Origin of the sequence: Nocardioides litoris (assembly GCF_006346315.1) — a bacterium.
Lineage (GTDB): Bacteria > Actinomycetota > Actinomycetes > Propionibacteriales > Nocardioidaceae > Nocardioides > Nocardioides litoris.
Map to the genome: position 1 here is coordinate 1 of NZ_VDMR01000006.1, position 56436 is coordinate 56436.

Annotated in this window: 55 protein-coding genes (1 of these 55 only partly in view); 33 read left to right on the forward strand and 22 right to left on the reverse strand. The window is 75.1% G+C overall.

What is annotated here, in order from left to right:
* Positions 1-113 precede the first annotated feature (113 nt).
* Positions 114-494: a hypothetical protein gene (locus FJQ57_RS16620; protein ID WP_139982498.1), complete on the reverse strand. Its 381-nt coding sequence runs from the start codon at positions 492-494 to the stop codon at positions 114-116.
* A gap of 335 nt (positions 495-829) precedes the next feature.
* On the opposite strand from FJQ57_RS16620, the gene FJQ57_RS16625 reads away from it, so the two are divergent.
* Both FJQ57_RS16625 and FJQ57_RS16630 read left to right on the forward strand, forming a co-directional pair.
* The gene (locus FJQ57_RS16625; protein WP_139982500.1) at positions 830-1318 is read left to right on the forward strand and encodes a hypothetical protein; all 489 of its coding nucleotides are present in this window, start codon (positions 830-832) and stop codon (positions 1316-1318) included.
* Between the two features lie 55 nt (positions 1319-1373).
* The gene (locus FJQ57_RS16630; RefSeq protein WP_139982502.1) at positions 1374-2291 is read left to right on the forward strand and encodes a hypothetical protein; all 918 of its coding nucleotides are present in this window, start codon (positions 1374-1376) and stop codon (positions 2289-2291) included.
* A gap of 12 nt (positions 2292-2303) precedes the next feature.
* On the opposite strand, the gene FJQ57_RS16635 is transcribed toward FJQ57_RS16630, so the two are convergent.
* Both FJQ57_RS16635 and FJQ57_RS16640 read right to left on the reverse strand, forming a co-directional pair.
* Positions 2304-3263, reverse strand: a complete 960-nt coding sequence (locus FJQ57_RS16635) for a sulfotransferase family protein (RefSeq protein WP_139982504.1) — start codon at positions 3261-3263, stop codon at positions 2304-2306.
* 14 nt (positions 3264-3277) lie between these two features.
* Positions 3278-4159 carry a lysozyme family protein gene (locus FJQ57_RS16640; protein ID WP_139982506.1) on the reverse strand — a complete coding sequence of 294 codons (882 nt, stop codon included), beginning with the start codon at positions 4157-4159 and terminating at the stop codon, positions 3278-3280.
* A gap of 205 nt (positions 4160-4364) precedes the next feature.
* Here FJQ57_RS16640 and FJQ57_RS16645 point away from each other — a divergent pair, with 205 nt between their 5' ends.
* Complete coding sequence (locus FJQ57_RS16645) at positions 4365-5255, forward strand: phosphoribosylaminoimidazolesuccinocarboxamide synthase (RefSeq protein WP_170219479.1); 891 nt, start codon at positions 4365-4367, stop codon at positions 5253-5255.
* Between the two features lie 2 nt (positions 5256-5257).
* Positions 5258-5674, forward strand: coding sequence for an SRPBCC family protein (locus tag FJQ57_RS16650; protein ID WP_211349019.1), 417 nt, complete (start codon positions 5258-5260; stop codon positions 5672-5674).
* A 105-nt stretch (positions 5675-5779) separates the two neighbouring features.
* Here FJQ57_RS16650 and FJQ57_RS16655 read toward each other — a convergent pair whose 3' ends face one another.
* The gene (locus tag FJQ57_RS16655; RefSeq protein ID WP_139982510.1) at positions 5780-6277 is read right to left on the reverse strand and encodes a MarR family winged helix-turn-helix transcriptional regulator; all 498 of its coding nucleotides are present in this window, start codon (positions 6275-6277) and stop codon (positions 5780-5782) included.
* A gap of 23 nt (positions 6278-6300) precedes the next feature.
* Between FJQ57_RS16655 and FJQ57_RS16660 the strand changes: the two genes are divergently transcribed.
* The 3 genes from FJQ57_RS16660 to FJQ57_RS16670 are packed head-to-tail and all read left to right on the forward strand — an operon-like array spanning position 6301 to position 10202.
* Positions 6301-8406 (forward strand): MMPL family transporter, encoded by a 2106-nt coding sequence (locus FJQ57_RS16660; RefSeq protein ID WP_211349021.1) that lies wholly within the window; start codon positions 6301-6303, stop codon positions 8404-8406.
* Positions 8407-8419: 13 nt separating this feature from the next.
* Positions 8420-9994: a long-chain-fatty-acid--CoA ligase gene (locus tag FJQ57_RS16665; protein ID WP_139982512.1), complete on the forward strand. Its 1575-nt coding sequence runs from the start codon at positions 8420-8422 to the stop codon at positions 9992-9994.
* 4 nt (positions 9995-9998) lie between these two features.
* Positions 9999-10202, forward strand: coding sequence for a hypothetical protein (locus FJQ57_RS16670; RefSeq protein WP_139982514.1), 204 nt, complete (start codon positions 9999-10001; stop codon positions 10200-10202).
* Positions 10203-10328: 126 nt separating this feature from the next.
* On the opposite strand, the gene FJQ57_RS16675 is transcribed toward FJQ57_RS16670, so the two are convergent.
* Positions 10329-10847 carry a YflT domain-containing protein gene (locus tag FJQ57_RS16675; protein ID WP_425465431.1) on the reverse strand — a complete coding sequence of 173 codons (519 nt, stop codon included), beginning with the start codon at positions 10845-10847 and terminating at the stop codon, positions 10329-10331.
* 76 nt (positions 10848-10923) lie between these two features.
* Here FJQ57_RS16675 and purS point away from each other — a divergent pair, with 76 nt between their 5' ends.
* Genes purS through FJQ57_RS16690 form a run of 3 tightly spaced genes read left to right on the forward strand, consistent with a single transcriptional unit; the run spans position 10924 to position 12307 of the window.
* Positions 10924-11199 (forward strand): phosphoribosylformylglycinamidine synthase subunit PurS, encoded by a 276-nt coding sequence (gene purS / locus FJQ57_RS16680; RefSeq protein ID WP_139982516.1) that lies wholly within the window; start codon positions 10924-10926, stop codon positions 11197-11199.
* On the forward strand, positions 11196-11864 hold the full coding sequence (purQ, locus tag FJQ57_RS16685) for a phosphoribosylformylglycinamidine synthase subunit PurQ (RefSeq protein ID WP_139982518.1): 669 nt from the start codon (positions 11196-11198) through the stop codon (positions 11862-11864). Before purS ends, purQ begins: the two co-directional genes overlap by 4 nt.
* Positions 11861-12307 (forward strand): DUF3817 domain-containing protein, encoded by a 447-nt coding sequence (locus FJQ57_RS16690; protein WP_139982520.1) that lies wholly within the window; start codon positions 11861-11863, stop codon positions 12305-12307. The genes purQ and FJQ57_RS16690 overlap by 4 nt, the downstream gene beginning before the upstream one ends.
* Before the next feature lie 18 nt (positions 12308-12325).
* Here the strand turns inward: FJQ57_RS16690 and FJQ57_RS16695 are convergent, their stop codons facing one another.
* The 4 genes from FJQ57_RS16695 to FJQ57_RS16710 form a co-directional block, all read right to left on the reverse strand.
* Positions 12326-13810, reverse strand: a complete 1485-nt coding sequence (locus FJQ57_RS16695; RefSeq protein WP_139982522.1) for a glutamine synthetase beta-grasp domain-containing protein — start codon at positions 13808-13810, stop codon at positions 12326-12328.
* Between the two features lie 72 nt (positions 13811-13882).
* On the reverse strand, positions 13883-14740 hold the full coding sequence (locus tag FJQ57_RS16700) for a class I SAM-dependent methyltransferase (protein WP_211349024.1): 858 nt from the start codon (positions 14738-14740) through the stop codon (positions 13883-13885).
* Between the two features lie 46 nt (positions 14741-14786).
* Positions 14787-16274, reverse strand: a complete 1488-nt coding sequence (locus FJQ57_RS16705) for a glycoside hydrolase domain-containing protein (RefSeq protein WP_139982524.1) — start codon at positions 16272-16274, stop codon at positions 14787-14789.
* Positions 16275-16389: 115 nt separating this feature from the next.
* Positions 16390-18222 (reverse strand): DUF7937 domain-containing protein, encoded by a 1833-nt coding sequence (locus FJQ57_RS16710; protein WP_139982526.1) that lies wholly within the window; start codon positions 18220-18222, stop codon positions 16390-16392.
* 161 nt (positions 18223-18383) lie between these two features.
* On the opposite strand from FJQ57_RS16710, the gene FJQ57_RS16715 reads away from it, so the two are divergent.
* The gene (locus FJQ57_RS16715; RefSeq protein ID WP_139982528.1) at positions 18384-18575 is read left to right on the forward strand and encodes a hypothetical protein; all 192 of its coding nucleotides are present in this window, start codon (positions 18384-18386) and stop codon (positions 18573-18575) included.
* Between the two features lie 25 nt (positions 18576-18600).
* On the opposite strand, the gene FJQ57_RS16720 is transcribed toward FJQ57_RS16715, so the two are convergent.
* Entirely contained in the window at positions 18601-20055 is a 1455-nt protein-coding gene (locus tag FJQ57_RS16720) for an MFS transporter (RefSeq protein WP_139982530.1), read from the reverse strand.
* A 121-nt stretch (positions 20056-20176) separates the two neighbouring features.
* On the opposite strand from FJQ57_RS16720, the gene FJQ57_RS16725 reads away from it, so the two are divergent.
* Genes FJQ57_RS16725 through FJQ57_RS16745 form a run of 5 tightly spaced genes read left to right on the forward strand, consistent with a single transcriptional unit; the run spans position 20177 to position 24475 of the window.
* Positions 20177-20731, forward strand: a complete 555-nt coding sequence (locus FJQ57_RS16725) for a TetR/AcrR family transcriptional regulator (RefSeq protein ID WP_139982532.1) — start codon at positions 20177-20179, stop codon at positions 20729-20731.
* Positions 20732-20765: 34 nt separating this feature from the next.
* On the forward strand, positions 20766-23078 hold the full coding sequence (purL, locus tag FJQ57_RS16730) for a phosphoribosylformylglycinamidine synthase subunit PurL (protein ID WP_139982534.1): 2313 nt from the start codon (positions 20766-20768) through the stop codon (positions 23076-23078).
* A complete protein-coding gene (locus tag FJQ57_RS16735; protein WP_139982536.1) occupies positions 23075-23350 on the forward strand; it encodes a hypothetical protein in 276 nt (91 codons plus the stop codon). The genes purL and FJQ57_RS16735 overlap by 4 nt, the downstream gene beginning before the upstream one ends.
* On the forward strand, positions 23337-23591 hold the full coding sequence (locus FJQ57_RS16740; RefSeq protein ID WP_211349026.1) for a hypothetical protein: 255 nt from the start codon (positions 23337-23339) through the stop codon (positions 23589-23591). Before FJQ57_RS16735 ends, FJQ57_RS16740 begins: the two co-directional genes overlap by 14 nt.
* 47 nt (positions 23592-23638) lie before the next feature.
* Positions 23639-24475 carry an alpha/beta hydrolase gene (locus FJQ57_RS16745; RefSeq protein ID WP_211349028.1) on the forward strand — a complete coding sequence of 279 codons (837 nt, stop codon included), beginning with the start codon at positions 23639-23641 and terminating at the stop codon, positions 24473-24475.
* Between the two features lie 55 nt (positions 24476-24530).
* Here the strand turns inward: FJQ57_RS16745 and FJQ57_RS16750 are convergent, their stop codons facing one another.
* Both FJQ57_RS16750 and FJQ57_RS16755 read right to left on the reverse strand, forming a co-directional pair.
* A complete protein-coding gene (locus FJQ57_RS16750; RefSeq protein WP_139982538.1) occupies positions 24531-25361 on the reverse strand; it encodes an ABC transporter permease in 831 nt (276 codons plus the stop codon).
* Entirely contained in the window at positions 25358-26359 is a 1002-nt protein-coding gene (locus tag FJQ57_RS16755; RefSeq protein ID WP_211349030.1) for an ATP-binding cassette domain-containing protein, read from the reverse strand. The genes FJQ57_RS16750 and FJQ57_RS16755 overlap by 4 nt, the downstream gene beginning before the upstream one ends.
* 63 nt (positions 26360-26422) lie before the next feature.
* On the opposite strand from FJQ57_RS16755, the gene FJQ57_RS16760 reads away from it, so the two are divergent.
* Together FJQ57_RS16760 and FJQ57_RS16765 are read left to right on the forward strand one after the other, a co-directional pair.
* A complete protein-coding gene (locus FJQ57_RS16760) occupies positions 26423-27379 on the forward strand; it encodes a helix-turn-helix transcriptional regulator (RefSeq protein ID WP_246081869.1) in 957 nt (318 codons plus the stop codon).
* A gap of 27 nt (positions 27380-27406) precedes the next feature.
* Positions 27407-27874 carry an SDR family NAD(P)-dependent oxidoreductase gene (locus FJQ57_RS16765; protein WP_139982540.1) on the forward strand — a complete coding sequence of 156 codons (468 nt, stop codon included), beginning with the start codon at positions 27407-27409 and terminating at the stop codon, positions 27872-27874.
* Between the two features lie 53 nt (positions 27875-27927).
* On the opposite strand, the gene FJQ57_RS16770 is transcribed toward FJQ57_RS16765, so the two are convergent.
* From FJQ57_RS16770 to FJQ57_RS16780, 4 genes are read right to left on the reverse strand one after another with little or no spacing between them, the layout of a single operon-like run.
* A complete protein-coding gene (locus FJQ57_RS16770) occupies positions 27928-28785 on the reverse strand; it encodes a DNA-formamidopyrimidine glycosylase family protein (RefSeq protein ID WP_139982542.1) in 858 nt (285 codons plus the stop codon).
* Positions 28786-28809: 24 nt separating this feature from the next.
* Complete coding sequence (locus FJQ57_RS16775) at positions 28810-29661, reverse strand: SCO6745 family protein (RefSeq protein ID WP_139982544.1); 852 nt, start codon at positions 29659-29661, stop codon at positions 28810-28812.
* Positions 29662-29671: 10 nt separating this feature from the next.
* Positions 29672-29854: a hypothetical protein gene (locus tag FJQ57_RS23050; RefSeq protein ID WP_211349034.1), complete on the reverse strand. Its 183-nt coding sequence runs from the start codon at positions 29852-29854 to the stop codon at positions 29672-29674.
* Positions 29851-31059: an MFS transporter gene (locus FJQ57_RS16780; RefSeq protein WP_211349036.1), complete on the reverse strand. Its 1209-nt coding sequence runs from the start codon at positions 31057-31059 to the stop codon at positions 29851-29853. Before FJQ57_RS16780 ends, FJQ57_RS23050 begins: the two co-directional genes overlap by 4 nt.
* Before the next feature lie 394 nt (positions 31060-31453).
* Between FJQ57_RS16780 and FJQ57_RS16785 the strand changes: the two genes are divergently transcribed.
* The 12 genes from FJQ57_RS16785 (at position 31454) to FJQ57_RS16840 (ending at position 45949) form a co-directional block, all read left to right on the forward strand.
* Positions 31454-32470: a 3-oxoacyl-ACP synthase III family protein gene (locus FJQ57_RS16785; protein ID WP_139982546.1), complete on the forward strand. Its 1017-nt coding sequence runs from the start codon at positions 31454-31456 to the stop codon at positions 32468-32470.
* Complete coding sequence (locus FJQ57_RS16790; protein WP_211349038.1) at positions 32467-33210, forward strand: glycosyltransferase family 2 protein; 744 nt, start codon at positions 32467-32469, stop codon at positions 33208-33210. The genes FJQ57_RS16785 and FJQ57_RS16790 overlap by 4 nt, the downstream gene beginning before the upstream one ends.
* Before the next feature lie 73 nt (positions 33211-33283).
* Complete coding sequence (locus FJQ57_RS16795; protein WP_139982550.1) at positions 33284-34696, forward strand: class I adenylate-forming enzyme family protein; 1413 nt, start codon at positions 33284-33286, stop codon at positions 34694-34696.
* Positions 34693-36240: a glycosyltransferase family 2 protein gene (locus FJQ57_RS23055; RefSeq protein ID WP_139982552.1), complete on the forward strand. Its 1548-nt coding sequence runs from the start codon at positions 34693-34695 to the stop codon at positions 36238-36240. The genes FJQ57_RS16795 and FJQ57_RS23055 overlap by 4 nt, the downstream gene beginning before the upstream one ends.
* Entirely contained in the window at positions 36237-37364 is a 1128-nt protein-coding gene (locus FJQ57_RS16805) for a cytochrome P450 family protein (RefSeq protein WP_211349040.1), read from the forward strand. The genes FJQ57_RS23055 and FJQ57_RS16805 overlap by 4 nt, the downstream gene beginning before the upstream one ends.
* Positions 37361-38227: an NAD-dependent epimerase/dehydratase family protein gene (locus FJQ57_RS16810; RefSeq protein WP_139982554.1), complete on the forward strand. Its 867-nt coding sequence runs from the start codon at positions 37361-37363 to the stop codon at positions 38225-38227. The genes FJQ57_RS16805 and FJQ57_RS16810 overlap by 4 nt, the downstream gene beginning before the upstream one ends.
* A gap of 2 nt (positions 38228-38229) precedes the next feature.
* Positions 38230-38589, forward strand: coding sequence for a sterol carrier family protein (locus FJQ57_RS16815; protein ID WP_170219480.1), 360 nt, complete (start codon positions 38230-38232; stop codon positions 38587-38589).
* A 38-nt stretch (positions 38590-38627) separates the two neighbouring features.
* A complete protein-coding gene (locus FJQ57_RS16820) occupies positions 38628-39971 on the forward strand; it encodes a dipeptidase (RefSeq protein WP_139982556.1) in 1344 nt (447 codons plus the stop codon).
* Positions 39972-40077: 106 nt separating this feature from the next.
* Entirely contained in the window at positions 40078-41274 is a 1197-nt protein-coding gene (locus FJQ57_RS16825; protein ID WP_139982558.1) for a PucR family transcriptional regulator, read from the forward strand.
* A gap of 167 nt (positions 41275-41441) precedes the next feature.
* On the forward strand, positions 41442-43850 hold the full coding sequence (locus FJQ57_RS16830; protein ID WP_139982560.1) for a molybdopterin cofactor-binding domain-containing protein: 2409 nt from the start codon (positions 41442-41444) through the stop codon (positions 43848-43850).
* Positions 43851-43872: 22 nt separating this feature from the next.
* Positions 43873-44355 (forward strand): (2Fe-2S)-binding protein, encoded by a 483-nt coding sequence (locus FJQ57_RS16835; protein WP_139982562.1) that lies wholly within the window; start codon positions 43873-43875, stop codon positions 44353-44355.
* A gap of 157 nt (positions 44356-44512) precedes the next feature.
* Entirely contained in the window at positions 44513-45949 is a 1437-nt protein-coding gene (locus FJQ57_RS16840; RefSeq protein ID WP_139982564.1) for an FAD/NAD(P)-binding protein, read from the forward strand.
* A gap of 18 nt (positions 45950-45967) precedes the next feature.
* Here the strand turns inward: FJQ57_RS16840 and FJQ57_RS16845 are convergent, their stop codons facing one another.
* Positions 45968-47740, reverse strand: coding sequence for a sensor histidine kinase (locus FJQ57_RS16845; protein WP_139982566.1), 1773 nt, complete (start codon positions 47738-47740; stop codon positions 45968-45970).
* A 132-nt stretch (positions 47741-47872) separates the two neighbouring features.
* Between FJQ57_RS16845 and purF the strand changes: the two genes are divergently transcribed.
* The 3 genes from purF (at position 47873) to FJQ57_RS16860 (ending at position 50874) form a co-directional block, all read left to right on the forward strand.
* The gene (gene purF / locus FJQ57_RS16850; protein ID WP_139982568.1) at positions 47873-49420 is read left to right on the forward strand and encodes an amidophosphoribosyltransferase; all 1548 of its coding nucleotides are present in this window, start codon (positions 47873-47875) and stop codon (positions 49418-49420) included.
* An 18-nt stretch (positions 49421-49438) separates the two neighbouring features.
* Positions 49439-50521: a phosphoribosylformylglycinamidine cyclo-ligase gene (purM, locus tag FJQ57_RS16855; RefSeq protein WP_139982570.1), complete on the forward strand. Its 1083-nt coding sequence runs from the start codon at positions 49439-49441 to the stop codon at positions 50519-50521.
* Positions 50522-50697: 176 nt separating this feature from the next.
* Complete coding sequence (locus tag FJQ57_RS16860) at positions 50698-50874, forward strand: DUF3073 domain-containing protein (protein ID WP_139982572.1); 177 nt, start codon at positions 50698-50700, stop codon at positions 50872-50874.
* Between the two features lie 81 nt (positions 50875-50955).
* On the opposite strand, the gene FJQ57_RS16865 is transcribed toward FJQ57_RS16860, so the two are convergent.
* The 5 genes from FJQ57_RS16865 to FJQ57_RS16880 form a co-directional block, all read right to left on the reverse strand.
* Positions 50956-52062, reverse strand: coding sequence for a Glu/Leu/Phe/Val family dehydrogenase (locus FJQ57_RS16865; RefSeq protein WP_139982574.1), 1107 nt, complete (start codon positions 52060-52062; stop codon positions 50956-50958).
* Positions 52063-52309: 247 nt separating this feature from the next.
* The gene (locus FJQ57_RS16870) at positions 52310-55507 is read right to left on the reverse strand and encodes a PAS domain-containing hybrid sensor histidine kinase/response regulator (RefSeq protein ID WP_170219481.1); all 3198 of its coding nucleotides are present in this window, start codon (positions 55505-55507) and stop codon (positions 52310-52312) included.
* A gap of 132 nt (positions 55508-55639) precedes the next feature.
* A complete protein-coding gene (locus FJQ57_RS16875) occupies positions 55640-55915 on the reverse strand; it encodes an HU family DNA-binding protein (protein ID WP_139982578.1) in 276 nt (91 codons plus the stop codon).
* 175 nt (positions 55916-56090) lie between these two features.
* Positions 56091-56264 (reverse strand): hypothetical protein, encoded by a 174-nt coding sequence (locus tag FJQ57_RS22645; protein ID WP_170219482.1) that lies wholly within the window; start codon positions 56262-56264, stop codon positions 56091-56093.
* Positions 56265-56286: 22 nt separating this feature from the next.
* Positions 56287-56436, reverse strand: partial view of a hypothetical protein gene (locus FJQ57_RS16880; protein ID WP_246081870.1) — the 3' portion only. 1170 nt of this gene lie beyond the right edge of the window; only the last 150 of its 1320 coding nucleotides appear in the window; its start codon lies beyond the right edge, outside the window; its stop codon occupies positions 56287-56289.

Sequence of the window (56436 nt, forward strand, 5' to 3'; positions counted from 1 at the left end):
CGGGTCGACCGGGCCACACGGCGCACGGAGCGGAGCCTGGCGCAGCGCGTCGGACCCCGCGCCTTGCCTGGCCGGCGGCAGCGTGGGGCGTGGTGCGCGGGGGCGGCGCGGCGTCAGGTGGAGCGACCCATCGACGGAGTGCCGCCCCAGTTGGCGAGCTTGGTGGCGACGGTGTGCAGGTCGGCGCGCCAGACGTCGTCGGGGCCGGGGGGCAGGATGCCGTCCCACTCGGCGGCGGGGGAGCCGAGGACGTGGGTGAGCCGCGCGGTGCGGGCGAAGAACCACAGGTGGAAGTGGCTGCCGCCGTCGCCCCAGCGGTTGACGTGCACCCGGCCGACGTGGGGGAGGTTCTCGATGATGCGGACGAGCCGGTTGGTGATGCGGCCCAGCTGGGAGGCGAGCTCGTCGTCGAGGGTGCCCATGTCGAGGTGCTCGCGGGTGCTGAGGGTGACGACGAGGGGCAGGCCGGAGGGCTGGCCGGCGTGGGTGAGCACCCAGTGCTCGTCCTCCCACACGACCCGGGGTCGAACCCCTGCTCGCAGGCGCCGCAGGGCTTGCCGGGCGCCTCGCCGTACCGGGCGGGCTCGTCGGACGGCGGCAGCAGGGTGCGTGGCACGACCGCGCCGTCGACCACCGTCCAGGGGAAGATCTCCCACTCCCCGAAATCGGGCATGGGCAGGTGGCCGTCGGGGCCGACGGCCTCGACCACGCGGGCATAGACGTCCTCTGCGGGCTCCGGCATGACGACAGGGTGCCAAACCGATCCGGGAGGCCGGCGCGAGGGTCTTCCCCGATGCCGGGACGCCGACCCCCGTGGTCGGCTGGCCGCATGACGATCCTGACCCGCCCCCTGACCCTGCTCGTCGCCCTCCTGCTCGCCCTGGTCGGCGCCCTGGCCGTCGCCGGTCCCGCCTCGGCGGTGACCCAGGCGAGCGCCGAGTCGCAGCTCCGGGCCGCCGGCATCACCTGGAGCTCCTCGGGCGGCTGCACGACGCGCAGCAACTCGACCTGCACCTCCTTCGACGGCCTGCGCCAGACCTCGATCGACGGCGCGGTGACGCTCAAGCGGGCCAGCGGCTGCGCCCTGAACATCACCGGGGGCACCGAGGTCGGGCACGCGAGCGGCACCTACTCGCACTACAACGGCTACAAGCTCGACTTCTCCCGCACCTCGTGCCTGACCAGCTGGGTGACCGGCACCTACACCTACATCGGCACCCGCAGCGACGGCGCGCGGCAGTACCAGGCGGCCAGCGGCAACGTGTACGCCGACGAGGGCAACCACTGGGACGTCACCTTCTACTCCTGCGGCTGCTGAGGCTCGTCGGGCGCCAGGGGAAATCTCGACCTTCTCGGTCGACTAACATGCCCCCATGCCCACGCTCGACACCCTGGCCCTGCCGACCCCCGACGGTGCGGAGGTCGTCGTGCCGGCCCCGGGCGCTGGACCGGGCAACTGGTCCGGCGCCGCGAGCGCGGTGCTGGTCGACGGCACCTTCTGGTTGACCTGGCGCACGCGACGACCGTTGACCGAGGGACGTGGGGTCACGGTCGTGGTCGCCTCGTCGACCGACGGGGTCCGCTTCGAGCAGGTCGCCGAGGTGCACCGCGACGCGTTCGGCTGCGAGTCGTTCGAGCGGCCGGTGCTCGTGCCGGTGCCGGGTGTGGGGTGGCGGCTCTACCTGTCGTGTGCGACGTACGACTCCAAGCACTGGTGGGTCGACAGCCTCACCGCCGCCACCCCCGCCGACCTGCCCGGGGGCACCCGCCATATCGTGCTCCCCGGTGACGAGCACACGGCGGTCAAGGACCCCGTCGTCGTCCACCACCCCGACCGGGCGGGCGGGCTCGAGGCCTGGGAGATGTGGCTGTGCTGCCACCCGCTCGCCGACCCGGGGCACGAGGACCGGATGACCACCCGGCGCCTCACCAGCCCCGACGGGCTCGTCTGGACCGACCGGGGCGAGGTGCTCGCCGGCCGTCCCGGCGCCTGGGACGAGCGCGGCGCGCGGGTCGCCGCCGTGCTGCCGGCCCGCGCCGGCGAGCCGCTGCGGGCCCTGTACGACGGGCGCCCGGACGCGGCGTCCAACTGGTACGAGACGACCGGCCTGGCCACGTGGGACGGCGAGCGGCTCGTGCCCGACCCGGCGGTCGGACCGATCTCCTCGCCCGACTCCGACGGCGCGTGGCGCTACGCGACCGCCGTGGCCCTGCCCGACGGCCGCACCCGCTTCTACGTCGAGGCCGCCCGCCCCGACGGCGCGCACGACCTGGTCACCGTCGTGCGCTGACCTCCGGCACGCTCAGCGGGCCGCGCGCTGGTCGAACGACCCCCGCGAGACCGGGGAGAGCCAGTCGTGGAAGTCCTCGCCGGTCAGCCGGGAGAGCAGGGCGATGTCGGCGGAGTAGGTCTTGATGAGCTCGGCCCGCTCGTCGGGGTCGAGGAGCGGCCGGTGGGCCCCGCCGCTGCCCAGCCGGGCGACCAGCGGCGCGCTGGCGCGCCGCCAGTGCTCGGGGGGCACGAACTGGGCCAGGGCCGCCCCGGCGCGCACGACCGGGCCGAGGGTGCGGGTGCGCCAGCCGGGCTCGGCGTACGAGCGGGCGTTGTCGCGGGGGATCTGCGAGACCAGGCCCTCGCGGATGCCGAGGAACCGGCAGGCCCGGTCGACGGCGGCGCCGGGCTCGTCGACGAGGTCGCGGTAGCGCATGACGAGGACCTGCTCGGCGGGCACGTGCTGGAGCAGGTGCTCGAGCTGCTCGCCGTACATCCCGAGCTCGCGGTAGCGCCAGAACGGTGCCCAGCCGCGGGCCACGCGCTCGTCCTGCAGGTCGAAGGCGCGGCGGAACGTCGGCTCCGGCTCCAGGCCGTCGGACCACAGGTGCATCCAGTTGCTGTAGGCGCGGTCGACGGGGTCGCGCACGACGGCGATGAGCCGGACGTCCGGCAGGGCCTCTCCGATGCGGCGGTGGGCGCCGCGGCTCCACAGGTAGAACGGCGTGCTCTCGCCCCGCACCTGGTCGTCGCGGGCCTCGGCGAACAGGGCGGCGTACTGCTGCGAGCGCCAGATCCACTCCTGCTGGGAGTGCCGGTCGCCGGGGCCGCTCCAGTGGGGCGGCGGGGCGTCGTCGCACAGCCAGAACTTCGGCTCCTTGGGCCGGGTCAGGAAGGCGTCGGGGTGCTGGGTCAGGGCGGCGTGCAGCGCGGTGGTGCCGGCCTTGGGGGCGCCGATGATGAGGAAGTCGGGACGCGGTCCACGTCGCATGTATGCATACTAGGTTACTTTGCTTTGATGGGCTGGGCCCCGGCGTCGCCCCGCCTCCGGTCGCCCTGCGGTGGCGGTCCCTCGTGCCCCGTGGCCTCGTCGGGGGCGTCCTCCTCGATCGGCTCCGGCGGCGGGTGCTCGACGACCACCGGAGCCGTTGGCACCGCCGCGCCCGCCCGGACGTCGGCGCGGTAGCCGCGGGCGGTCCGCAGCACGGTCCGCACGTACGCCGCCTCCGGCCGCACCTGCCGCAGCGCGCGGGCCAGGGCGCCGGGACGTCGGCCGGGCTCGCGCAGGGCGGGCTCGAGGGAGCACAGCAGGACGCCGAGGCCCAGGGTGGCGTCGTCGAGGTCGCGCGGGTCGCGGACGCCGTCGTCGTCGGCGTCGACCGCCACCCGGGCCCAGGTCTGCGGCAGGAGCCGCAGCGGGCCCACGGGGCGGTCGCGCCGCCTGCTGCCGTCGACGGCGCCGCGGTCGGTGTCGCGGAGCCGCCCAGCGGTCGGTCGTCCGGGCCGGACCAGCCCGTGGTCGGAGGTGACCCGGCCCATCGCGGCCAGCACCGTCCACGGCACGGCGCAGCCCACCCGGGAGGCCCCGAGCACCACCTCGGCGAGCTGGTAGGAGGCCGCCGCCTCCTCCGGCACGTCGGTCACCGACTCCTCGGGCCCGGGCACCAGCAAGGGGCCGACCGGGCCCAGGGGAGCGGGTGCGCGCCGGTCGGCGGCCCGCGACGTACCGGTGCCGGGGACGAGGGCGGCGGCCGCGACCACCGGCGCGACGCGCGGCGCCACGTCGCCGGCCACCTCGGCCGCAGCGGGGCTGAGGCCCCCGCGGCTGGCGCCGAGGGTCGTCGCGCCCGCGGCGAGGGTCAGCGCGACGACCAGGGCCAGGGGCACAGCCGGCCCGACGGAGCGTCGCGGCGCCGCCCGACGGCCGCGCGGGGCGCGCCGGACGAGAAGGCCGGAGGGCTGCCGGGATCGCCGGGATCGCCGCCGGGGTCGCTGCCTCGCGGCACGGTGCTGCGTCACGTCCGGAGCATCGGCAGCCCGAAGGGGTGACTCCAGGGCGGTGGCCCGCGCGGGCCGCACTACGATCGGGAGGGTGCTGAACATCCCGGAGGCACCGGTGCTCGAGGGCGCGACCCACCTCCACTCCGGCAAGGTCCGTGACCTCTACGAGCTGCAGGACGGGCCGCACGCCGGCCACCTGCTCATGGTGGCCAGCGACCGCATCTCGATCTTCGACTTCGTGCTCGACACGACCATCCCCGACAAGGGCGAGATCCTGACCCGGATGTCGCTGTGGTGGTTCGACCGGCTCGCCGACCTCGTGCCCGGCCACGTCGTCTCCACCGACGTCCCGTCCGCCGTCGCCGGGCGCGCCGTGGTGTGCGAGCGGCTCGACATGTTCCCGGTCGAGTGCGTGGCCCGCGGCTACCTCACCGGCTCGGGCCTCCTCGACTACGCCGCCACCGGCGAGGTCTGCGGCATCGCCCTGCCGGCCGGCCTCGTCGACGGCAGCCGCCTGCCCGAGCCGGTCTTCACCCCGGCCACCAAGGCCGAGCTCGGCAACCACGACGAGAACGTCTCCTACGCCGCCGTCGAGGCCACCGTCGGCCCCGAGGCCGCCGCCGTGCTGCGCGACCTGACCCTGCAGGTCTACGCCCGGGCCGAGGAGATGGCCCGCGAGCGCGGCATCCTGCTGGCCGACACCAAGCTCGAGATGGGACGCCGGGGCGACGGCACCGTGGTCCTCGGCGACGAGGTGCTCACGCCCGACTCGTCCCGGTTCTGGCCGGCTGACGACTGGACGCCCGGCCGCCCCCAGGCGTCGTACGACAAGCAGATCGTGCGCAACTGGGCCCTCTCGCCCGAGTCCGGCTGGGACCGCTCCTCCGGCGAGGCGCCGCCGCCGGTGCCGCCCGAGGTCGTCGACCGCACGCGGGCCCGGTACGTCGAGGCCTACGAGCTGCTCACCGGGGAGCGGTGGTAGTCGTGGTCGCCCCCATCCGCTTCCAGGTCTCCTGCGAGGAGGCCTACGACTACCTCGTCGACCCGGCCAACCGCCCCGAGTGGCAGTCGAGCCTGCGCGGCGTCGCCGACGTGCGCGGGCCCGACGGCGTCGTCGGCCAGACCTGGACCGACGTCACGCTCCCGGGCCTGCGGCCCCGCATGGAGCTCACCGACGCCGACCGGCCGCACCGCTGGTCCGAGCGCGGCACCTGGCGGGGGTTCGACGCCACGCTGACCCTGACCTTCACGGCGGTCGGGTCGTTCTGCGACGTCGGCGTCGTCATGCACGTCGCCGGCACGGGCCTGGCCAGGCCCGTCGCGGCCGCCCTCAACCGGGTCGCCCCCAGCGCCGTCCGCTCCGACCTGGTCCGCGCCGCGAAGATCCTCGCCCGCCGCTGAGGCCGCCCGGGGCTCGGCGCCAGCACCGGTCGGGTACGTCGGCTGCGGGAGGCTTCGAGGCTCGTCGCTGGCGCTCCTCGCACCTCAGCCGCCACCGTGGGTGGGTCAGGTGGCGCGGACGGCCTCGCGGGCGGCGACGGTGGCGTCGCCGACCTCCTCCAGGAACGCCGCGATCGCAGCCAGCTCCTCCGGTGTGCGGGAGTCGAGGACGGGCCGCAGGTGACGGGCCAGCTCGCTGAACATGCCGCCGCCGACCGCCATCGCGTGCTCGGTCACGGTGACCACGACGCGGCGCCGGTCGGCCGGGTCGGGGGCGCGGACCACGTGGCCCGCCTTCTCGAGGCGCTCGAGGAGGGCCGAGGTGGCGGGCGCGCTCAGGCCGAGGGCGGCGCCGATGCGACCGGGGGTGGCCGCGGTCCCGTCGAACCCCCAGTCCATGACGAGGGCGAGGCCGTGCAGGTCGGTGCGGTGCATGTCGCCCCCGCGGCTGGCCTCGGCGACGTACAGCTCGCTCTCGGTGGAGTAGCGCCGCAGCGCGCGCACGACGCGCCGCTCGGTCATCGGCTGCTCGGGCACCTCGAGGGGTGGGTTGTCGGCCGGCACACCTCCACCCTACTCTTTCGATCATGGAAATGTTCAGCGGTGGAAAGTTCCCTCACCTGGTCGGCCGTCGGCTGAGCTGGGTGGTCGTCCTCGTCGCCGTCCTCTTCTCCGGCGTCCTCCTCGGCGCGGGCGTCGAGGCCGAGGAGACCGACAACGCCGCGGCCAACCTGCCCACCGACGCCCAGTCGGTCCAGGCGGCCGAGGCCGTCGAGCGCATCGGGGCCGACGACACCGCCCTCGCGCTGGTCGTCCTCGACCGCGGCGGCCAGCCGCTGGCCGAGGCCGACCGTGCCGCCGTGACCGACCTCGTCCGCCGCCTGGGCCCGGCCGCCGCCGAGGGCCAGCAGGTCTTCCCGGCGTTCTCCGACGACGGCGAGTCGGCCTTCGTCGGCGTCCCGCTGCGCGGCGACCTCCCCGAGGAGGAGCGCAACGCCGCTGTGGAGGACCTGCGCGCGCAGGTCGCCGACGCCGGGCTGCCCGACGGCCTGGAGACCGCCGTCACCGGCGGGCCGGCGTTCGCCGTCGACCTCTCCTCGGTCTTCGACGGGGCCGACGTGCGCCTGCTCCTCGCGACCGCCTCCGTCGTCGCGCTGCTGCTGCTCATCACCTACCGCAGCCCGTGGCTGTGGCTCGTGCCGCTCACCGTGGTGGCCGTCGGCGACCAGGTCGCCGCCCAGCTGGTGGCGATCGGCTCGCGCCTGCTGCCGTTCAGCACCGACGGTGCCTCGGTCGGCATCACCTCGGTCCTCGTCTTCGGCGCGGGCACCAACTACGCCCTGCTCCTCATCGCCCGCTACCGGGAGGAGCTGCGCCGCACCGAGGACCGGTACGACGCCATGCGGCACGCCGTCGACCGCGCGGCCCCCGCGATCCTCGCCAGCTCGGGCACCGTGGTCCTCGCCCTGCTCTGCCTCGGCCTGGCCGACAACCCGACCAGCCGCAACATCGGGTTCGGCGGCGCGATCGGCATCGTCACCGCCGTCGTCTACGCCTTGCTCGTGCTGCCCGCCGCCATGACCTGCTTCGGGCGCCGGCTGTTCTGGCCGTTCATCCCGCGCCTGGGCGACGCCGACCCGACCCGGACCGGCTGGTGGGCCGGCGTCGCGCGCCGCGTCACCGCCCGCCCGGTGCTCGTCGCCAGCGGCAGCGTCGTCCTGCTGGCCGCGCTGACCCTCCCGGTGCTCGGCGCCGCGGTCGGCCTCTCCGACACCGAGCAGTTCATCGACGAGCCCGAGTCGGTCACCGGGCAGAAGGTGCTCGCCGAGCACTTCCCGGCCGGCACCTCGCAGCCCACGACGGTCGTGGTGCCGGCCGACCGCGCCGGCGCCGTGCGCACGGCGCTGGAGGGGGTCGACGGCGTCCAGGCCGTGGAGCCCAGCGGCCGGGGCGGCGGCCAGGCGGTCCTGGAGCTCGTGCTCACCACCGAGCCCGCCTCGGACGCCGCCTTCGACGTGGTGCGCGACGTCCGCGCGACCGCCGACGAGGCCGCCGGCACGACGGCCCTCGTCGGGGGACCCGACGCCCAGTCGCTGGACGCCGCCGACGCCGCCGACCGCGACCAGCGCCTGGTCGTCCCGCTCATCCTGGCCGTGGTGCTGCTCGTGCTCCTCGTGCTGCTGCGGTCGGTCGTGGCCGCGGTGGTGCTCGTGCTGACCGTCGTGGCGACGTACGCCGCCAGCCTCGGTGCGAGCTGGGTGGCCTTCTCGACGGTGCTCGACTTCCCCGCCCTCGACCTGAGCGTGCCGCTGCTGTCGTTCCTGTTCCTGGTGGCCCTCGGCGTCGACTACAACATCTTCCTCACCACCCGGGCCAAGGAGGAGGCCGAGCAGGAGGGCGCCGACCCGCGCCGCGCCATCTCGGTCGCGCTGGCCGTGACCGGCGGGGTCATCACCAGCGCGGGCATCCTGCTCGCGGCCGTCTTCACGGTGCTCGGCGTCCTGCCGGTCGTCGTGCTCGCCCAGATCGGTGTCATCGTCGGGTTCGGCGTGCTGCTCGACACCCTCCTGGTGCGCAGCGTGCTCGTGCCGGCCCTGGTGACCCTGCTGGGGCGTCGCTTCTGGTGGCCTGGTCCGCTGTCCCGGGCCCCGGAACCACACCCCGAAGGCGTGGCGTCCGTCACGAACGCGTGAGTAGGTTGTCGGCGTGACCGACTACAACCTCGCCAGCCTCCTCGAGGACAGTGCCTCCGCGTACGCCGACCGCACCGCGATCGTGTTCGGCGACCGCCGGCTGACCTACGCCGAGGTCGACGCCGCCGCGTCCATGGTCGCGGGCGCGCTCACCGAGCGGGGGATCCAGAAGGGGGACAAGGTCGCGCTCAGCTGCCCCAACGTCCCGTACTTCACGATCGTCTACTACGGCATCCTCAAGGCCGGCGGCACCGTCGTCCCGCTCAACGTGCTGCTCAAGGCCCGCGAGGTCGCCTACCACCTCGGCGACTCCGACGCGAAGGCCTACTTCTGCTTCGAGGGCACCGACGAGCTGCCCATCGGCAAGGAGGGGCACGCCGGGTTCGAGCAGGCCGAGGGCTGCGAGCACTTCGTCGTCATCACCGCCGACCCCGCCGCCGCGAGCCCGATCGAGGGCGCGGAGACGCTCGGCCAGGTCATGAACGGCCAGTCGCCGTCGTACGACGCGGTCGCGACCGACGAGGACGACACGGCCGTCATCCTCTACACCTCCGGCACCACCGGCCAGCCCAAGGGCGCCGAGCTGCGCCACCGCAACATGCGCGACAACGCGCTGCTGGGCGAGGAGCTGTTCGGCGCCGACGCCGACGACCCCGACACGCTGCTGTGCGTCCTGCCGCTGTTCCACTCCTTCGGCCAGACCGTCGTGCAGAACGGCGGCTTCGCCTACGGCGGCACCGTGGTCATGCTGCCCCGCTTCGAGGCGGGCCCGGCGCTGAAGCTGATGGAGAAGGAGGGCGTCACCTTCTTCGCCGGCGTCCCGACGATGTACTGGGGCCTGCTCGGTGCGCTCGACGAGTCCGGGGTCGACGTCAAGAAGATCACCGAGACCGTGCGCGTCGCCGCGGCCGGCGGCTCGGCGCTGCCGGTGGAGGTGCACAAGCAGTTCCAGGAGCGTTTCGGCGTCGAGATCCTCGAGGGCTACGGGCTGTCGGAGACCTCGCCGGTGGCGTCGTTCAGCCGCCTCGGCCAGGGCGTCCGGGTCGGCTCCATCGGCACCCCGGTCCCGGGCGTGGAGATGAAGCTGCTCGCTCCCGACAGCTGGGACGAGGCCACCGAGACCAACGACGAGGGCCACGTCGTCGGCGAGATCGCGATCAAGGGCCACAACATCATGAAGGGCTACTACAACCGCCCCGAGGCCACCGAGGAGTCCATCCAGGACGACTGGTTCCGCTCCGGCGACCTCGGCCGCCGCGACGACGACGGCTGGTACTACATCGTCGACCGCTCCAAGGACATGATCATCCGCGGTGGCTTCAACGTGTACCCGCGCGAGATCGAGGAGGTGCTGATGACCCACGAGGCCGTCTCGCTGGCCGCGGTCATCGGCGTTCCCCACGAGAGCCACGGCGAGGAGATCAAGGCCGTGGTCATCCTGGAGAAGGGCGCCTCGGTCACCGAGGAGGAGCTCGTCGCCTGGGGCAAGGAGCAGATGGCGGTCTACAAGTACCCCCGCGTCGTCGAGATCGTCGACGAGCTGCCCATGACCGCGACCGGCAAGATCCTCAAGCGCGAGCTCTCCTGAGGCCGTGCTCGCCCGCACCGTCGGACTGCTCCTCGCCGTCCTGCTCGTGGCGGTCGGGGCCCTGTGGACCGCACAGGGCCTCGGCTACCTCGAGGGCTCCTCGATGACCGGCAGCAAGACCTGGGCCACGATCGGGCCGATCGTGGCCGGGCTCGGCGTCGCGCTGGTGGTCGTGATCATCCAGCGGGCGCGTGACGGGCGGCGCTGAGTCACCGGTCCGCTCCGGGCAGGATCTCCGGTCAACCGGAGGTTCTCCCACTCCTGGTGGGGAGCTTCCCGTCAGGAGTGGCAGTTTCTCCGCTTGACCGGAGGTCTTGCCGCCGCCCCGCCCCGCTCAGTCGAACGGGGTGGGCAGCGCGCCGGGGAGCCCGGCGAGCAGCTCGCGCGCCTGACCGGCGACCTTGTGCTCGACGAGCACCTCGTAGCGGGTGGCCACGACCTGGGTGACCGACTGGAAGTCGCGCTGGCCGCGGGTCATCGCGTAGCCCAGCAGCGCCCAGATGACGAAGAACAGGGCGCCGAAGACGACGGTCGACAGGATCGTGGCCAGGGCGCTCTCGTCGGTGAACAGCACGAAGATCAGGCCGATGAGCAGGCCGAACCAGGCGCCCGAGGCCGCGGCGCCGGCGGCGACGCGACCGGTGGTGAGGCGGCCGGTGATGCGCTCGATGCGCTTGAGGTCGGTGCCGACGATCATGCAGTTCTCGACCGGGAAGTGGTTGTCGGAGAGGTGGTCGACGGTCTTCTGGGCGGCCGCGTAGTCGTCGTACGTCGCGAGCGACTGCGGGAACTCCAGGCGGAGCGGGTTGAGCCCGGGACGGCCCGGGCGACCGGTGGGCGAGGTCATGGCCATGCACCCATTGTGCCGCGCGGGTCCGCAGGCCCCAGGCCCGCGCGGGTGAGGCAGGGCGACGGCCTAGGATCGGGGCGTGCCCAAGGTCGTCGTCGACGTCATGCCCAAGCCCGAGATCCTCGACCCGCAGGGGAAGGCGGTGCTCGGCGCGCTGCCCCGCCTGGGGTTCGGCGGCGTCCTCGACGTCCGCCAAGGCAAGCGGTTCGAGCTCGAGGTCGAGGGCGAGGTGACCGACGAGGTGCTCCAGCGGGTGCACGAGATGGCCGAGACCCTGCTGTCCAACCCGGTCATCGAGGACTTCACCGTCCACGTCGGCGAGGCCGTGGCCGAGGAGCCGGAGGTGCGCGCGTGAAGGTCGGCGTCGTCACCTTCCCCGGCTCGCTCGACGACGTCGACGCCCAGCGCGCCGTCCGGCTCGGCGGCCACGAGGCGGTCGCGCTCTGGCACGGCGACCACGACCTGCGCGGCGTCGACGCGGTCGTGCTGCCCGGCGGGTTCTCCTACGGCGACTACCTGCGCTGCGGGGCCATCTCGCGCTTCGCGCCCGTGATGACCGAGGTCGTCGAGGCCGCGGGCAGGGGCATGCCGGTCCTCGGCATCTGCAACGGCTTCCAGATCCTCTGCGAGTCGCACCTGCTGCCCGGTGCGCTCATCCGCAACGACCACCGCAAGTTCGTCTGCCGCGACCAGCGGCTGCGCATCGACAACGCCTCCACGCCCTGGACCTCCTCCTACGCCGAGGGCCAGGAGGTGACGATCGTGCTCAAGAACGGCGAGGGCGGGTACGTCGCCGACGCCGCGACCCTCGACCGGCTCGAGGGCGAGGGGCAGGTCGTGGCCCGCTACCTCGGCGACAACCCCAACGGCTCGATGCGCGACATCGCGGGCGTGAGCAACGAGCGAGGCAACGTCGTCGGGCTCATGCCCCACCCCGAGCACGCCGTCGAGGAGCTCACCGGCGCCGGCACCGACGGCCTCGGCTTCTTCACCTCGCTGGCCGCCGCGGCCTTCGCGTGACCCCGCAGCGGCTGTTCCGCGGCGTCGCCGTCGCCGAGGCAGTCACCTGGGCCCTGCTGCTGGCGGGCATGTTCCTCAAGTACGTCACCGAGACCACCGAGCTCGGCGTGCGGGTCGGCGGCATGCTGCACGGCGTCGTGTTCGTCGCCTACTGCGTGACCACCGTCGTCGTCGCCGTCGACCAGCGCTGGACGCTGCGTCGCAGCCTGCTCGGCCTGCTGGCCGCGGTGCCGCCGTTCGTCACCGTCGTCTTCGACGTCGTGGTCGAGCGGCGCGGTGCCTTCGGGCCGTGGCGCTTGACCACGGCCGCCCCCGAGCGGGGGGTGGACCGCCCGGTCGCCTGGTTGCTCCGCAACCCCCTGCGCGGCCTGCTCACCGCGCTCGCGGCCGTCGCCGTGCTCACCGGTCTCGCGCTGCTCGTCGGCCCGCCGGTCGGGGGCTGACCCGGGCGCCCGGCCCGGCTAGCCGACGTACCAGAACTCGCGGACCAGGTCGGCGCGACGCTTGTCGTCCTTGGCGAGCTTCTTCATCGACACCCGCTCCCCGAGCTCGCGCAGGCGGGTGATGACGGCGTCGAGCACTGCGGGCGGGAAGACGCCGTCCTCCTCGAACCACGCCCGCGCGTCCTCCAGCGCGGCCGCCGAGCGGCGCACCGAGGACGGCAGGGTCGCGGCGTCCTCGCCCACCCGGTCGGCCCGGAGCCGCTCGGCCTCGGCCGCGCCGTCGAGCGCGCGCAGGCCGCGGCGGGCCGCGACGGCGAGCCCCGCCAGCAGCAGGTGCACGTCGGCCGACCCGTCGCCGAGGCGCAGCTCGACGGTCTGCGGGTGCGGTGCCACGGCCGGTACGTCGGGGCGCCGGTCGCCGTTGGCGTGCTCCTGCATCGGCGCGAGCACGTCGCCGGCCCAGGCCAGCGGCACCCGGACGAGCCCGGTGCGGTCGGTCTCGCCCCAGCAGATCAGCTCGGGGGACTCCTCGCCGTCGGCGAAGCGGAGGTAGGAGGTCGGCACGGTGCAGCCCAGCGCGGTCAGCGCGGGCGCGGCCCCGAGGTAGCCCGCGACCAGGCGCAGGGCGGTCTCGGTGAGCGCGCCGTCGTCGTCGACGAGGACGTTGCTGCCCTCCCGCACGAGCCGGGTGTGCACGTGCAGGCCGTTGCCGGCGCCGTCGACCCCGATCGACGGCGCGAAGGTCACCTCCAGGCCGTGGGCGTGCGCGACCTCGCGGACGACCCACTTGGCCAGCACGAGGGCGTCGGCGGCCTGCTCGACCGGCACCGGCCGCAGCTCGATCTCGTGCTGCACCAGCTGCCGCTCGGCCTCCAGCACGTTGCCGACCTCGCCGTGGCCGTACTTGACCTCGACGCCCATCGCGGCCAGGTGGTGCAGCGCCTGCTCGCGCACCGCCTGCCCCTTCGAGAACGGCGGCGACTCCTGGTAGCCGCGCTCGGCCTCCACCGGGTGCAGCGGGTCGGGGTCGCCGACCAGGTAGTACTCCAGCTCGCCGAACGCCTCCAGCACCAGCCCGGTCTCCGCGGTGAGCGCCTCCGCGGCGCGCCGCACCAGCTGCTCGCGGGCGTGGGCCAGCGGACGGCCGTCGCGGTCGTAGAAGGAGCAGAGCAGGTCGAGCGAGGGCTCCTCGCCGAAGGGGTTGACGAACGCCGTGCGGTAGCGGGGCACGATGTAGGCGTCGCTGTCCTCGGTCGCGGTGCCCTCGAACACGCTCGAGCCGTCGACCCGCTCGCCGTGGGTCAGCACCTCGACCAGGTGCTCGCGCGAGGACGGCACGAACGCGAGCGTCTTGAGCCGTCCGTCGCCGCCGACGTAGCGCAGGTTGACCTGGCGCAGGCCGAGGCGTCGTACGGCCTCGACGAGGTCGTCGCAGGTGAGCTCGTCCGTCGGCTTGCCGAGCAGCCGCACGAGGGGGTGGGGGACGTGCTCGTCGTCGTTCATCCTCCGACCCAACCGGGGCGGCCCGGCGCGCGCGCCACCCGCGCGGGCGCCGCGCCCCCCGGGCCGCAGTGCTCAGGCGGTGGCGGTGACCAGCCAGCAGGCGGCCGGGAGCCGCAGCGCACCGTCGACCACGCCGGCGCGCACCTCGGTGCGGACCTCGGCGACCACCCGCCGCCACCCGTCCTCGCCGAGCCGGGGGAGCACGGTGTCGTGGGCCCGCGCACCGGTGCTCGTGGCCAGCACCAGCGCGGTGCGGTGCTCGACGCCGTCGGAGCCGTCGAAGGAGTAGTCGAGGACGGTGTCCAGCGGCTCCGGTCGTACGTCGCGCCAGCCGGCGGCGCCGAGCACCGTCCGCACGCGGTCGGGGTCGGCGAACGCCATCGGGCCGGGGGCCGGCGAGTCCGCGGTGTCGGGCTCCTCGCCGAGGGCGCGGTACAAGGCGCCCTGGCCGAGCGCGAACGACGGGTTCTCCCCGCGGCGGCGCCAGCACACGAAGGCCAGCCTCCCGCCGGGCGCGCACGCCGCGTGGATGCGGGCGAAGGCCGCGGTGGGGTCGTCGAAGAACATCACGCCGAACCGCGAGACCACCCGGTCGTACGGCGCCCCGGGGGCCTCGGCGTCGAGGTCGGCCCGCTGCGCGTCGGCCAGCACGACCGTCGCCGAGGGCACCCGGCGCCGCGCCGCCTCGACCATCGCGGGCGAGACGTCGACGCCCACCGGCTCGGCGCCGGCCTCGGCCGCGGCGGCCAGCAGCGTGCCGCTGCCGCACCCGACGTCGAGCAGGCGCACCCCCGGCTGCAGGTCGGCCGCGGCGACCAGGGCGCGGGTCAGCGGCGCGAAGGTCGCGTCGAACAGCGCCGCCTCGCGCACCCACCCCACCCCGGCGCGGGCCCAGGTGGCCGCCACCTCGGCGGGATCGGTGCCGGTCACGGCTGCGTCCGTCGGGTGCCGGTCAGCGGGGTGGTCAGCGGGGTCGTCAGCGGGTGCCGCTGCGCAGCCGGCCCCAGGTGGCCGGGTCGACGATGCCGGTGGCGGGCAACCCGACGCGTCGCTGGTAGCGGGCGACGGCGTCGGTCATGAGCGGGTCGAAGGTGCCGTCGACGTTGACCTTGACGCCGACGTTGCCGGCGTTGATCGCCCGCTGGACCCGGCGGACGTAGGGGCCGTAGGGCCCGGCGGACCCGCGCTTGAGGACCGGTTGCGAGCCCGCGGCGAGCAGCATCATCCAGTCGCGGCGGAACCAGCGGCTGTCCACCGGCCGGCCGGACGCGGCCTTCCACGCCCGGACCGCCTCGACGAGGCCGGGACCGTAGGCGCCGTCGATGCCGCCGGTGAAGCGACCCTGCTCCTTGAGCAGGCACTTCAGCGCCGAGACGCGCTCGGCGTTGGCGGTGTAGCCGGCGCGCGGCGGCTCGAGGGTGCCGTACTGCAGGAAGTCGACCTTGACCCCGCCGCACCGCGTCTCCGGCGGCGCGTAGAGCCCGCGGCCGAGGTCGAGGAAGTTGGAGTCGATGTTGATGCGGACGCCGCCCCACACCTCGTCGTGGCCGCCGCGGTACTGCTTCACGCGGCCACCGGGCCGCCAGCCGGACTCGGTGATGTAAGAGGTCGAGGTGTTGGCCACGCCGTCCCAGCGGGCCAGCCAGATGCGCTGGGGCAGGACGTAGGCGCCCGGCCGGGTGCGCCGCACGTCGTCCATCGCCTTGATGCCGGAGCTCGCGCTGGAGTAGACGCCCGTGACGTAGCCGAGCTTCTTGACCGTGGTCACCCAGGCCGAGATGAAGGCCAGGGCCGACTCGCGGCACGCGGTGTTGGTGTGGTCGAAGCCCTCGAGGTCGTACCAGAGGGTGCTGCCGGGGGAGATGCCGAGCGCCTGGGCGTCGGCCACGGTCTCGGTGCCTGACGCGCGGCCCATGGCCCGGGCCTTTGGGTAGCGGCCGGCCGCACCCCGGACCGGGCTGATCCGGAAGTCGTCGGCGTACCGCGGGAAGCGGGGCTGGCAGGAGGCCTGCGGACCGAGGGTGATCGGGAGCAGCTTCCAGCCCTTGCTGATCTGGTTGCGGACCCAGGTCGGGGTGAGGTTGGGCTGGCTGCGGCAGGCCCGCGAGTCGCCGGAGATGTAGATGCCGACGGCCAGGAACGGCGAGGAGACCAGCCAGCGGTCCATCGCGGCCTGGCTCGGCGTGAGGCACTGGTCGAAGCCGAGGCCCTGGAAGTCGCCCGGCGTGGGCGGCAGGGGCGTGGTGCGCCTGGCGGCCGGGACGGTCGCGGTCGAGGCGGTGCTCGACGCGGCCGTGGTGGTCGTCGTCGCCGCGGCGAGCGTCGCGCCGGCCGGCGACCCGACCCCGGTGACCAGGGCCCCGGCGGCCAGGGTCGTCAGCGCGGTGAGCCCGATCGCCGACGACCGCGCGAGGCGGCGTCGGAGCGAGGTGCGGGGGCGGGTGGGGGGCAGGGCCGGGGGCATGGCGGATCTCCAGGGGAAGGGCGGCGTCCGTCGGTCGTCCGCACCCTAACCTCAGAAGTCACACCAGTCACAGGGTTCACCTGTAACTACATCGGTGTAGTTCGACGGGCCCCGCTCAGCCCGGCGGCGGGCCCCAGCCGCCCCCCGGCGGCGGGGGCTGCTGGTAGCCGCCCTGGGGCGGCTGCGGGGGCTGGGGCCAGCCCTGCTGGGGCGGCTGCGGGGCCTGGCCGTAGGGCTGCTGCGGCTGCTGGGGACGGCCCTGCACGAGCGGGCCCAGCGTGCGGCGCACCTCGGGCGGGGCGAGCAGGGCGTACGCCGCCAGGCCGGGCAGCGCGAGGTAGGCGGCGGCGGCGTACCCGGTGTTGAAGGCGGCGAGCGAGTCGTCGCTGTTGGCGACGCCGAGCACCACGAACCCGACCACGACGATGCCGCCGAGCAGTCCGAGCAGCAGCACGCGGTTCGTGCGGAGGTCGCGGACCAGGGTCAGGCCGAAGCCGGCCGCACCGGCGGCGAGGAGCAGCAGCACGGCCACCGTGATCGGTGCCCCCTTGCCGTCGGCCTCGACGGTGAACAGCACGACCGCGAGCGCGGTCAGGCCCGACCCCAGGGCCGAGACCTGGAGGGCGGCCGCGACCGTGCCGCCCCAGTCGGTGAGGGCGTCGGGGGCCTGCGTCGCACGCTGCTGGGCACGCGAGACCGCCATCGCCGCCGCAGCACCGAGGAGCAGGATCCCCCCGGTCGGGACGCCGCGCAGCGCGTAGCCGTTCCACTTCTCGACCTCGGGCCAGAAGAAGAGTCCGGCGTGGTCGGAGGCCAGGGCGAGCAGGGCGACGACGACCACGGTGGCCCCGGTGGTCGCGAGCACCCGGCGCCAGCCGGCCGTGCGCGCGCCGGCCAGCAGCTGGAAGACGGGGTAGCCGACCATCGCCAGGGCCGTCAGCGGCAGCACCACCACGGTGGCCAGGAAGACGGTGAACGGGTCGAAGACGTCGACCTCGTCGCTGACCGCGCCGTGGGCCAGCCAGCCGATCGCGAGCAGCAGGGTCAGGCCGACGGTGGCGGCGTACAGGCTGCGGGCGACCGCGTTCCACAGACGGTCGTCGGCGTGCTGTGGCTCCTCCTCGGCCTGGCGCGGCTGCACGGCCAGGGCCACGCCGGCCAGGGCGGCCGCGACACCGCTGCCGAGCCCGCCCTCCAGGTCGTCGGCGACGTGGACGAGCTCGAGGACGACGGCCACCAGGACGCTGAGGAGCAGGGGCGCGTTCAGACCCAGCTTGAGCAGCCGGACGTGCGTCGGGCCCCAGCCGCCGACGACACCTGCCTTGGCCAGGTAGGGCACGGCCAGGGAGGCGATCGAGAGCAGCGCGGCGATGACGACCCAGAAGCGCTCGCCGGCGTGGTTGAACACGTCGAGGGAGAACCCCGCCTCGCTGTTGAGGTCCCACGGCATGCCGAGCGTGCACAGCAGCACGAGCGCGGCCACGGCGTCGCGCACGTAGTCGGAGACCGGCCACGTGTGGAACGGGTTGGTCCGGGGCTGCTGCGGTGCGGGCTGGCCCCACTGCTGCTGCCAGTCCTGCTGCGGCGGGCCCTGCGGCGGGCCCTGTGGCGGGCCCTGCGGTGGGCCCTGCGGCGGCGGGGGCTGCGGGGACCAGCCCGGCTGGCTGTACGCCGGCGCCGGGCTCGGGGGCGGCGGTGGGTTCCACGCCTGCGCCGACGAGGGCGGCGGGGGCTGGGTGCTCGGCTTGCGGATCACCGTGCGCTCGGGCGACTCGCTCCCGCCGTCGTCGTACGACGCGCCGGGCTGCGCCGGAAGCTGCTGGGTGGGCGTGGGGGCGCCGGGCTGGGTGGACGCGGGGTCGGGTGCCGCCGCGAGGGCGCGCCCGCAGGCGACGCAGAACGCGCCGCCCTCGTTGGCCGCGCCGCAGTGCCCGCAGTAGGTGGCCATGCGCGGGAACCTATCGCTCCGCGCCCCGCGCGAAACCTGGCTCGGGGGTGACCCGAACGGGCCAGGCCCGGCGGCCGGACGGGTGGTCCTCCGCGGTTTGCGGGACGCCCGGGCCGGGGCGGGCGCACCGTGGTCGTCCCGACCCGGCCGAGGAGGCCACCGTGAGCGACCCTTCCCCCCACGACACCCCTGCGGCACGCCCCGACCCGGGCTGGACCGAGCCCGCCGCCCTCGGCTGGGCCGAGGCGTTCCGCGCCGACCCGTGCCCGGGCGGGCCGCCGCTGGTCAGCGCCGACGGCCACTGGTGGTGGACCGGCGAGCTGTGGCAGCGGCGGCTGCCCGAGCCGGCCTGAGCCGGCTGGGCCGGCCTGAGCCCCGTCAGGCTGCCGCGGGCTCGGACGCGGCCGGCTCCTCGGCCGCCCGTCGACCCTGGCGGTGCAGCACCACGCCGACGACCAGGGCGAGCGCGGCGAACGTGGCCGAGGTGAGGAACGCCGCCCGCGCGCCCGGCAGGAACTCCCCGGGCACCGCGCCCGCGGCGTACACCGAGACGATCACGGCCAGGCCGATGGCGCCGCCGAGCTGCTGGAAGGTCTGCAGCAGGCCGGAGGCGGACCCGGCGTGCTCGGGCTCGACGTCGCTGAGCACCAGGGTGGTGATCGGCATGAAGGCCAGGCCGGCCGAGAGGCCGTTGAGCAGCATCGGGCCCAGCACCGCGGCGAGGTAGCCGTCGCCCGCGCCGTACGCCGAGAGCCAGACGAAGCTGGCCGACAGGCCGAGCGCGCCGGCCATGATCATCCGGGTCGGGCCGACGAGGCCGAGCAGGCGCGGGGTCACGCGGGACATCCCGAAGATGCCCAGGGTGAGGGGCAGGAAGGCCAGGCCGGTGGCCATCGGGCCGAAGCCGAGCTCGCCCTCGATGAGCTGCACGGCGAGGAAGAACATCGACAGCTGCCCGCCGACGACCAGGGCGATCGCGGCGAGCCCGCCGACGCGGCGGGGGCTGCGCAGCAGCTCGGGGCGGAGCATCGGGTGGGCGACGCGGCGCTCGGTGCGGGCGAGCAGGGCGACGAGCAGCGCGCCGACGACGAGTCCACCCAGGGTGCGCGGCGAGGTCCAGCCGTGGTCGGGGGCGCCGATGAGCGACCACACGACCGCGACCGCACCGCCGGTGGCGGCCAGGGCGCCCACGACGTCGAAGCGGCCGGGGCGGCGCGGCGTCTCGTCGAGCACCCGACGGGTCAGGGCGAGGACGACGAGGCCGATGGGCACGTTGATGACCATCGTCCAGCGCCACGACCCGAGGTCGGTCAGCGCGCCGCCGAGGAGCAGGCCGATGGACATGCCCCCGGAGGAGACGGCACCGAAGAGCGCCAGGGCGCGGTTGCGGGCCGCGGCGTCGGGGGCGCTGGTGGTGAGCAGCGCGAGCACGCCGGGCGCGGCCATGGCCGCGCCGACGCCCTGCAGGGCGCGGGCGCCGACGAGCACCTCGGCCGACTGGGCGAGGCCGCCGACGAGCGAGGCGAGGGTGAACACGGCGAGGCCGACCTCGAACATCCGGCGGCGGCCGAGCACGTCGCCCAGCCGGCCCCCGAGCAGGAGGAGGCCGCCGAAGGCGAGCGTGTAGGCGTTGAGCACCCAGGACAGGCCGGCGGGCCCGAAGGAGAGGTCGGCGTCGATGTGGGGGAGCGCGACGTTCACGACGGTCGCGTCGAGGACGAGCATGAGCTGGGCGACGAGCACGAGCGCGATGCCGGCGGCGGCGCGGCCGGCGTTCGGCGGCAGCTCGGTGGGGGCCTGCGGCTGGGCAGGCGTCAGCGTCTGGTGTGACATGGGAGTCCTTTGTCTGGCGGGGTCGAGTTCCGGCCCAGGTGGACGTAGAGTGGAGACGTTCTCCGCTTTCCGGAACGATACGGAGACTGTCTCCGTTTAGCAAGCCCCGAGGAGGGACCCCGTGCGCGCCGACGCCCAGCGCAACCGCGACCGCATCGTCGAGGTCGCCCGTGAGGTCTTCCGCGAGCAGGGGTACGACGCCTCGCTCGACCTGGTCGCCAAGCGCGCCGGCGTCGGGGCCGGCACGCTCTACCGGCACTTCCCCTCCCGCGAGGTGCTGGTCGACGCGATCATGCAGAGCTGGGTCGACCGGGTGACCGAGGCGACCGACAAGGTGCTCGCCTTCGAGGGCTCCGACCGCGACCTGCTGCTGCGCTGGTTCGAGACGTACGTCGAGCTGATCACCCTCCACAAGGGCGGCGCCGCCAAGATCACCTGCGCCATGGGTGACGAGGAGTCGCCGATCCGCACCAAGTGCCAGGTCCTCTCCGGCGCGGCCGCGCGCGTGATCGGCCTGCTCGCCGAGCGCGGCGCGGTCCGCACCGACGTCGACGCCGTCCAGGTCTGCCGCCTCGTCGGCGGGGTCGCCACCGTCGCCGACACCTCCGAGCTCGGGCCCGACCAGGTGCGCCCGCTCCTCGAGGTCGTCGCCGACGGCCTCGTCGTACGCGGCTGAGGGACCGCCCGGCCCGGGCGGTAGATTCCGGGGCGTGCCTGAGGCCTCCTCTCCCTCGTCCGCCAGCTCCACCAGTGCCCTCGACACCGTCGCCGTCGCGACCGAGGACCCCGGCCGCGAGCAGCCCTGGGCCGACCTCGGCCTGAAGCCCGACGAGTACCAGCAGATCCGCGAGATCCTCGGTCGGCGCCCCACCAGCAGCGAGCTGGCGATGTACTCGGTCATGTGGAGCGAGCACTGCTCCTACAAGTCGACCAAGGTGCACCTCAAGCAGTTCGGCGAGATCCCGCAGGAGACGCCCGTCGGCGCGATGCTGGCCGGCATCGGCGAGAACGCCGGCGTCATCGACATCGGCCAGGGCTACGCGGTGACCTTCAAGGTCGAGAGCCACAACCACCCGAGCTTCGTCGAGCCCTACCAGGGCGCGGCCACCGGCGTCGGCGGCATCGTCCGCGACATCCTGGCCATGGGCGCCCGCCCGGTCGCGGTCATGGACCCGCTGCGCTTCGGCCCCCTCGACGCCCCCGACACCGCGCGCGTGCTGCCCGGGATCGTGGCCGGCGTCGGCGGCTACGGCAACTGCCTGGGCCTGCCCAACATCGGCGGCGAGGCCGTCTTCGACGCCACCTACCTCGGCAACCCGCTCGTCAACGCCCTGTGCGTCGGCGTGCTCCGCCACGAGGACCTGCACCTGGCCAAGGCCTCCGGCGTCGGCAACCAGGTCGTCCTGTACGGCGCCCGCACCGGCGGCGACGGCATCGGCGGCGTGTCCGTGCTCGCCTCGGAGACCTTCGACGAGACCGGTCCGGCCAAGCGGCCGAGCGTGCAGGTCGGCGACCCGTTCATGGAGAAGCTGCTCATCGAGTGCACCCTCGAGCTCTTCGCCGCCGGCGTCGTCGCCGGCATCCAGGACCTCGGCGGGGCGGGCCTGTCGTGCGCCACCTCGGAGCTGGCCTCGGCCGGCGACGGCGGCATGCACGTCGAGCTCGACCGGGTGCCGCTGCGCGACTCCACGCTCGCGCCCGAGGAGATCCTCATGAGCGAGAGCCAGGAGCGGATGATGGCGGTCGTCGAGCCCGCCGACGTCGACCGGTTCCTCGAGATCTGCGCCCGGTGGGACGTCGAGGCCGTCGTGGTCGGCGAGGTCACCGACACCGGTCGCCTCGAGATCGACTGGCACGGCCAGCGCGTCGTCGACGTGCCGCCGCGCTCGGTCGCGCACGACGGTCCGACCTACCAGCGCCCGTTCGCGCGCCCGTCCTGGCAGGACGACCTGCAGGCCGACGGCGCCGAGTCGCTGGCCCGCCCGGCGTCCGGCGAGGAGCTGCGCGAGACCCTGCTGCGGCTCGCGGCCAGCCCCAACCTGTGCGACAAGTCCTGGATCACCGACCAGTACGACCGCTACGTCCGCGGCGGCACCGTGCTCGCCCAGCCCAGCGACAGCGGCATGGTGCGGGTCGACGAGACCACCAACCTCGGCGTCTCGGTCTCCACCGACTGCAACGGCCGCTTCGCCAAGCTCGACCCGTACGCCGGCGCGCGGCTCGCGCTGGCCGAGTCGTTCCGCAACGTCGCCACCGGCGGCGCCCGGCCGCTCGCGGTCAGCGACTGCCTCAACTTCGGCTCGCCCGAGGACCCCGACGTGATGTGGCAGTTCGCCGAGGCCTGCCGCGGCCTCAAGGACGGCTGCCTCGAGCTCGGCATCCCGGTCACCGGCGGCAACGTCTCGCTCTACAACCAGACCGGCGAGACCGCGATCCTGCCCACCCCCGTCGTGGCCGTGCTGGGCGTGATCGACGACGTCACCCGTCGTACGCCGTCGGCCTGGCCCTCGGTCGAGGGCGACGCCCCCGGGCACCGGGTCTTCCTGCTCGGCGAGACCCGCGAGGAGCTGAGCGGCTCGGAGTGGGCCCACGTCGTGCACGGCCACCTCGGCGGCCTGCCGCCCGCGCTTGACCTCGAGGCCGAGCAGCGGCTCGCGCGGCTGCTGGCCGACGGCGCCGGGCTGCTGGCCTCGGCCCACGACCTGTCCGAGGGCGGGCTCGCGCAGGCCCTCGTCGAGTGCGCCCTGCGCGAGATGTGCGGCGTGCGCGTCTCGCTCGACGGCGTCCACGCCGACCCCTTCGTCGCGCTGTTCTCCGAGTCCACCGGCCGGGTGCTGGTCAGCGTGGCCGACGGCGACGCGGTCCACCTCGGCGAGCTGGCCGGGCGGCACGGCGTACCGCTGGTCGAGGTCGGCGCCACCGGGGGCGACGTGCTCGCCGTCGGTGACCTGTTCGAGATCAACCTGCTCGAGCTGCGCTCGGTCTGGACCGCCACCCTCCCCGCCGCCCTGGCCGGAACGTGAGCGCCGGTCCCGCCGGTCCGACGACCTGCCCCGGCTGCGGCGGCGGCGAGTTCGAGCACGGGTGGGTCGACCACGTGCGGATGCCCGACGTGCGTTGGGTCCCGGAGCGGGTCCAGCGGCGCCTGCTCGGCATGCAGGACCAGGCGGGGCTGCGTGTGCGTGCCCACCGCTGCGTGGCCTGCTCGCGTCTCGAGATGTTCGCCGACCCCGGACCTGCGCCGGGGCGCGAGGACCGCCCGAGCCGGGAGGAACGTGAGCGTGGTGTCCTCTGACCGGCCCCCGGCGCGCCTGCCCGACGCCTACCCCTGTCCGCGCTGCGGCAGCACGTCCTTCACGCCGGGGTTCGTCGACGACACGGTGAGCGGACGGGTGCGCTGGCTGGCCGGCCGGTTCCAGCGCGGCCTCCTCGGCAACGCCAAGGGTCGCGGCCTGGGCCGCGGCGTCCCGGTGCTGGCCTACCGCTGCACCGGCTGCTCCCGGCTCGAGCTGTTCGCCGTCGACCCGGAGGCCTGAAGGCCTCCCGGCGTCGTCCGCGTGGAGCCCGGTGGCAGGATCGCCGCGTGCACCGACGGACCCTGCTCCGCCTGCCGGGCCTCGCGGCCCTGGGGGCCGCCGGACTCGCCCTGACCGCCTGCCAGGAGGACGACCCTGCCGTGAGCGTCGACCGCAGCCGCCACACCTACGGCGACGACCCCAGCCAGTACGGCGAGCTGTTCCGGCCGGCCGGCCCCGCGCGCGGCGTGGTGGTGGTCATCCACGGCGGGTTCTGGCGCGCCGAGTACAACGCCGAGGACCTCGGCACCCCGCTCGCCGTGGCCCTGGCCGAGGCCGGCTGGGTCGCGTGGAACCTCGAGTACCGCCGCATCGGTGACGGCGAGGGTGGCGGGGGCGGCGCGCCCGCGACGTTCGACGACGTGGCGGCCGGCATCGATGCGCTGGCCGACCTCGACGTCGACACCTCGACGGTCGTCACGCTGGGCCACAGCGCCGGCGGGCACCTCGCCACCTGGGCCGCCGGCCGCGGGCGCTACGACTGGCCCGAGCGGGTGCCGGTCACCCACGTCGTCAGCCAGGCCGGCGTCCTCGACCTGCGCGCCTCGGAGGAGGAGAACCTCGGCGGCGGCGCCGCCGGACAGCTGCTCGGCCGCCAGCCCACGGTCGCGGACGAGAAGTACGACCCGGCCCAGCAGCTGCCGCTCGACGTGCCCGTCTGGTGCGTGCACGGCACGGACGACACCATCGTCCCGCTCAGCCAGTCCCAGTCGTACGTCGACCGCGCGGTCGAGGCCGGCGCCACCGCCGAGCTCGTCGAGGTCGAGGGCGACCACTTCGTCGTCATCGACGTCGAGTCCGACGCGTGGCGGCGCCACATGGAGATCCTCGACTCCATCGCCTGACGACCCCGACGCCGACCCGTCGTGGCTGCACGACGGGTCGGCGGGTGGACGGGGGTCAGGAGGCGCGGCGCATGGTCCGCAGGCCGACGGCGAGACCGAGGGCGGCGACCAGGGCCGCGGAGAGGACCCCGGCGCCGAGGGTGTCGAGCGCGAGGTCGCCGGCGAACAGGGCGCGCTCGGCCTCGATGATGTAGCCGAGCGGGTTGAGGTCGGCGGCGAGGCGCAGCCAGCCGGGGGCGCCGTCGAGCGGGAGCAGCACGCCGGCGAGCAGCAGCAACGGGAAGACCAGGGTCTGCTGCACGGTCCAGAAGATCCAGTCCTGCCCGGCCGAGACCACGGCCAGGGAGAAGGACAGCGCGCCCACGCCGACGCTGAACAGCGCGAGCACGGCCAGGCCGACCAGCACGCCGCCGAGGTGCAGGTCGAAGGAGAACGGCGTCACCACGGCCACGATCAGCACGGCCTGGGCCAGCATCGGCACGACCTCCTTCAGGGCCCGGCCGACCAGGAGCGACGAGCGGCTCAGCGGCGAGACGAGCAGCCGCTCGTGGGAGCCGGTGCCGATCTCCAGGGTCAGGTTGGACCCGGTCATCGACGCGCCCATCAGCGCGGTCATGGCGATGATGCCGGGCACGAACCACTGCAGCGCCGAGCCCCCGAACGCCCCGGTGTCGGGCAGCAGCGGTGCGAACAGGGCCAGGAAGACGAGGGGCTGCACCATCGCGAACAGCACCGACGCCGGCTCGCGCAGCACTGGCCTGAGCTCGCGGGTCATCACGTTCCAGGTGTCGGCGACGACGCCTGGTGCCCGCCGCTCCCCGTCGTACGACGCGGGTCGGCCGGTCCGGGTGGTGCGGTCGGCGGGGGTCTCGAGGGTGTCGGTCATGCTGCGGCTCCGTCCGTGCTGGGGGTCGAGGTGGCGGTGGTGGTCTGGGTCTCGCGCAGGCTGCGCCCGGTCAGGTGGAGGAAGACGTCGTCGAGGGTCGCGCCGTGCACCTCGATGCCGACCGCGGGCGTGCCCGCGGCGGCGAGGTCGGTGACGAGGCCCGGGGCGAGGTCGCGGCCGTGGGCAACCCGGACGTCGACCCGGTCACGCGCGACCTCGACGCTCGCCCCCTCGAGGCGGGCGGCCCGCTCGGCCGCGCGGGCCGCGTCGGCGGGGGAGGCGAGGCGCAGCGAGACCAGGTCGCCGAGCCCGGACTTGAGCCGGGCCGCGGTGTCGTCGGCGATGACGGTGCCGTGGTCGACGACCACGACGCGGTCGGCGATCGCGTCGGCCTCCTCGAGGTAGTGCGTGGTCAGCACGACGGTCGTGCCGAGCTCGCGGTGGAGGCGGACGACCTGCTCCTGCAGGTTGACCCGGTTTTGCGGGTCGAGCCCGGTCGACGGCTCGTCGAGGAACATCAGCGGTGGCCGGTGCACCAGGCCGATGGCCACGTCGAGCCGTCGCCGCTGCCCGCCGGACAGCGTCGAGACCGGCCGTCGCGCGTGCTCGGCCAGGCCGAACGCCTCCAGCAGCTCGTCGGCCCGGGCGGCCGCCTCGCGGCGGGACAGGCCGTGGGCGCGGGCCTGGCTCACGACCTCGTCACGCCCGCGCTGCTGGTGGGCCGCGGCGTTGCCCTGCCCGACGTACCCCAGCGCCCGGCGCACGGCGCGGGGCTCGCGCACCACGTCGTGGCCGGCGACCTCGGCGGTGCCGGAGGTGGGGGCGAGCAGGGTGGTGAGCATCTTCAGCGTCGTGGACTTGCCGGCGCCGTTGGGACCGAGGAAGGCGACGAGCTCGCCCGCCTCGATCGTGAGGTCGAGGCCGCGGACGGCCTCGACGGTCTGCCCGTGGCGCGTGAACGTCCGGGTGAGGGAGGTGGTGCGGATGATCGGGTCCATGGCGGGGACGCTAGGGACGCAAGAGGCCAGATCCTGACCTCAATGCCACCTAGTCTCGGGGCCATGTCCACCAGCGCCCGGATGCTCTCGCTGCTCTCCCTGCTGCAGACCCACCGCTACTGGCCGGGGGAGGAGCTCGCGACCCGGCTCGAGGTCAGCGGCCGCACGCTGCGCCGCGACATCGAGCGGCTGCGCGACCTGGGGTACGTCGTCGACGCGACCCGCGGGGTCGCCGGCGGCTACCAGCTGCGCGCCGGCGGCCAGCTGCCGCCGCTGGTCCTGGAGGACGACGAGGCGGTGGCCATCGCGGTCGGCCTGCGCACCGCCGCGGCCGGGTCGGTCGGCGGGCTGGAGGAGACCTCGGTCCAGGCGCTGACCAAGGTCGTCGCCCTGATGCCGACCCGGCTGCGCCGCCGCATGGACGCCCTGGCCTCGCAGACCGACGCCCCCGGTCCGTGGTCGGCCGGGCCGAGCGTCGACGCCCGCGTGCTGACCACGCTGGCCCAGGCCTGCCGCGACGACGAGCTCCTCGAGCTCGACTACGCAGCCCGCGGTGCCGAGGTCACCCACCGCCGCGTCGAGCCCCACCGCCTGGTCTCCCTGGGCCGCCGGTGGTACCTCGTCGCGCACGACCGCGACCGCCACGACTGGCGCTCCTTCCGCGTCGACCGGGTCAGCGCCCCGGTGCTCACCGGCCAGCGGTTCCGGCCGCGGGACCTGCCGGGCGGCGACGCGGTGGCCTTCGTCGAGCAGGGCTTCCGCCGGATGCCGCAGCGGTACGCCGTCCGCGTGCGCCTCGAGGCCCCGGCGGCCACGGTGCGGTGGGCGGTGGGCCACTGGGGCGAGGTGGTCGAGGACGGGGACGGGGCGTGCCGGCTGGAGATGAACGTCGACAGCCTGCAGTGGCCGGTCATGGTGCTCGCCCAGGTCGGGGCGCCGTTCGTCGTCGAGTCGCCCGCCGAGCTGCGCGACGAGCTGGCCCGGGTCGGCGAGGTGCTCCAGGCCTCCGCCGCGTCGTAGCGGTCGCGGGCGTCGTACGGTCGCCGGGTGGGGGAGAGCCTGGACCTGCGGTGGCGCACCGTGCTGGTGACCGACTCCGGCGCGGGGCTGGGCCGCGAGGTCGCCGTGCGGGCCGCGCGACGTGGCGCCGCCGTGGTGGCCGTCGACCGCGACGCCGCGGCTGCCGAGGCGACGGCCGTCGTCGTGCGCCGGAGCCGGGTGCCCGCCTGGGCCGTGCAGGCCGACCTCGACCACCCCGACGACCTGCTCCTGCTGGCCGGCCGGCTGCGCGACCTCGGTGGCGCCGACCTGCTCGTGACCGCCTCGCCCGCGGCCGTGCCCGCGTTCGTCGACGCGCTGTCGCACCGCCGCGGCCGCCCCGGCCTCGTGCCGACGGTCGTCGTCGTGGGGTCCGAGCCGCCGCCCGACCTGCCCGACGGCGTACGCCTCACCTGCCTCGACCCCGCCGGCCGCTCCGTCGACGACCTGGCCCGCGCCGCCCTCACCGGGGGGTAGTCCCTGACGATGTGGTCGTCGGACCACCGGATCCACGACCACATCGTCAGGGACTACCGCAGGCGGCGGTCGGGCACCCGGGCCTCCGGGCCCGGGCCGGGCTGGCAGTGGGGGCACCACCACGTACGCCGGTTGGCCGGGTCGTTGGGCAGCTCGGGCACCATCTGGACCTTCGTGCCGCAGCGCAGGCAGGGGCGGGCGGCGCGGCCGGAGACCCAGTGGTTCTCGCCGCGCTGCCCGAGGCCCGTGGTGGTCTGGTAGGCACCGGGGACGGTCGCGGAGTGGTGCAGCACCCGCGCCGCGCGGTGGACCAGCTTGTCGAGGTCGACGTCGCCGATGGGCGTCCAGGGGCTGACGCCGAGGATGAACGCCAGCTCGTTGACCCACAGGTTGCCCAGCCCGCAGACCTTGGTCTGGTCGAGGAGGGCGGAGACGAACGGCACCGCGGGCTGCGCGCGCAGCCGACGCACCGCCTCGGCGGGGTCCCAGTCCTCGCGCAGCGGGTCGGGACCGAGGTGGCCGATCCAGCGGGCCTCGTCGGTGGTCGCGGCCAGGTCGAGGTCGTGCAGCCGCAGCCCCCACGCGGTGGCGCCGGAGTCGAGGCCGAGGACGAGCCGCACGTCGGCCATGAGCCGGCGGGGGAGCACCTTGCCGGGGCCGGTCACCGACCACTCGCCGTCCATCTTGAGGTGGCTGTGGAGGGTGACCGGTGGGCCGTCGGTCGCGGCGTCGGGGGCGGAGAAGCGGGTCAGCAGGTGCTTGCCGTACGTCGCGTGCTCGACGACCGTGCGGCCGGTCAGGTCGCGGGTGGCCAGCCGTGGCACGCGCAGGTCGGTCCGGACGACGGTGCGGCCGAGCAGCTTGCGGTCGAGCTGGCGCGCAAGCTTCCAGACGCTGTCCCCCTCCGGCACCCCTCGATCATGTCGGGCGCCCGGTCAGCGGGCGAACACCCCGTCGGGGAAGGCCCCGGCCTTGAGCGCCCGCACGACCAGCGGCTTGCCGATCTCGTGCAGCCGGGCCCGGCCGTCCTCGCCCAGCCGGGACCAGGGAGCGACGGCGAGGGTGTCGGTGGCGTCCTCGACGGCGGCGCGCAGGTCTCGGCCGGCGTCGGTGAGCTCCTCCTCGGTGGTGAGCAGGCCGCGCTCGACGAGCGCGTCGACCGCGGCCGCCCACTGCTCGTCCGACCACCCGCGGGTCGCCTGGGCTGCGGGCCGGGTGAAGCCGGTGCCGGTCGCGGTGTGGGTGACGAGCGCCTCGAGGCCGGACAGGCCCTGGGCCAGCAGGACCGCCACGTGGCCGTCGCCCCGGTGCTCGCGCAGCAGCGTCAGCCCGTGCCACAGCGCCAGGTGGGGCTCCTCGGGCCAGGCCAGGTCGGCGTGCGCGGCGAACAGGGCCCGCCCGGCGGGGTCGGCGTCGGTGGCCGCCCGGCGCACCAGCTCCGCTGCCTCGGCGACCTCGGCCGAGGCCAGCACCTCCTCGCCCAGCAGCCGTCGGTAGGCCGCGTCGACGCCACGCAGCCGGGCCGCGACGACGTCGGCCGGGGTGGCCGCCGCCCAGGCCGGCGGCAGCAGCTTGGCCACCAGCGACGGGCTGAAGACGAAGAACGTCGCCGCCACCGGTCCGGGGCCGACGGCGCCCATCGCGGCCGCCCGCGACGCGAAGTACGTCGACCGGCCCGGTCGCACGCCGAGCGCGGCCACCTCCTGGTCGACCTCGGGGGCGAAGTAGCACAGCGCGTGCAGGGTCTCGAGGGTGCGGGCCGTGCGGCCGGCGACGGTGGCGTCCACCCGGCCCTGTCTACCCCACGCGCGCCCGGGTGCGCCGCGACAGCACGACCGAGGCCACCGCGGCCAGGGAGGTGACGGCCAGAGCGGCGACGAACGGCGCGCGGGTCGGCTCCTCGGCCGACCCCGCCGCGGCGAAGGCCAGGCCGCCGACGGCGATGGCCACGGCTGCCCCGACGGAGTCCCCGAGCGTCATCGCGGAGGTGTTGGTCCCCCGGTCGGCGCGGCGGACTCGCGGAGCACCAGCACCCCGACCCGAGGCGTCAGCAGGCCCATCCCGGCGCCGGTGAGCCCCCACGTGGCCAGCACGAGCAGGCCGGGCAGGCCCAGCGCGGCCACGGCCAGCGTGGTGAGCACGCCGCCGGCCACCAGCGGTGCCCCGACCCGCAGGGCCTTCCGGTCGCCCAACCGGCCGCCCAGCCGCGCCTGCACCTGCGAGGCGCCCGCCCACCCGAACGCCGCGGTGGTGAGGGCCAGGCCCGAGACGGTCGGGGAGGCGTCGTACCGCTCCTGGAGGAGGAGGGGGAGGTAGATCTCGCTGCCGGCGAACGCGGCGAAGGCCGTGCTGCGCACCCCGATCACCGCCGGCAGCCCGCGGCGGCCGGTGAGCATGCCCCGCGGCACCAGGGGGCGTACGGCGAGCACGGCGACGCCCAGGGCCGCGACGGCGACGAGCACCGCGGCCACGCCGTCGGCCCGGGCCCCGAGGTCGAGGGCGAGCACGGCGCCGGCCGCGAGCGTGGCCCAGGCCAGGCGACGACGGGGGTCGGGCAGGCCGTCGGTGGCTGGTCGCTCCTCCCGGGCCGCGGCCCGCACGGCCGGGGTGAGGGCCAGCACGGCCAGGCCGGCCAGCACCACGACACCCAGGAACACCCACCGCCACCCGACGGTCTCGGTCGTGAGCCCGGCCGCCGCGGGCCCGACGATCGACGGCACCACCCACGCCGCGGCGAATGCGCCGAGGATGCGGGGACGGTCGACCTCGGCGTACACCGCGGAGACGAGCAGGTACAGGCTGACGACGAGCCCGCCCGCGCCGAGGCCCTGGAGCAGGCGGCCCGCGACCACCACCTCCATCGTGGGGGCGAGGCCGGCGACGAGCAGGCCGGCGGAGAAGAGCCCCACCGCGCCCAGCAGGGGCGGCACCGGCCCGCGGCGGTCGGCCCACGCGCCGGCCGCGACCATGCTGACGACGCTCGCGGCCAGGGTCGCCGAGAACGCGATCGCGAACAGCGACCGCCCGTCGAGCTCGGCGCTCACCGTCGGCATCGCGGTCGTCACGGCCAGCGACTCGAACGCGGCCAGGAAGACCAGCGCGACCATGCCCACCGTCGACCAGCGGTAGCGCGGCGCCAGCAGGGAGGTGGTGGCGGCGGTCGTGGTGTCCCCGGTCGTCGTCACCTGCTCGACGGTAGGACCTCGACCACGGTCGAGATCAAGCCGGACCCGCCACCCGCGGCCGGGTGGCCTCGAGACAGGCGCCGGGGCGCCTTCCTCGACCACCGTGTGGCCCGGTCCTGACCCACCGCGGCCGGGTGGCCTCGAGACAGGCGCCAGGGCGCCTTCCCCGGCCACCGTGTGGCCCGGTCCTGACCCACCGCGGCCGGGTGGCCTCGAGACAGGCGCCAGGGCGCCTTCCTCGGCCGCCGTGTGGGCCGGTCCTGACCCACGGTGGTCGAGGAGGGACGAAGTCCCGTCTCGAGACCACGTCACCGCAGCCGTTGAGCACTGACCGCGCGGCGCCTGGTCCCCAGTACTCAGGTCGAGGCGGACCCGCCCGCCCTAGCCTCACCGCATGACCTCCACGCAGCTCCCGCGGATCGGCATCACCGCCGCCGCGCACGTGCTCCCGCCGACCGTGCTGACGACCGCCGAGGTGCAGGCGCGGGTCGAGGCGGCGTCGGGGTTCGCGATGCCGACCGGGCTGCTGGAGCGGATCACCGGCATCCGCGAGCGGCGGGTCGTCGTCGAGGGCGAGCAGTGGGCGTCGTCCCTGGCCACCGACGCGGCCCGCGCGGCGCTGGCGCGGGCCGGTCGCGACCCGGAGGAGGTCGACCTGCTGCTCTTCGCCAGCGCGACCCGCGACTTCGTCGAGCCCGCGACCGCCCACGTGGTCAACCACGCCCTCGGCGCCCGGGCGCACTGCCTCGACGTCACCAACGCCTGCAACTCCTTCGTCAACGGCCTCGACCTGGCCCGGGCGATGATCGAGACCGGCCGGGCCCGCACCGCGCTCGTGGTCACCGGCGAGACGCCGTCGCTCTCCACGCGCTGGGCCGTGCGCGACACCGCCGACGCGGCCCACCACGTCGCGGGCTACACCTTCGGCGACGCCGGCGCCGCGGTCGTGGTCGAGCCGGTCGAGCGCGGCGGGCTCGGTCGCACCGAGACCGAGACGCACAGCGAGCACTGGGAGGTCGGGGGCATCTTCGGCGGCGGCAGCCGCTACCCGCGCGACCACGACAAGCTGTACTTCACCGGCGCCGGCCGCGAGCTCAAGCGGGTCTTCGAGAAGGTCGGCCCGGCCATCGTCGACTCCACGCTCGCCCACGCCGGCCTCGGCCTCGACGACCTCGCCGCCGTGCTGGTGCACCAGGTCATCACGCCGTACGTCGACCGGTTCTGCGAGGTCACCGGCGTGCCGCGCGACCTCGTCGACCTCACCGTCGACACCCACGGCAACGTCGCCTCGGCCACGCTGCCGCTCCAGCTCAGCCGGCAGTGGGACCGGCTCCGGACCGGCGACAAGGTCCTCATGGTCGGCCTCGGCGGCGGCGTGTCCGTGATGACCACGGTGTGGGAGAAGTCGTGAGCGAGCAGGACCTCTGGGTCGTCGTCCCGGCCTACGACGAGGCCGCCGGCCTCCCGCGCACCCTCGACGCCCTCGCCGCGCAGACCGACCAGGACTTCACCCTCGTCGTGGTCGACAACGGCTCGACCGACGGCACCGCCGACGTCGCCCGCGCGTGGGCGCGCACGGTGCCGCTGGTCGTGCACGTGCTGGAGGAGCCCGAGAAGGGCGTGGGCTGCGCCGTCGACACCGGCTTCCGCACCGCGATCGCCGCGGGCGCCACGCACCTGGCCCGCACCGACGCCGACTGCGTGCCGCGGCCGGACTGGGTGGCCGAGGTGCGTGCCGGGTTCGCCGAGGGCGCCGAGCTGGTCTGCGGCCACCTCGTCGCCCGCCGCGACGAGAACGGGCCGCTGGCCCGGGCCGCCTTCCGCGGCATGGTCGTCGCGGCGGCGACGTTCGGCCGCTGGCGCGCGGCCAACCGCGGCCAGGACTACCTCGTGCCCTACCAGATGCACGCCGGCAACAACATGGCCGTCACCGCCGCCCTCTACGAGCGCTGCGGCGGCATGCCGCGGATGCCGTCGCCCACCGACCGCACGTTCCTCAACCGGGTCCGCCGGTGCACCGACCGCGTGCAGCAGCGCCGCACCATGGTCTCGGAGAACTCGATGCGCCGCATCGAGGCGTACGGCGTCGTGGGGGCCGCGCGCTGGTACCTCGACCGCGGCCCGGGCCGCCTGACCCCCGACCCGCGATGAGCCCACGACGAGCCCACGGTGAGCCCACGGTGAGCCCACGACGAGCCCGCGGTGAGCCCATGGTGAGCCCCCGATGAGCACCGTCGACGAGCTCCTCCCGCGGCTGCGCGCCACGCCCCAGGTCGCGGCCTTCGTCGACCCCCGCCGCCGGGGGCGTGCGGTGACCCGAGGCGAGCTCGCCGACCGCGCCCTGGCGGTCGCGGGCCGGCTGCACGCCCACGGGCTGGAGGAGGGCGAGACGGTCGCCCTCGCCTGCCGCCCCGGGCCGGCGGCGCTCGCCGTCGTCCTGGCCTGCCTGCGGCTGCGGCTCCGGGTGGCGCTGGTCGACCCGGCCGTGCCGCCCGGCCTGCTCACCGCCCGGCTGCGGGCGGCCGAGGCGCGAGTGGTGGTGACCGACCCGCTGGTCCGCGCGGCCGCCGGCTGGGCCGCGCCCGTGGCGCGCCGCGCCGGGCTGCGCCTGGCGCCGCTCGACGACATCGCCCCCGTCCTGGTCCTCCCGCGCCGCCTCGACCCGGCGCCCTCGCCCGACCGGTCCGGCCGCGGCCCGGCCGAGGCGCTGGTCGTCTTCACCTCCGGCACGACCGGCGACCCGCGCGCGGTCGTGCACACCACCGCGTCGATCTCGGCCGGCCTCGACGCGGTGACCGCGCTGGCCGACGTCCGCGCGGGCACCCCGGTCGTCGGCGGCACGTTCTTCGCCATGGCGCCCGCCCTGCTGGCCGGCGCGCCGGTGGCCACCCGGGCCGACCGCCGCACCGTCGAGAGCCTGCGGCCGCAGCTGACCTACCTCACCCCGCCCCAGGCCCGTGCGCTGCTCGACGACGGCACCCGGTTCACCGGTCGCGTCTTCGCCGGCTCCGCCCCCGTCTCCGCCCACCTGCTGGGCCGGCTCACCACCGCCGGCGCCGACCAGGCCTGGGGCGTCTACGCGCTCACCGAGGCGTTCCCGGTCGCGGCCGTCGAGTCGCGCGCCAAGGCGGCGTACGTCGACGGCGGCGGCACCGGCGACCTCGTCGGCACGCTGGTGCCCGGCACCACCGCGACCACCGACGAGCGCGGCCAGGTGCTGGTCGCGGGCGCCGGCACGGCCGTCCGTCACCTCGGCGGCCCGCCGCTCGACCACGTCGCGACCGGCGACCGGGGCGAGGTGCGCGGCCGCAGCGTCGTGCTGCACGGCCGGCTCAAGGACATGGTCCTGCGGGGCGCCGAGAACATCTACCCCGGCCTGCACGAGCCGTCGCTGCACGTGCCGGGCGTCGCCCAGGCCCTGCTCGTCGGCGTGCCCGGCGCCGACCTCGACGAGCGCCTCGTGCTCGTCGTCGAGCCCGAGCCCGGGGTCCGCCCCCGCGACGTGCGCCGCCGCCTGCGCACCCCCATCGCGGCCCTCGGCCCGGCGGCCCCCGACCGGGTCGTGGTCGCCCGCATCCCGACGCGCGGGCGCTCGGGCAAGCCCGATCGCGCGGCGACCGCGAGGATGCTGGCGTGACCCCCCGCTGGCGCGAGCTGCTCCTGGCCTCGCACCGGCGCTACACCGGCGCCAACGGCGACGCGCTGGCCGGCTCCGCGACGTACTCGCTGCTCGTCGGGCTCGTGCCCGTCCTGCTCCTCGTGGGCGCGGTCCTCGGCTGGGCGGGGGTCGCCGACTCCACCGTCGCGGGCGCCGTGCGCACGGCGGCCGACCGGACGCTGCCGCGCGAGGTCGCCCTGGTCGTCGAGGCGGCCGCGGCCGACCTCGGCCGGCCGCTCACCTGGGTCTCGACGGCGATCGTGCTGTGGCTCTCGGTGCGGTCGGTGCGCGCGCTGCGCACCGCGTTCCGGGCCGTCTGCGGCCAGGACAACGGCTCGGGCAACCCCGTCGCCGACAACCTGCGCGACGTCTGGCTGGCCGCCGCGGCACACGCCGCCGTGGCGCTGGCCGTGGTGCTGGTGGACGCCGCGCCTGGTCGGCTCGCGGGCGAGGTCGTCGGCGCGGTGCTCCTGCTGGGGCTCGTCGGGGGCGCGATGTGGCTGCTGCCGTGGCCCGACGAGCGACGCCCGTCGGCCGCCCGGACCGCCCGGGCCGCGGTCGCCGCGACCGTGGTCGTGGTGCTGCTCGGCACCCTCGGCGGGGCCTACCTCGACGCCACGATGCCCGGCCGCAGCGCCGTGTTCGGCCTCGTCGCCACCCTGGTCGCCACCGCGCTGTGGGTCTCGGTCTCGGTGCGTGCGGCGCTGCGTGCGCTGTCGATCGCCTCGGTGGTCGAGGAGTGGGCCCGACCCGCGCCGCCCGACGACCGCGCGCTCTGGGTCGTCGTCCCGGCGTACGACGAGGCCGCGGGCATCGGGGCCACGCTCGTCGCGCTGGCGGCCCAGCAGGACCGCGGCTTCCGCCTGGTCGTCGCCGACAACGGCTCCACCGACGGCACGGTGGGCGTGGTCGAGGCGTTCGCCGCGACGGCGCCCTTCGCCGTCCACGTCGTGGTCGAGACCGAGCGGGGCGTGGGCTGGGCCGTCGACGCCGGCGTGCGGTTCGCCATCGCCCACGGCGCGCAGCTCCTCGCCCGCACCGACGCCGACGCCCTGCCCCGCCCCGACTGGACCGCCCGCATCCGCGACCGGTTCGCCCGCGGCGCCGAGGTCGTCGCGGGCGCGAGCGTGCCCCGCCGCGACGAGCACCCCACCGTGCTCGAGCGGTGGGTCCTGCCGGCCGTCCAGCGGCTGCTGGCGGTCTACGGCCGCTACCGCGGCGAGCACCGCGGGCCCGACTACCTGGCGCCGTACGTGCTGACCCACGGGCACTCCTTCGCCCTCACCGCCGACGTCTACGAGCGCTGCGGCGGCGCCGAGCGCCAGCGGCTCGAGGAGGGCTCGGAGGACGTCGAGCTGCTCAACCGCGCCCGCCGGGTCACCCCGCACGTGGTCCGCGCCGACGAGGTCGTCGTCGAGAACAGCCTGCGCCGGCTGCGATCGTGGGGCGTCAGGCGGACCCTGCTCTGGTACTGGGACCGCCGCTACGTCCCGGCGACCCCCGAGGAGGTGCACGTCCGGTGAGCACCGCACCGCACGGTGGTCGAGGAGCGCCTTCGGGGGCGCGTCTCGAGACCACGGCCCGACGCCGCGACCGCCGGGTCTACACCGCCTCCCACCCCGTCCTGTTCCGGCTGCTCTCGGTCACGGGGCGCGCGCCGGTGCGGCGCCTCGGCTCCCGCGTCGTCGTCAGCGGCGAGGACGAGGTGCGCCAGGTGCTCACCCGGGTGCCGCTCGACCGCACCGACGACCGCACCACCGGCGGCGCGATCCGCAAGCACGAGGGGGAGGGCGCGCTGTTCGACGAGACCGGGCCCGCCCACCGGGCGTCGCGGCGCGGGCTCGCCGAGCGGCTCGGCTCCCGCGGCGTCCTCGAGCTCGCCCGGCACTACCGCCCGCCGATCGACGACGCCGTCGACGCGCTGCGGGCGGGGGAGGAGGTCGACGTCTGCGCGCTCGCCGACGCGGTCTCCGGCCGCACCGTCGCCGCGCTCCTCGACCTCGACCTGTCTCCGGCCGAGTGCGCCGAGCTGGCCCGGGCCGCCCGGCTGACCGCCTCGTCGGCGGCCGCGGCCGAGCTGCCGTCGTGGCGTCGTGCCCGCTACCGCGACCACCTCGCCGACGCCTTCGGCGGCCGGGTCGACCCGCTGGGCAAGATGCTGGCCCTGGCCGCGGTGACCACGACGTACGCCGCGCTGCCGCGGGCCGTGGCGTGGGTGGCCGACGAGGGCTGGTGGGCCACCTGCCGCGACGACGCGCTGCTGCCCGTCCTCGTCGACGAGCTGCTCCGCGTGCTCGCCCCGACGCCGCTGCTGCCGCGGGTCGCCGCCGAGCCCGCGATCGTCGGCGGTGTGCGCGTCACGCCCGACGACCAGCTGCTGCTCATGGTCCGGCACGCCGTCGACGCCCACCGGCGCGACCCGTCGGTCACGGACCCGGCCCCGACCGCACAGGCCCGGCTCGTCTTCGGCGCCGGCCCGCACGCCTGCCCGGGCGCCGCGCTGGCCCGGGCCCAGCTCGCGACCACCCTGTCCTCCCTCGCCCTCCAGCCGGCCCGCGTCGTGCGCGCCGTGCCCGACCGGCACGCCGCCCTGCCCGCCTGGCGCGAGCTCGTCGTGCGGAGGGTGGACCGGGGAGCCGACCGGTGAGGGTCGCGGTCACGGGGGCGAGCGGGTTCTGCGGCGGCGCGGCCGCGCGGTTGCTCACCACGCAGGGCCACGAGGTCGTCACCGTCGGCCGGGCCGCCGGCTCCGACCGGCCCTGGGACGCCGCCACCGGCACGCCCGACCTCGTGGGCTGCGACGCCGTGGTGCACCTCGCGGCCACGGTGGGCGACGGGGGCGGGCCGCAGTTCGAGCGGGTCAACGTCGACGGCGCCCGGCGGCTGCTGGCCGCCGCCGAGCGGGCCGGCGCCCGGGTCGTCTGGGTCAGCTCCTCCAGCGTCTACGACCCCCGCCCCGACCGCACGCGCGTCACCGAGGACCACCCCACGGAGGCCGGCCACCTCAACGCCTACGGCCGCACCAAGGCCGCCGGCGACCGCCTCGCCCTCGCCGCCGGTGCCGCGGTGCTCCGCCCGCGGGCCGTCTACGGGCCCGGTGACCCGCACCTGCTGCCCCGCCTGCGCCGCGCGGTCCGGTTCGGGCGGGTCTCGCTCCCGGGGCCCGACGTGCGGCTCTCGGTCACCCACGTCGACAACCTCGCCTCCGCGTGCGTGGCCGCCCTCGACTGGCGGCCGGGCGCCTACAACGTCGCCGACCGCGACCCCGCCCACCGCGACCACCTCGTCGCCGCCGCCACCGGCGCCCGGGTGCGGCACGTGCCCGTCGGCCTCGCACTCCTCGCCGCCCGGGGGCTCGACGCGGCCGCGCGGGCCACCCGCCGCGAGCCCCTCCTCACGCCGTACGCCGTCGACACGCTCGCGCACGAGTTCTGCCTCGACACCTCCCGCATCCGGGCCACCGGCTGGGAGCCGCGCGACCTGCTGCAGCCGTACCTGACTAGCCTCTAGAGGTGCCCGCCCGCCTGCGCCCCGCCCCGGCCGCCGACGTGGCCGCGGCCCGCGAGCGGCTGAGCGCCGGCACCGCCGAGCGGACCGACCTCAAGCTGCTCGTCAAGCACTACCTCGCCCTGCTCGAGGCCCGCGCGCCCGGCCGGTCCGTCGAGGTCCGCGTGCCGCCGTACGCCGCCGTGCAGGTCGTCGAGGGCGTCCGGCACACCCGCGGCACCCCGCCCGCCGTCGTCGAGACCGACGCCGAGACCTGGATCGCGCTCGCCACCGGCTCGATGGCCTGGGTCGACGCCCTCACCGACGGCAAGGTCATCGCCTCGGGCGAGCGCACCGACCTCACGTCGTACCTGCCGCTGGCCTGACGCCCAGCCCGTCGACGGCACGGGCTACCGTGCGGAGCATGGCCAGCAGCGACGACATCCGCGCCCGCGTCACCGACCTGATGCCGGGCATCCGGCGTGACCTCGAGGACCTCGTCCGCATCGAGTCCGTCAGCGCCGACCCCGCCCGGTCGGACCAGGTGCAGCGCAGCGCCGAGGCCGTCGCCGAGCTGTTCCGCGCCGAGGGGTTCGCCTCGGTCGACATCGTCACCGCCGACGGCGGCGCGCCCGCGGTCATCGCCCACAAGCCCGGCCCCGAGGGCGCGCCGACCGTGCTGCTCTACGCCCACCACGACGTGCAGCCCGAGAACGACCACGCCGAGTGGGACTCCCCGCCCTTCGAGCCCACCGAGCGCGGGGACCGCCTCTACGCCCGCGGCGCGGCCGACGACAAGGCCGGCATCGCCGCCCACCTCGGCGCCCTGCGCGTCTTCGGCGACGACCTTCCCGTCAGCGTCACGATGTTCATCGAGGGCGAGGAGGAGGTCGGCTCCGAGACGCTCCCCGCGCTGCTGGCCGAGCACCAGGAGGCCCTGCGCGCCGACGTCATCGTCATCGCCGACTCCGGCAACTGGGACATCGGCGAGCCCGCCCTGACCACCAGCCTGCGCGGCCTGGTGCGCGTCGACGTCGAGGTCCGCACGATGACCCACGCCGTCCACTCCGGCATGTGGGGCGGCCTCGTCCCCGACGCGATCATGACCCTGACCCGCCTCCTGTCGACCCTGCACGACGACGACGGCGCCCTGGCCGTCGACGGCCTGCACTCCCAGCCCGCCGCCGACGTCGAGTACCCCGAGGAGCGGCTGCGTGCGGAGTCCGGCGCCCTCCCGGGCACCAGCTGGGTCGGCCGCGGCCCCGTCGTCGAGCGGCTGTGGACCCAGCCCGCGCTCACCATCACCGGCCTCGACGCCCCCAGGGTCGACGGCGCCAGCAACACCCTCACCCCCGTCGCCCGCGCCAAGCTCAGCCTGCGCGTCGCCCCCGGCGACACCACCGCCAACGCCGAGGCCCGGCTGCGCGAGCACCTCGAGAAGCACGTCGCGTGGGGCGCCCAGCTCACCGTCACCACCGTCGACACCGGCGAGGCCACCCAGATCGACGCCACCGGCCCGGCGTACGACGCCGCGCGCGCCGCGTTCGCCGAGGCCTGGGACGGCACCGAGCCCGTCGACATGGGCGTCGGCGGCTCGATCCCGTTCATCGCCGAGTTCCTCGACGCCTTCCCCGAGGCCAGCGTGCTCGTCACCGGCGTCGAGGACCCCGACACGCGCGCCCACGGCGCCAACGAGGGCCTCCACCTCGCCGAGTTCGAGCGGGTCGTCCTCGCCGAGGCCTTCCTGCTCCGCAACCTCGCCGGCTGACGCACCGTCGCGGGTCCCGCGGCGCGCGACGAACCTCACGGCTCGTCGAGCCGACCCCGGCCGCCGACCAACCCCACGCCAGCCAGCACTGCCTAGCCTGGCGCCCGTGCGGGCCGCGACGCTGGAGTTCCTCGCGCGCCACCGGCGCGAGCGGCTGGCGCCGATCGCCGACCGGCTGGTCGCCTCCATCCAGCTGGAGAACCCCGCCTACGCCCTCGACGTCGTCACCAGCGCCGACCTGCGCCACTCCTGCGTCACCAACGTCGACCGCATCCTGGAGCTCCTCGCCGAGGCAGTCTCCTCGGGCGTGCGGCCGCGCCACTCCGACCACGACCCGGCGTACGACGCAGCGCGGGCGACCGGGCGGCGCCGGGCCGAGCAGGGGATGCCCCTGGACCACGTGCTGCGGTCGTTCCGGATGGGCGGGCGGCACGTCTGGGAGGACCTCATCGAGTGGGGCGCCGACCTGCTCGACGCGGGGGAGCTGCGCGACATCGGCACCCAGCTGTGGGAGGTCGTCGACGTCACCTCCGCCGAGGTGGCCTCGTCCTACCACGCCCACGAGCGAGCGGTCGTGCGCGCCGACGAGCAGCAGCGGGCCGAGCTGTGGGAGGGGTTGCTGGGAGGTCGGGCCCGCGACCCGCGCTTCGCCCACGGGGCGGCGATGTCGCTCGACCTCGCCGTCGACGGCGACCTGCTGGTGGTCGCCGCGGCCCACCTCGACCGCTGGCTGGCCGACGACCAGCTGGCGCCCCACGCGACGGCCTGGGTGGAGCGCACCGAGGGCGTGGTCGGGCTGGTGGCGCTGCGCGACGACGACCCGGCCGAGGCGCTGGCCGCGCTGCGGGGGCTGGTGGCCCGCGTCCGCACACCGATCGGCGTCTCCTCGGTGGCGCACGGCCTCGTCGGGGTGCCCGAGGGCCTGCGGGAGGCCACGCTCGCGCTGCGCGCCCAGGGGCGCCGGCCGGGCCTCGCGCCGTTCGACGACCGGGTGCCGGAGGCGTTGCTGCTGAGCGCGCCCGAGATGGCCGCGCTGCTCGTCGACCGGTGGCTGCGGCCCGTGCTCGCGCTGCCCGGACCGGAGGCGCGCGCCCTCGTCGACACCCTCGAGGCCTGGGTCGCCGCGGGCGGGTCGACCACCGCGACCGCGAGCGCCGTGCACTGCCACCGCAACACCGTCATCAACCGGCTCCGCCGGATCACCGAGGTCACCGGGCGCGCCTTCACCGAGGCCCGGCCCCCGGTCGAGCTCGACCTGGCCCTACGCGCCCACCGCATGGGCATGGCCCACCCACCTGGGTGAACTAGGGCGGGGGCGTTGTGCGGATTGCACAGAAGTCCGTCGTGACGGTGGTCACCGCAGGCATGGCGTCAGTCACATGAGCGGTGTCACAGTGGTGGTTGAACGCCGCTCACCCCGGGCCACCCCTCGGAAGACCCGGGCCGTTCGACTCATGGGGAAGTGACCAGATGACGACACGTCCGTCCGACGACCTGCACAACCACCCGCACGACCCGCTCGACGAGCTCCCGGAGGGGCACGACCCCGCCGCCTTCGACGCCGACGACTCGATCGGCCGGCTCGGCCGCCGCAGCTTCGTCGGGTACGTCCTCGCCGGCAGCACCCTCGTGGTCGCCGCCGACCTGAGCGTCGGTCGTGCCCAGCGCGCCGACGCGGCCGTGCCGTCGGCACCGCAGATCCCCGAGCTCTACGACCTCGAGGACCTGCAGACCGACTCGGCGCTGCCCACGTCGGCGCTGATCACCGTGACCATCGGCAAGGACGGCCGCGCCAAGTTCGCCTTCCCGCGGACGGAGGTCGGCCAGGGCATCATCACCTCGACGACGATGATCCTCGCCGAGGAGCTCGACCTGCCGATCGACAAGATCGACGTCACGCTGTCCAAGGCGCGGCCCGAGCTGCTGCTCAACCAGCTCACCGGTGGCTCCAACACCACCTTCTCCACCTACACGCCCGTCCGGGTCGCCGCGGCCATCGCGCGCCAGCAGTTGCTCAAGGCGGCTGCGATCCAGCTCGGCACCAACGTCGACCGGCTCTTCACCACCGGTGGTGTGGTCAGCGACGGCGTCACCAACCTGACCTACGCCTCGCTCGCCGGCGACGCCGCCAGCCAGGTCGTGGAGCGCGTCCGGGTGCAGCTGCGGCCGCAGGAGAAGTTCAAGGTCATCGGCCGCCCGGTCAGCCGCCTCGACGCCCGCGACGCGGTCACGGGCAAGAAGAAGTTCACGACTGACCTCAAGGTCAAGGGCGCCCTGCCCACCATGGTCTGCCGGCCGCCGCAGCACCAGGGCTCGCCCAAGCGGCTGCGCAACCGCTCGGCGATCCTGCGGATGCCCGGCGTCACCCACGTCGTGACCATCCCGACCGGCATCGCCGTGCGGGCCAAGACCTTCGGCCAGTGCATCGACGCGATCCGCGCCATGAAGGTCGACTGGAACCCCGGCACCGTCGACAACCAGTCCGACGCCACCGTGCTGGCCAAGCTGCGCAAGCAGGAGCTGCCGATGGTGGTCCCGAAGGACCTCCCGGCGCTCGCCCAAACCGTCGAGACCAACTTCGCCTTCGCGTTCCGCAGCAGCGCCGCGCTCGAGACGTACGCCGCCATCGCCGACGTGCGCAGCGACCGGGCCGAGATCTGGGCCGGGCTGAAGGTGCCGATCCTGGCCCAGCAGAACATCGCCGCGGTCACCGGCCTCCCCCAGGACAGGGTGAAGGTCAACGTCATCACCGGCGGCGGGTCCTTCGGCCACAAGCTGTTCGGCGACCACGCCATCGAGGCCGCCCGCATCTCCAAGGCCATGAAGGTCCCGGTCAAGCTGATGTGGCACCGCGCCGACGAGCCCCGCCAGGGGCGCCTGCACCCGATGGCGACCTCCCGGTGCCGGGCCACGATCGTCGCGGGCCAGGTGGTCTCCTTCGAGCAGCGCCACACCAGCGTCACCACCGACTTCAGCCACGGTCTCGGCGAGATGCTCACCTCGCTGGCCGACGAGCTCGACCCGATCGGCCTCGGCGGGCTCGGGTTCGCCGAGTCGATCTTCTCCCTGACCCAGGAGCTGCCCTACAACTTCGGGGCCCTGACGCAGCTGCTCAACGAGCCGCTGGAGTTCGAGGACAAGTTCTCGACCGGCAGCATGCGCAACATCTACTCGCCCGACACGTGCGTGGCCGCCGAGCTGACGATCGACCAGGTCGCCAAGAAGCTCGGCAAGGACCCCTTCAAGTTCCGCATGGAGATGCTGAAGAACGACCGGGTCAAGGCCGCGCTGCAGAAGGTGGCCGACGAGGGTCGCTGGGGCCGCAAGATGGCGCCCGGCACCGCCCAGGGCATCGCGATCCACAAGGAGTACAAGGGCTGCACGGCCGTCCTGGTCGAGATCGACTGCCGGCCGCGCACGGTCAACCGCAACCTCGGCAAGGAGACCGTCACCGGTCCCCGGGTCACCAAGGCGGTCATCGCCGTCGACACCGGCCTGGTCATCAACCCGCGCGGCCTCGAGGCCCAGATGCAGGGCGGGCTGATGGACGGCATCGCGCTGACCCTCACCAGCAGCAACCACCTCCAGGACGGCAAGTTCCTCGAGGCCAGCTGGGACAACTACTTCTACACCCGCCAGTGGAACGTCCCGAAGGACGTCGAGGTCCACATCATCAAGTCCAAGTCGCAGACGCCCGGTGGCGCCGGCGAGGCGGCAGTGGGGTCGTCCGCGGCCGCGGTGGCGTGTGCCTACGCCCGGGCCACCAAGAAGGTCCCGCAGTACTTCCCGATCAACCACGCCGAGATCTCGTTCAAGCCGAAGTCGTTCGTCCCGCCCGTGCCCGCCTCGCCGACCAACGGCCTCAAGTTCACCCGCTGACGCGGATCGAAGGAGAAACGACATGCCCAAGCAGACCTTCATCCTCAACGGCAAGACCGTCACGGTGAACGTGCGCGACGACGTCCGGGTCCTCTGGGTCCTCCGCGACATCCTCGGGGTCACCGGCCCCAAGTACGGCTGCGGCATCAACGTGTGCAAGGCGTGCACCTCGCACATCAACGGCAAGGCCTTCAACCCGTGCTCGGTCAAGGTCGGTGACCTGAAGAAGAAGGACCGGATCACCACCATCGAGGGCCTCGACGAGACCTGGCCCGGTCCCGGCCTGCACCCGATGCAGCAGGCCTGGATCGACCGCGACGTCGCCCAGTGCGGCTACTGCCAGCCCGGCCAGATCATGGAGGCCGTCGCCCTGGTCAAGCGTGTCCGGCGGCAGGGCCGCGAGATCCGCGACAGCGACCTCGACAAGATCCGCAACATCTGCCGCTGCGGCACCTACGTGCGGATCCGCGAGGCGATCGAGCAGGGCGCGCGCAAGATGCGCTGAGCCCCCCGCCCGCCCCGGCGTCGACCCGGACGACGGCGCCGGACCCCGAGGCCCCCGTGAGCACCCAGCCCACGGGGGCCTCGTGGCGTCTCCAGGCGGATGCCGACGCGCCGGGACACATTTCCCCTTGAGTCGACTTGTTCAGTACAGTTACGGGATGGTCGTCACGCACCTCCCGGTCCCCGCCCCGACGGCGTACGCCCCGCGACCCCACCACCGCGTCGCGGTCATCGGCGGCGGGGCGAGCGGCGTCCTGACCGCGATCAACCTGCTGGCCCGCAGCACCGACCCCGGCCTGCGCGTCGAGGTGCACGAGGCCTCCGGCATCGTCGGGCGCGGCATCGCCTACGGCACCAACGACCCCGCCCACCTGCTCAACGTCCGCTCCCGGCACATGAGCGCGTTCCCCGACGTGCCCTCCGACCTCATCGACTGGGCCCGCCGCACCGGGCGCAGCGACGACCCGCAGGCCTTCCTGCCGCGCCTCGACTACGCGACCTACCTGCAGGACCGGCTGGCGCAGGTCGCCGACCACCGGCTCAGCATCCGTGCCGGGCGGGTCGACGACGTCGTCCCGGTCGGCGGCGGCCAGCTCGAGGTGCGCGGCGGCGACGTGACCTCGACCGTCGACAGCGTGGTGCTGGCCTACGGCAACCAGCGTCCCCGTCCCCTGGTGCTCGACGGCGACGAGCTCCCGGCCGCGTCGTGGCACCTGGCCGACCCGTGGGACCTCGGCGCCCTGCGCGTCCTGCCCGACGACGCCACGATCGTGGTCGTCGGCACCGGGCTGACCGCCGTCGACACGGTCATCACGCTGCTGGCCGAGGGGCCGCGCCGCCGGGTCGTCATGGTCAGCCGGCACGGTCGCCTCCCGGAGGCCCACGTCGAGCAGCAGTCGACGGCCTGGGTGCAGCCGGTGCCCGAGGGGCCGCTCACCGCCGACCTGCTCGCCGCCCACGTCCGCGAGCAGGTCGCGGCCGCCGCCGCTCAGGGCGTCGGCTGGCGGGCCGTGGTCGACGGCCTCCGCGCGGCCACTACGCCGTTGTGGAAGCGGCTCCCGCTCGGCGAGCGTCGCCGGTTCCTCGCGGTGCACGCCCGCGAGTGGGAGGTGCGCCGGCACCGCATGGCGCCCGAGGTCGCCGCCCGCATCCGCGCCTACGAGGACGACGGCCGGCTGAGCGTGCTCGGCGGCGGCGTTGCCTCGATCGCCGACCGCGGCACCCACGCCCAGGTCACGGTCGGCGAGGTGCCGACCCCGATCGTGGCGCACGCGGTGGTCAACTGCACCGGTCCCTCGACCGACGTCACCCGCAGCTCCGACCCGCTGCTGCTGGCCCTGCGCGAGCGCGGCCTCGTCGTCCCCGACGCGCTGCGCCTCGGCATCGACACCCTCGACGGCGGCGAGGTCGTCGGCGAGTCCGGCGCCGTCGTCCCCGGGATGTACGCCGTGGGCCCGCCGCGCAAGGGCACGTTGTGGGAGTCGACCGCCATCCCCGAGATCCGGGCCCAGGCCGCAGCCGTGGCCGACGGCGTCATCGCCCGGGCCGCCCTCGGGCGCACGGCGCTCGCCGCCGTCCCCGCCCGGCGGGCCTGACCCCCGGGAGGGGCGCCCTCAGGCGGGCGTGGGCAGCAGCACCCGGAAGGTGCTGCCCTCACCCAGGGTGGAGTCGACCTCGATGCGTCCCCCGTGGCGCTCGACGATCCGGCGGCAGATCGTCAGGCCGAGCCCGGTGCCGGGCTCGGCGACCGCCGCCGGGTTGGTGGACCGGAAGAACTCGGTGAACAGCCGCTCCTGGTCCTCGGCCGAGATGCCGATGCCCTCGTCACGGACGGCGACCTCCACCTCGTCGTCGTGCTCGGCGAGGACCACCGAGACCGTGCTGGCGGCCGGTGAGTACTTGATCGCGTTGCTCAGCAGGTTGGTCACGACCCGGTCGAGGTCGCCCGCGTCGCAGCACACCAGCACTGCTCCCTCGGGGGCCGTGAGCTCGACCGTCACCTCCCGTCGGGCGGCGGTGATGCGGGTCAGCTCGATGGCGCCCAGCACGACCGGCAGCGCGTCGAACGGCTCGGTCGGCGCCGCGCTGTCGGGGTCCTCGACCTCCGCCAGCACCAGCAGGTCGTCGACCACGCCGCCCAGCCGGGTGGCCGCCCGGGCGAGCGCACCCAGGGCACGTCGTCCGTCGCCCGCCTCCGGAAGCAGGGTGTCGAGCACCTCGGCGTAGCCGAGCACGGCGGCCAGTGGGTTCTTCAGCTCGTGGGAGACGGTGCTCAGCAGCTGCGATCGGTAGGTCGCGAGCCGGCGCAGCTCGGCGACGAGGCGCCGCTCCCGCTCCTGCGTGCGCAGCCGGACGACGGCGTGCGCGATGTCGCGGGCGACCTCGAGCGCGTCGCGCTGCTCGTCGGGGCTCCACGCCAGCAGCGGGTCCTTGCGGCCCAGGGCCACGTGGCCGTGGCAGGCCAGGGTGTCGCCCATCGGCACGAGCAGGATGCTGCCCAGGCCGCCGTTGGTGATCGCCTCCTGGCACACCGCCCTCTCCTCCTCGGAGAGCGCCGGGTCGGGGGCGACCAGGTCGCCGTGGACGACGACGCGCTCGTCGGCCCACGCGCGCCGGGCCATCGCCCGCACCGCCTCGGCGCCGACCTCGTCGAGGATGGTGGGGGAGGTGCCGAACGGGGCGAGGTCGCCGGTGGCGTAGGTGCGGATCGCGACGTAGTCGGACCGGAACCCCTCGAGCAGCGGGGCGCGGCAGTCGTGGAGCACGCTGGCCAGGTCGTCCTGGGTCGTGGCGAACCGCACCACCCGTCGGGCCACCTCGGCGAGCCGGAGCCGCTCGGCCAGGGCGTCGCGCTCGAACGCCACGCGCAGCGTGCGCTCGGCCTGGGCGGCGTACCGCTCGAGGAGGTGGCGCTGGGTCCGCCCCGGACGGCGCCCGCTGAGCGGTACGTCGATCGACAGCAGGCCGATCATGTCGCCGTCCTCGCCGTACAGCGGGGCGATGAGCAGGTCGAGCGGGTCCCACGCGTCGGCGGTGTCGAGCGGGGTCAGGTCGGGCACCCACCCGAAGGCGGCGAGGTGGTCGTCGTTCGCGAGCCGGTCGTGCGGGACGAAGCGGAACCGGCCCCAGTCGTCGGCCCGGGCCAGCTCGGACTCGATCATCGAGACCGGCGTCGCGAGCCCGAGCATGGCCTGGACGGCCTCGTTGGACCCCTCGACGGACACCGAGTACATGACCTCGCCGCGGACCACGCTGATGATGGCGATCTCGAACCCGACCATCTCGGCCACCGAGGACGCCACCAGGTCCAGGGCGGCGCGCGACGACGCGTCGGACCACGTGGTGACGTCGATCTGCGCGCGGTGCTGGGGGGTGGTGTCGGTCACGGGGGGGACGGGGCCTGTCGTCTCGGTGGGCCTCCAGGCTACGCGGCGGGGCCGAGTCCCGTGGGGCTTGCGTCCCAACGGGGCACGGGCCGCGAAGCGGTCCGGCGCGACGGCGGCCGATACGATGCGGGCGTGCCCTTCCAGAGCAGTGGCTCCCGTCCCGGCGGTGACGGTCGACTGACCGCGGCGCTCGACCCGCACGACCAGGGCCCCCAGGACGCGTGCGGCGTCTTCGGGGTCTGGGCGCCGGGCGAGGACGTCGCCAAGCTGACCTACTTCGGCCTCTACGCGCTGCAGCACCGTGGCCAGGAGTCGGCCGGCATCGCGGTCAGCAACGGCCGGCAGATCCTGGTGTACAAGGACATGGGGCTGGTCTCGCAGGTCTTCGACGAGACCACCCTGGCCTCCTTCAACGGCCACCTCGCCATCGGGCACTGCCGCTACTCGACCACCGGGGCCAGCACCTGGCAGAACGCCCAGCCGACGTTCCGTCCGACGTACGCCGGCTCGATCGCGCTGGGCCACAACGGCAACCTGATCAACACCCACGAGCTGCGCGAGATGGTCGGGGCCCTGCCGAGCGACGACGGCGAGCTCGACATCCACGCCAAGGGCCTCGAGTCGGCCACCAACGACACCAGCCTGGTCACCGCGCTGCTGGCCCACCACCCCGACACCACGCTCGAGGAGCGCGCGCTGGAGGTCCTGCCCCAGCTGCGCGGTGCCTTCTGCTTCGTGTGGATGAACGAGGACACCCTGTACGCCGCCCGCGACCCGCAGGGCATCCGGCCGCTCGTCCTCGGCCGCCTCGAGCGCGGCTGGGTCGTCGCCTCCGAGGACGCCGCCCTGGCCACCATCGGCGCCAGCGTGGTGCGCGAGGTCGAGCCCGGCGAGATGATCGTCATCGACGAGAACGGCCTGCGGACCTACACGTTCGCCGAGCCGGAGCGCAAGGGCTGCGTCTTCGAGTACGTCTACCTCGCCCGGCCCGATGCCACCATCAGCGGCCGCAGCGTCCACGAGTCCCGTGTCGAGATGGGCCGCCAGCTGGCGCGGGAGTACCCCGTCGAGGCCGACCTCGTCATCCCGGTGCCCGAGTCCGGCACCCCGGCCGCAGCGGGGTACGCCGAGGAGTCCGGCATCCCGTTCGGCCAGGGCTTCGTCAAGAACGCCTACGTCGGACGCACCTTCATCCAGCCCAGCCAGACCCTGCGCCAGCTCGGCATCCGGCTCAAGCTCAACGCGCTGGAGCACATGATCCGCGGCAAGCGCGTGGTGGTCGTCGACGACTCCATCGTGCGCGGCAACACCCAGCGCGCCCAGGTGCGGATGTTGCGCGAGGCGGGGGCGACCGAGGTGCACGTGCGCATCTCCAGCCCGCCGGTGAAGTGGCCGTGCTTCTACGGCATCGACTTCGCGACCCGGGCCGAGCTCATCGCCAACGGGCTGAGCCCCGAGGAGATCGCCGCGAGCGTGGGCGCCGACAGCCTCGGCTACATCTCGCTCGACGGCATGGTCGACGCGACGGGCCAGCCGGCCTCGTCGCTGTGCCGGGCCTGCTTCACCGGCGAGTACCCCGTGCCGCTGCCCGACGAGAGCCTGCTGGGCAAGCACCTGCTCGAGACCTCCCTCCAGGCGCCCACGCACGGCAAGGCCCTGCCCGTGCTCAACAACCCGTGAGGACCCGGTGACCCAGCAGTGACCCAGCAGCAGAACGCCTACGCCCGGGCGGGCGTCGACATCGAGGCCGCCGACACCGCGATCGAGCTGATGAAGGCCTCGGTGGCCCGGGCGACCCGGCCCGAGGTCATCGGGGGGCTCGGCGGGTTCGCCGGCCTGTTCGACGCCTCCGCGCTGACGTCGTACACCCGACCGCTGCTGGCCACCTCGACCGACGGCGTCGGCACCAAGGTGGCGATCGCCCAGGCCCTGGACAAGCACGACACCATCGGCTTCGACCTCGTCGGCATGGTCGTCGACGACCTGGTGGTGTGCGGCGCCGAGCCGCTGTTCATGACCGACTACATCGCGACCGGCAAGGTCGTGCCCGAGCGCATCGCGGCCATCGTGCACGGCATCGCCTCGGCCTGCACGGAGGCCGGCTGCGCGCTGGTCGGCGGCGAGACCGCCGAGCACCCCGGTCTCATGCGCCCCGACGAGTACGACGTGGCGGGGGCCGCCACGGGCGTCGTCGAGGCCGACCGGCTGCTCGGCCCCGGTCGGGTCCGGCCGGGGGACGCCGTCATCGCCATGGCCTCCTCCGGGCTGCACTCCAACGGCTACTCCCTGGTGCGCCACGTGCTGCTCGCCGGTGCGGCCGACGGGGGCGCGGGCTGGAGCCTCGACCGGCACGTCGACGAGCTCGGTCGCACCCTGGGTGAGGAGCTGCTCGAGCCCACCACGATCTACGCCAAGCACTGCCTGGCCCTCGCCGACCACGTCGAGGTGCACGCGATCGCCCACGTCACCGGGGGCGGGCTCGCGGCCAACCTGGCGCGGGTGCTGCCGGCCGAGCTGCGCGCGACCCTCGAGCGCGGCACCTGGAACCCCCAGCCGGTCTTCGACCTCGTCCGCCAGGTCGGCGGGCTGTCGCAGGACGACCTGGAGGCCACCCTCAACTGCGGCGTCGGCATGGTGGCGCTGTGCCCGCCCGACGCGGTCGACCCCGCCCTGCACCTGCTCGAGGGCCTCGGGGTCCGAGCCTGGGTCGCGGGCCAGGTCGACGTCGACCCCGACGCGACGGCGACGGTCCGGATGACCGGTCAGCACCCCACCTGGTGACCCTGCGGGAGCCGCTCCTGACGGGGCCGGACCGCGCCACTGCTTGATTTTCGCCACCAATCGCCGATCCGGCGTGCCGGAACATCCACCGAGCAGGTAGCGTTGCGCCCACGAGATGTCGAGATGACCCGGGCCGCCTGTGGCGCCCGGCCAAGTGTGCGAGGGGGCTGGACCCTATGGGCCGCGGCCGAGCGAAAGCCAAGCAGACGAAGGTCGCCCGCGACCTGAAGTACCGGACCCACGAGACGGACTTCGGGGCGCTCGCCAAGGAGCTGCACGGCGAGGAGACCCACGACGTCGAGGCCGACGAGCCCGACGACAAGTGGTCGGACTACGCCGACCGCCGCGACTGACCTCCGGTCACCGCAACTCGGACCCCGGCGGTCCCCGCCGACCCGTCGCCGATCGACGACGGGTCAGCGTGGGTGGTCGGGTCAGCCGACCCAGATGCCGCGCAGGCGGCCGACCTCGCGCATGCGCTGCTCGGCCAGCCGGTCGGCTGCGGTCGCGGGCGAGACGCCGTCGCGTGCTGCTGCCTCCAGCACGGCGCGGGTGGTGTCGTAGATGCGGGTCGTGCGCTGCTCCGCGCGCTCGAACGAGAAGCCCTCGGGGTGCAGCTCGTCGCCGACCTGCACCAGGCCGCCGGCGTTGACGCAGTAGTCGGGCGCGTAGACGATGCCGCGGTCGGCCAGCGCCTTCTCCACGCCGGGGTGGGCGAGCTGGTTGTTGGCGGCCCCGCACACCACGCGGGCGCTCAGCACGTCGACCACCTCGTCGCTCAGCGCGTGGCCGAGCGCGCAGGGCGCGTAGACGTCGAGCTCGGTGGCCACCAGCTCCTCGGTCGAGCCCACCACGCGGACGCCGGGGTGCTCGTCGCGGACCCGGTCGACGGCGGGCGCCCACACGTCGGTGACGACGACGCGCGCCCCGGCGTCGACGAGGTGGCCGACGAGGTGGCGGCCGACCTTGCCGACCCCGGCCACGCCGACGGTGCGGCCGGCGAGGACCCCGGCCGTGTCGCCGTCGCCCCAGGCGGCCTCGGCCGCGGCCAGCATGCCGCGGAACACGCCGTACGCCGTGAGGACCGAGCTGTCGCCGGCACCGCCGTTGGCCACGGTGCGGCCGGTGACGAAGTCGCACTCGCGGGCCACGAGGTCCATGTCACCGGAGCTGGTGCCGACGTCGCAGGCGGTGCGGTAGCGGCCGCCCAGGGTCTGCACGAAGCGGCCGTAGGCGCGCAGCAGGGCCTCGGACCGCAGCGTCGTGGGGTCGCCGATGATGACGGCCTTGCCGCCGCCGAGGTCGAGGCCGGCCAGCGCGGCCTTGTAGGACATGCCGCGGGAGAGCTCGAGGACGTCGGCCAGGGCCGCGCCGGTCGAGGCGTAGGGGTAGAAGCGGGTGCCGCCGAGCGCGGGGCCGAGGGCCGTGGAGTGGATCGCCACGATGGCCCTGAGCCCGGTGGCGGCGTCCTGGGCGAAGACGACCTGCTCGTGCTCGGGGCTGCTGTCGAAGACGTCGGTGCTGGGTGGGGCGGATGACATGGGTGGTGTCCTTCGGGTGGTGAGTGACCACGGGGTGGGTGGTCTCGGAGGGGCCGCAGGGGTGGCGCGGCTGTGAGCCACGATACGTCGCCCACGCCCGTGCGTGCTCCCACGCACGCCGCGGCCTGGGCGGCCCCGGCTGCCCTCGTCCCCACCGCCACCACCGTCGCCTCGGCGCCCGAGCGGCGTCGAGGACCACACCCGCACCGTGCGGCCGCGCCGGGGCAGACCCGGCGGCGAGCCGGTCTCAGCCGGCGGGGAGAGGAGGCGGCGCGGCCAGCAGGGCCTCGGTGGCCTCGCCGACCGCCGCCCGCAGGGCCGGCAGCACCGCCGCGGCCTCGTCGAGCCGGCCGGCGCGGGCGGCGTCCTCCACCTGCGCGGCGAGCGCCGCGACCCGGACCACGCCGAGGTTGGCGGCGCTGCCCTTGAGCTGGTGGGCGACGGCCGTGGTGCGCTCGGCGTCGTCGTCCTGGACGGCGATGCTGACCTGGGCGAGCATGCCGTCGACCCGGGCCAGGAACGAGGCGCGGGTGCGCTCGAAGAACGAGACCCCGTCCTTGACCAGCTCGCTGAGCATCTCCACCCGCTCCGGGTCGAGCACCGCCTCGTCGCCCCGCGCGGTCGACGCGGCGTCGGTGCGGGGGGCCGCGGTGGCCGCCCGGTCCGTCGCGCGGCTGGTGCGCGGCGCGAGCCGCGTGATGGCGGCGGCGAGCTGGGCGGGGTCGACCGGCTTGGTCAGGAAGTCGTCCATCCCGGCGGCCAGGCACCGCTCGCGCTCGCCGGGGAGCGCGGAGGCGGTCATGGCGACGATCGGCACCCGGGTGCCCTGCTCGCGCTGCCGCACCGCGCGGGTGGCGTCGAAGCCGTCGAGCTGCGGCATCCGCAGGTCCATGAGCACCAGGTCGACCCCGTGCCCGGGGGCGAGGGCGTCGACCGCCTCGGCGCCGTTGTCGACCGTGGCCACGGTGCAGCCGAGGTTCTCCAGCAACCCGGTCGCCACCAGCTGGTTGACCGCGTTGTCCTCCACGACCAGGACGTGCAGGCCCAGGTCGGCGCCCGGGGGCCGCGCCGGTCGGTCCGCCCCGGGGGTGCCGCCGCCGGTGGCGTCCAGCACCGCGGCGTACAGCTCGGCGGACCGGGCGGTGCCGGCCACGCTGGCCGCGAACCCCGCCCCCTGGACGGCGTCGTGGCCGCCGGGGCCGGGGTCGCCCACGTGCACGAGGTCGACGCCGTGGCGCACACCGGCCCGGGCCAGCGCGGCGCTCGCAGCGACGGCGTCGGGGCCCGGCATGGCCACCAGCACCAGGTCGTGGGGCCGTCCCTCGGCAGCGGCGGCGTCGATCGCCCGCCGGGCCTGGTCGACGTCGACGACCGGGTCGGCCGGCAGCTGCCAGGTGCCCAGGCGCTCCACCAGCGACGACGCCCGGTCGTCGTCGGGAGCCAGCACCAGCACCCGCCGGCGTACGACGGGCGCCTCCGGCGCGGCCGCACCGTCGGCCACCTCCAGCGGCACCTCGAACCAGAAGACGCTCCCGGCGCCGCACGCGCTGCGCACCTCGAGGTGGCCGCCCATCGCCTCCACGAGCTGCCGGCAGATCGCCAGGCCGAGCCCGGTGCCGCCGTGCCGACGGGTGGTGGAGCGGTCGGCCTGGGTGAAGGCGTCGAAGAGCCCGTCGAGGTCGGCCTCGTCGATGCCGATGCCGGTGTCGTGCACCTCGACCCGCAGCGTGACGCGGCGGGCCGCGGACGGGTCGTCGGCGGGCGGCGCGCCCAGGCGCACGTCGACGGAGACCTGGCCCGCGTCGGTGAACTTCACCGCGTTGCTGCCGAGGTTGGCCAGCACCTGCCCGAGCCGCACGGGGTCGCCGCGCAGCAGGCGGGGCACGTCGGGCTGCACGGAGACGCGCAGGTCGAGCCCCTTGTCGCGCGCGGGACCACCCACCACGTGCACCGTCTGCTCCACCACGGCCCGCACGTCGACCTCGGTCTGCTCCAGCTCGAGCCGGCCGGACTCGATCTTCGACAGGTCGAGGATGTCGTTGAGCAGCGCCAGCAGGGTGAGTCCCGCCCCGCGCAGCGCCTCGGCGTGCTTGCGCTGCTCGGGGTCGAGGCCGGACCGCAGGAGCAGGTCGGTCAACCCCACGACGCCGTTCATCGGCGTGCGGATCTCGTGGCTCATCGTGGCCAGGAACTCCGACTTCAGCTCCGAGGCCGCCATGGCAGCGTCGCGGGCCTCCTCCAGCTGCACCGCCGTGCGCTCGCGCTCGGCGACCCGGCTGAGCTGGTCGCTGACCTGCACCATGAGCTGCCAGGTGAAGTCGTCGACGCGGTCGAGCCGGGCCAGCACCTGGACCACGCAGGCCATCTGGTGCCCGTTGGTGATCGGCAGGCTCATCAGGCGCACCGTGAGCGGGCCCTCGTCGGGCAGGGGCGTCTGGACCACCGACCGGGTGCGCCAGCACTCGGCGGCCGCCTCGAGGTCGAGCGGCGGCAGGCCGGGGGCGGCGGGCTCGGGGAGCTCGAGCACCGACAGCGGCGCGCCGCGGTGGGTCTTCAGCGCCACGCCGAGGGGCGTCCACTCGGGCGACTCCTCGATGAGCTGCGCCGAGCGCACCAGGGCGTCGGCGAGCGCGGTCGAGCGGTTGGCGGCCTCGGCGAGCTGCTGGAGCAGGTCGAGCCGGCGGGTGGCGGTCGTGGCCGCCTCCAGGGCCTGCTGCCGGTCGGTGATGTCCTGGGAGGCGCCCACCAGGCGCACGGCCGCGCCGGAGGGGTCGCGGGCCACCTCGGCCTCCCCGTGGATCCAGCGCACGTCGCCGGTCGGGGTGGGCATGCGCACGTCGAAGGTCAGGTGTTCCCCGGCCTCGACCACCGCGGCCACCTGGCGGCGCAGGTCGTCGACGTCGTCGGGGTGCACCAGCGACATGAAGCCCTCGTAGGTCGGGACCATCGTCTCGGGCTCGATCCCGTAGACGGCGTAGGCCTCCCGCGACCACCAGACCTCGTTGCGGGGGACGTCCCAGATCCAGCCGCCGACCCGCGCCGTGCGCTGGGTCTGCTCGAGCTGCTCGAGCAGGCGACGGTGCTCGGTGTGCTCGTGGAAGCGGTGGACGTACGCCGTGGGGCGACCGTCGGGTCCCGGGACCGGCCACCACGACACCAGGCACCACCGGGTCGAGCCGTCGGCCCGCACGACCAGCGTCTCCTCGTCCCGGGCACCGGGATGACCCTCCCGCATCTCCTCGACGTGCCGGGCGAACTGCGACCGCCCGTCGTGGTCGCCGAGGTCGGCGCCGTCGCGCCCGACCACGTCGTGGAGGGAGAGGCCGACCAGGTCGGCGAAGGCGGGGTTGGCCCACCGGACGCGGCCGTCGAGGTCGAAGGCGCACAGGGCGTCGGGCGACGCTGCGCCCGCCCAGTGACCCCAGTCCATCGGCGCGTCCGGCACCGGCGGCTCCCCTCCACGCACGTCGCTCGCTCCTTCGTACCCCGTGCTCGCCGCGAATGCACGTGAAAAATGCCCGAGACCGGCTCCCGCGGCGGGAAGCCGGTCCCGGTCTGGCGGCCGTGGCCGACAGGGTCAGGCCGAGACGGCCTGCTTCAGCTTGGCGCCGGCCTTGAAGGCGGGGGCGGTGCTGGCAGCGATCTCGATCGTCTCGCCGGTCTGCGGGTTGCGGCCCTGGCGGGCGGAGCGCTCACGGGTCTCGAAGGTGCCGAAGCCCGGAAGCGTGACCTTGTCGCCCTTGGCCAGCGCAGCGGTGATGGCGTCGAGCGTGGCGGAGAGCGCCTGGTCGGCCTGGGCGTTGCTGAGTCCCGTCTCGGAGGCGATGGCGTCGCGCAGCTCGGTGCGGTTCATGGGGTAGGGGTCCTCTCGATGATGGTCTGGGGTGGCGGCCCGCAAGGAGCCGCGGCGAACGACCGTAGCGCAGCCCAGGCCCCCAGGGCACGACCAGGGCCTGCCGCGAGCCCCGGCGTGGCGGGCCGCGCGGGCCCGGCAGGGGGCGGCGGAAGGTGCTGTCGGCGCCCGCCGGTCAGGTCGGGAGGGTGGTCAGGCCGAGGAAGCACAGGGCGGTCAGCAGGAGGATCGCGACCGCGCCGAGCACGGCCACCAGGTCGCGGTCGAGGTCGGCGCGACGCCCCTGCCGGGGCGCGGCGGGGCGGTGCCGGGTGTCGTCCAGCGCGTCCTGCACGAGCATGACCTCCATGTCTACCGAGATAGTAGACATGCTAGCGCGGGGGTCGGGGCGCCTCCCACCCCTCCGGGGACCCCGTCGGTCGCTGGACCACCAGGTCGCCGTGGGTGCCGTACCCCGGGAGCCGCCCGCCGGCGGGGCGGCCGTCGAAGCCGAGCAGGAGGGGGCCGCCGGCCTCGGCAGG

Excerpts from the sequence above, each read along its gene's own strand:
- FJQ57_RS16625 (WP_139982500.1), top strand. The coding sequence starts at position 830 with ATGACGATCCTGACCCGCCCCCTGACCCTGCTCGTCGCCCTCCTGCTC.
- FJQ57_RS16630 (WP_139982502.1), top strand. The coding sequence starts at position 1,374 with ATGCCCACGCTCGACACCCTGGCCCTGCCGACCCCCGACGGTGCGGAG.
- FJQ57_RS16635 (WP_139982504.1), bottom strand. The coding sequence starts at position 3,263 with ATGCGACGTGGACCGCGTCCCGACTTCCTCATCATCGGCGCCCCCAAG.
- FJQ57_RS16660 (WP_211349021.1), top strand. The coding sequence starts at position 6,301 with ATGGAAATGTTCAGCGGTGGAAAGTTCCCTCACCTGGTCGGCCGTCGG.
- FJQ57_RS16675 (WP_425465431.1), bottom strand. The coding sequence starts at position 10,847 with ATGGCCATGACCTCGCCCACCGGTCGCCCGGGCCGTCCCGGGCTCAAC.
- FJQ57_RS16695 (WP_139982522.1), bottom strand. The coding sequence starts at position 13,810 with ATGAACGACGACGAGCACGTCCCCCACCCCCTCGTGCGGCTGCTCGGC.
- FJQ57_RS16705 (WP_139982524.1), bottom strand. The coding sequence starts at position 16,274 with ATGCCCCCGGCCCTGCCCCCCACCCGCCCCCGCACCTCGCTCCGACGC.
- FJQ57_RS16710 (WP_139982526.1), bottom strand. The coding sequence starts at position 18,222 with ATGGCCACCTACTGCGGGCACTGCGGCGCGGCCAACGAGGGCGGCGCG.
- FJQ57_RS16720 (WP_139982530.1), bottom strand. The coding sequence starts at position 20,055 with ATGTCACACCAGACGCTGACGCCTGCCCAGCCGCAGGCCCCCACCGAG.
- FJQ57_RS16750 (WP_139982538.1), bottom strand. The coding sequence starts at position 25,361 with ATGACCGACACCCTCGAGACCCCCGCCGACCGCACCACCCGGACCGGC.
- FJQ57_RS16755 (WP_211349030.1), bottom strand. The coding sequence starts at position 26,359 with ATGGACCCGATCATCCGCACCACCTCCCTCACCCGGACGTTCACGCGC.
- FJQ57_RS16760 (WP_246081869.1), top strand. The coding sequence starts at position 26,423 with ATGTCCACCAGCGCCCGGATGCTCTCGCTGCTCTCCCTGCTGCAGACC.
- FJQ57_RS23050 (WP_211349034.1), bottom strand. The coding sequence starts at position 29,854 with ATGACGCTCGGGGACTCCGTCGGGGCAGCCGTGGCCATCGCCGTCGGC.
- FJQ57_RS16785 (WP_139982546.1), top strand. The coding sequence starts at position 31,454 with ATGACCTCCACGCAGCTCCCGCGGATCGGCATCACCGCCGCCGCGCAC.
- FJQ57_RS16795 (WP_139982550.1), top strand. The coding sequence starts at position 33,284 with ATGAGCACCGTCGACGAGCTCCTCCCGCGGCTGCGCGCCACGCCCCAG.
- FJQ57_RS16820 (WP_139982556.1), top strand. The coding sequence starts at position 38,628 with ATGGCCAGCAGCGACGACATCCGCGCCCGCGTCACCGACCTGATGCCG.
- FJQ57_RS16830 (WP_139982560.1), top strand. The coding sequence starts at position 41,442 with ATGACGACACGTCCGTCCGACGACCTGCACAACCACCCGCACGACCCG.
- FJQ57_RS16835 (WP_139982562.1), top strand. The coding sequence starts at position 43,873 with ATGCCCAAGCAGACCTTCATCCTCAACGGCAAGACCGTCACGGTGAAC.
- FJQ57_RS16840 (WP_139982564.1), top strand. The coding sequence starts at position 44,513 with ATGGTCGTCACGCACCTCCCGGTCCCCGCCCCGACGGCGTACGCCCCG.
- FJQ57_RS16860 (WP_139982572.1), top strand. The coding sequence starts at position 50,698 with ATGGGCCGCGGCCGAGCGAAAGCCAAGCAGACGAAGGTCGCCCGCGAC.
- FJQ57_RS16865 (WP_139982574.1), bottom strand. The coding sequence starts at position 52,062 with ATGTCATCCGCCCCACCCAGCACCGACGTCTTCGACAGCAGCCCCGAG.
- FJQ57_RS16875 (WP_139982578.1), bottom strand. The coding sequence starts at position 55,915 with ATGAACCGCACCGAGCTGCGCGACGCCATCGCCTCCGAGACGGGACTC.
- FJQ57_RS22645 (WP_170219482.1), bottom strand. The coding sequence starts at position 56,264 with ATGGAGGTCATGCTCGTGCAGGACGCGCTGGACGACACCCGGCACCGC.